The sequence below is a fragment of the Lacinutrix algicola genome (assembly GCF_001418085.1).
Taxonomy (GTDB): domain Bacteria; phylum Bacteroidota; class Bacteroidia; order Flavobacteriales; family Flavobacteriaceae; genus Lacinutrix; species Lacinutrix algicola.
This window is the reverse complement of sequence record NZ_LIQH01000038.1, coordinates 115,343-173,013: the sequence shown is the minus strand read 5'-3', so window position 1 is coordinate 173,013 and position 57,671 is coordinate 115,343. Positions and strand designations below refer to the sequence as shown.

Genomic DNA, 57,671 nt, shown 5'->3' with positions numbered 1-57,671 from the left:
TAAAAGCATTAAACAACTTATTCATCATTCGGACAGAGGAATACAGTATTGTAGCAATGTATACACACAAATACTCAAAAGAAAAAAGATAGATATTAGTATGACCGAAGAAAATCATTGTTACGAAAATGCAATGGCAGAACGTGTAAATGGAATTTTAAAAGATGAATTTTATTTAGACCAGACCTTTGATAACGTGAGTCACGCTAAGAGAGCTGCAAAAAATGCGATTAATTTATACAATGAAGTAAGATTACATTTATCTTTAGATTATAAAACACCTAATATGGTATATAAATTATCAGCTTAATTCAATTTTAACCTGTAGCCATATTTCAGGACAAGACAGCTAAAAAAAACCGAATGGCAACATTATTAGAAGATATAAAAAAGCAATCTGAATGGACTGTAAAAGCGTTTAAATCCGACGGCATTGAATTGAATTACTCAATCGGTAGCTTATTAGAAATTGACCGATTTATCCAAAAATACACGAAAGACGGACGACCAATTAAAGGCGGTCGACTTTCTAAAAATTTAGGCGGAATTATATTTTCAATTTCTGCTTATATTGGAGAAACCTTGATTAAAAATGTTCCGAATTCAAAATGGATAACGGACGACAATGACCCACAAGGAGAAATAAATATTGCGGTAGAACTTGAAGACGGAACAACTTGTTGGCCTGGACAAAGAATAATCAAAAGAATCCAAAATGGACTTGAAGACGGAATTTATCCTTATGGACATAATCTGACCGAAAAAACTCTGAATGAAAAATTTGACAAGTCATTTTGGGAAATAGAAAACGAAATAAAACCAATGGAGCCGAAAAAACCTTGGTGGAAATTTTAAAAATATAAAAGCCAGTTTACAACACCGTATAAAAATAATTGCGGTTTAGTGCTTAATCAAAATGTCGTTGCGTGTTTGTAACGTCTGATTTTCCTTCGGAAAATCCTCGCATACAAACCCGCAACTATTCTTATACATAAACGTTGTGTTCAATCGTGACCCGTCCTGAAATAAGGCTACATAATTTTAAACTTCATATACAGAAATGATAAAGTAATTAGATTTTACAGTGAACCTTTAAAGACATTCCTTTTTTTCGGAAAAGAAAACAATTACTTAACGTATAGTAATCGTTTATAAAAACATACTACAAATTCAAGACTTTTTCTAGAGCATTATCTATATCTTTTTGAATAAAATTAGATTGATATAAAATTGTTGTTGTAACTGACGAATGTCGATATAATTTTTGTAATATTTGAATAGGTATTTTATCCCCAGATATATTCCCAAAACTATGACGAGCAATATGCATGCTTATTTTTTTATCGATTCCTGCCTTTTCTGCGACTATTTCTAATCTTCTGTTAAAGTTTCTAGTTATAGTCTTTATTCTTGTTCGAAGAATTTTATTATTCTCTAAATCAATATTTTCTAATTCTTTAAATACGAATATCGAATCTTTATTTCTATTCAGTTTTTGTAAAATTCTTCGCGCTTTATCTGGTATTTGTAAAGAAACTATTTTCTTGTTTTTCCCCATTCTATAATAAAGTCTATTATCAACAAAATCTTTCCATTTTAAATGAAGGACATCACTAATCCTAATTCCAGCAAAGTAAAAACTAAGTAACCATGCCGACAAGGCGTAATCTTGAGCTTTAGTTAAATCATCTATGGTTTCTAGAGTTTTGATTTCATCACTATTTAAACCAATCTTCTGTGTTTCAGGAAACTTGATTTGATATCTTCCTTTTCCAAATGGATAACATTTCGCATCTGTTAGCAATTCTGAAATAGCAATATTAAAAATTGTTCTTATCATAATCATATAGTAAGACACCGTCCTGCTTGAAATTTTCCGCTTATTGATTAAAAAGTTATCAAATCGCCTGATAAGCTTAATATTTATCTCACGAAAATATATCTTATCCCTATTTAAAAACTCCTTAAACACCTGTATACGTCCATATTCGATATCTAATTGATGAAATTTTTTCCTATCGCTAATTCTTTTTAAATAAATTAATGATACCGCAAAAAAATCGCCACTAGAATTTACTATTTTATTCTTAATGTCATCGACTGATTGATAGTTACCATCAATTTCTGCTTCAATTAGTTTTTTATTCGCAGAAGAGAGTTTCTTAAAAATAAGCTGGTTAATATTAAGAGCATCATTATGAGATTTTTTAACACAATTATTAACCCTATCCCATTGACACCTTTTAATATACTGACCAACATACAAAAACGAAGCTTTTCTATCCTTTGTGACTCTTATAGCTATAGGATATAAATTATTAATATTTGCTTTGGTTCTTAACACGGCTTTAACTGAAGACATAACTAATTGATTTACAATTACAAAGATACAAAATGCAGGTACAACATAGGTACAACATTTGGTAATATCATATGGTTTCATTTGGTATCAAAACTTATGACAACTACACGTAACCATTGATTTTAAAGGTATTAATATAATTTTGATATGGAGTGCTCCAAATTCATAACTCGGAGGTCATGGGATCGTGCCCCATTCTCGCTACAAGTAAACCAGTAAAAGTCAAGAATTCAATTCTTGGCTTTTTTTTGCTAAAACATTTCTTTATCCATTATAACTATACTACAACACACATTAAATTGTTTTCAAAAAAATAATTAGACAACTTGGTAATCTTATATTGTAAATAAAAATAAAATGACACATGAAATTAACTTATTTACAATGTGAGTTTGGCAAAAAAAGTTAATTTTAAGTATATTACAAATTATCAAGATTATTTTATTATTTACTTATGAAAAAAATCACTTTAAAAAACATTGCCAATCATCTAAACGTATCTGTATCAACAGTATCTAAGGCGTTAAATGGTAACGAAGAGATTAGCAAAGCTACAACCGATGCAATAAAAGCATATGCTAAGGAGAAAAATTACGTACCTAATTATAACGCTATAAGTTTAAAGAATCAACGTACTAGAACTATTGGAGTAATTATTCCAAATATGCTTAACTATTACTTCGCGCAAATATTAAAAGGCATAGAAAAAACGGCCTCATTAAATAAGTATAAAGTAATTACTTGTATATCTAATGAGTCTTTACAAAAAGAGGTAGAAACTATAGAAATGTTATCAACTGGAGTTGTAGATGGATTTATTATATCTGTTGCTGAGGAAACACAGTTAAAAGAAGATTATGGGCATTTAAATTCTTGTAAAGAAAATGAAATACCTTTAGTTATGTTTGATCGTGTTGTAGACAAGATAGATTGTGACAAAGTTATTACTAACGATTTTATTGCTTCTTCGAATGCTGTTGCTTATTTAAAAAACAAAGGCTGTAAAAAAATAGCTTTTGTTGGAACAGAAATGGATTTAAGCGTAGGAAAATCTAGATACGAAGGTTACTTATTTGGTTTAGAAAACAATGATGTTAAAAGGGACGAATCTATAATTATTAATACTCATGAAATGTATTACAAAAAGCATGAGTCTATTGTAAAACCACTATTTAATAATCAGTTTGATGCCTTAATTGCATCTAATGAATCTATTGCTATTGCAGCAATGAAAGTTGCACAAGAAAAAGGAATAAAAATACCTGAAGATTTATCTGTTTTAGCTTTTTCTAATGGTATTCTTGCTAGACATTCAAATCCTACATTAAGTACAATTAGCCAACACGGTGAGCTTATTGGAGAAAAAGCAGCAACATTATTAATAAATAAGCTAGAAAACAAAATAACCAATATAACATCCGAAACAGTAGATACAGATATTGTATTAAGAAATTCTTCGAAATAAAAAAACTCCTTTCTAAACGTTTACTACCGCCTTTAAATTCTCTTAAATTAAGGCTCTTAAACATCATTTAAGATCTAATGATTTATAAAAAGAAAACTGAACATTATTAATTAAGCACATAAAGATTTCTACTACAGAATAGATTGTTATCTTTCTTTTTACACAGGTTTTAATTCTATATTATTAATTCATATTTTAAATCAAAAATAAGCTTATTAGAACACAAATTAATACTATTCCCATCTAATAAAAACACTTAATCATAAAAATACGTATTTCATAAATACTTAAAAAACAAGGACTTAAACTAAACAAAGTCGTTTAGTCGTATTTATTTGCATTTCACAGATTGTTATTGATGACATTTTCATAGCTTTGTAAAACATTCCTAATCATGGCAACTAACCTCAATCTTATGAAAATAAAAATACTTAATCTGATAGTACTATCACTTATTACTTCTATGTCGTTTGGCCAAAGCACCAACGAACAAAAAGCAGAGAAATACATTTCTAAAAAAGGAGAACTAACATTTACATTTAAAGTCGATAATACTACTGATATTGAGAATATTACAAAAAATCTTTCTATTGTTAATTTCGATTCAAAAACAAATACAATAAAAGTATGGGCAAACGAAAAACAATTTAGAGCTTTTAAAAAAAAAGGTATTAGTTATAAAGTTCAAAAAAATGAAAACGAAGTAGATCCTTCTGTAATTTATGATATTACTCCTTTTATAAATAACAATAAAAGCAGCCAACCCAATTGCACTAATCCATTTAGTCCTGCGTCTACTTACCCAACTTACGCTGCTTATGCACAGCAAATGCAAGATTTTGAGACAAACAATCCAACATTAGTTCAAAAAATAAGTATTAGCAATACTACAGAAGGTGATAAAGAATTATTATTTGTAAAAATATCTGATAATGTTTCTATAAATGAGCAAGAACCTAAACTAATGCTTACTTCATCTATGCATGGTGATGAAATTGCTGGATACCCTATGATGTTATCTCTAATTGACTATATTTTAGTAGTATACGATGACCCTACACATGTAGATCATGCAAGAGTTAAAAACTTAGTTGAAAACACAGAACTATGGATTAACCCGAGCGCAAACCCAGATGGAACATACTACAATAGTGCAGACAACACTTCTGTTACAGGATCCAGAAGAGCAAATGCAAATAATGTAGATTTAAATAGGAATTATCCTGATGATGTTGCCGGTGCACATTCTGATGGTGAAGAATATCAAATTGAAACGTTAGCATTTATGTGCTTAGCTGAAGCCAATAAATTTGTTGTTTCTGCCAATTTTCATGGTGGCACAGAATTAGTAAACTATCCTTTTGATAATAGATATGCTGCTGAAGACACGCACCCAGACACTAACTGGTTTGAAAACGTATCTGTAGAATACGCAACACATGCCCAAACTGATGCTAATTCTGGCACAGACTATTGCGGAGATGATTATGGATACAAGTCTAGTTATATGACCGACGATGATGATTGGGATGCAAATGCTGGTAATAATGCTTGGCATAACAACTACTCTCAAAGTCCTGGTGTTACCCATGGTGCAGAATGGTATCGAGTTAATGGTGGACGCCAAGATTATATGAATGTTTTTAAACATTGTCGAGAAGTTACTATCGAATTATCAGATACTAAAATTTTACCTGAATCTTCATTAGTAAATTACTGGTACTATAATAAAGATGCTCTATTAGATTACTTAACGCAAGGCACTTATGGTTTTAGAGGAGTTGTTAAAGACAACGTTACTGGAGAAACTATTGAAGCAAAAATTTCTATTATAGGTCATGATAATTATGGTTCTGAAGTGTATACAGGTATTAATCATGGTGATTTCTACAGACCCATTGAAGCTGGAACATATGATTTACTTATAGAGTCAGCATGCTACCAATCTCAAACATTAAATAGTCAAACTATTACTAATGGTCAAAAAGTAATTTTAGCAGACATCATGATGATACCTTCTGGAAGTGCTACTACACCAACTAATTTAAGTATTTGTAATATAAAAAGTACTACAGCTTATTTAGCTTGGGACACCACTGGAAATAATTATGATTTAAGGTATCGTAAGTCTAGTACAACTACTTGGACCACTATTAGTGATATAAATGAAAGCGCATACACTTTAACCGGTTTGGTTGATAATACAGAATATGAGGTTGAAGTTAGAGCTAGGTGCTCTAGTACTAGCCCAACAGCATATACAACTACTAAATCATTTACTACAAAATCTCTTTATTGTTCATCTAATGGAAACAGTACTGATGATGAATATATTAATAGAGTACAATTAGAAGGATTAGATAATAATAACTCAGGTGCAGGTACTACAAGTGTTGGATATTCTAATTTTAAAGGCGTCTTAACGGTTCCAAATTTAACAGTAGAAAACAACTACACTATTACCATAACTCCAGAATGGCCTGGTAATGCATATGATGAAGGCTATACTGTTTGGATAGACTACAACAGAGATGGTGATTTTGAAGATGCTAGTGAAGAGGTTTTTACTAAATCAATATCGGACGACATTACTGTTTCTGGGACTTTTACAATTCCAAATGGATTAACAGCAGGTAATACAACCATGAGAGTTTCTATGCAATACAATGGAGTTCCAACATCTTGTGGAGCTTTTGAATATGGAGAAGTTGAAGACTACCTTGTTAATATAGCTATAGGAACTTTACATGTTGAAGAAAAATCTATAGAAGAAGTACTTATTTATCCAAATCCTTTTGACAACGCGTTAAATTTAAAACTTCCAACAGCATTTCATAATATTGAAATTCAGCTTTTTGATATTAGAGGGAGGACTGTTTATTCTGAGAAAACAAGTAATAATAATGAAACAACTCTAAATATTTCAAATTTAGGAAACCTTGCTAGCGGCACCTATTTACTTAAATTAATAGATCTAGACTCAAATAAGTCGATTATCAGAAAGCTTATAAAATAAAACACCGACTAAATGCATAAATAAAAGCCAAAACACATCAGTTTTGGTTTTTTAATAATCTGAAAACCAAAAATTAACACAAGAGAAATGCGCTTCGTCGATTATATTTGCATTTCATGGTATTTCATATTATATTCGTATTAACTTAAGAATTTGATAATCAATGACATTATTTTTGAAAATCAATTAATTAGTCCCAAACTAACCTAAACGCTTATGAAAATTTTTACCTTCAGAAAAAAAGCCCTCCTTGTTTTTGCTTTTATTAGTTTTTTCAATTGTTTTAATTTAGCAGCACAATGCACATCTAGAGGAAATAATGATACTTCTGAATATATTAGCCGCGTTCAATTAAACACAATAGATAATTTCACAACAACGGGAACAACTACTATTGGCTACTCTAACAATACTGGTATATCTACAAACTTAACAACTGGTTCTACTTACTCACTAACTATAACTCCTGGGTTTCCTGGAACTACATTTGCCGAAGGTTACAGAGTATGGATAGATTACAATAACAATAATGACTTTACCGACTCAGGAGAACTAGTCTATACACAAGCAGCAACAACACTCTATCCGGTCACAGCAACCTTTACAGTACCTAATACTGTAACTGCTGGTTCAAAAAGAATGCGCATTTCAATGAAATATAATGGTACTCCAACTTCTTGCGAAGTTTTTGATTATGGTGAGGTTGAAGACTATACAGTAAATATTATTGTTTCTAATACTCCAGAAATTGAAATTATTGGTAATACATTAAATATTGTAGACGGAGATATATCTCCATCCATAACTAATCACACAGATTTTGGTTCAGCAATAATTGGAAATTCAATAACAAGAACCTATACTATAAATAACCTTGGAACATTAAACTTAAACATTGGTACATTAACTATTAGTGGAACAAACGCATTAAATTTTGTAGTTACAAGTCCTCCTTCACTAATAGTAACTCCAGGTTCAAGCACAACATTTGATGTTACTTTTACACCAACAACAGTAGGTTTTAAAACAGCTAACATTTCCATAATTAATAATGATACTAATGAGAATCCATTTAATTTTGATGTTCAAGGAAGTGGTACCCTTCCTTTAACAAATGGACCAGGAGGGATTACAACTAACCTAAGGTTATGGTTAAAAGGTACAGAAGGCTTAGCGTATACTGATGGACAAGGTGTTGCCCTATGGTCTGATCAAGGAAATGGAGCAGATGCTACTGTAAATACTTCAGGCCAAGAACCAACTTATAGAGATAATATTTCAAAAAACATTAACTTTAATCCAGTAGTAGAATTTGATAACTCCTTCTCTACTTATCTTGTTGATGATGATTATTCTTTTGACAATACTTCTACACAGTTTTTAGAAGGCTCTTCTGGACTATACACCCAAGATATCTTTATTGTTATTATACCAGACGATACACCTATTAATAACTCTTTTGGGGTAATGGATGTTTTTTGTGGAGATTCTGATCCAACAACAGACGTTTCAGATACTACAGGAATTGGTTTTGGCGATTTTACTAGTAGAATTACTGGAGAAAGTATTTCTTTTGCTTTAGACACTTACGATTCGTCAGATCCAGGTGATGGTTATGCAGTGCACGATGGTCCTTCAGCAAGTTATTCTAATGTAGGAATAATAAATGCTAGAAATAATTCAGCCGTTACACAACAAGAGTTATTTTACAATGCAAACGATATAGAGACTACACAAAATGATGTTGCTGAATTTACTAATGTTAATGATTCTCGTTTTTGGCTAGGAAGAAGTGAAGGATGGGAAGCTGCTTTAAATGCTAGGGTTGCAGAAGTAGTAACATTCTCTTCTAGATTAAGTGATGTAGATTTAACAGATGAGCGTAATAGAGTACAATCTTATTTAGCAATTAAATATGGTATAACTTTAGGTGTAAATGGTACTTCTCAAGATTATGTAGATAGTGATGGAAATATTATTTGGGATCAATCTGAAAATATTGGATATAATTTTGATATCGCAGGTATTGGTCGTGACGATAATTCCAACATACACCAGAAACAATCTAGTAGTGTTAACAATGCTACAGATGTTACTGGACCTACTGAAGGCATACTATCTATTGGATTAACCCATATATACAACACAAATAACCTTAATAAAGCTAATAACATCGATACTTTAGATAATAAAGATTTTTTAGTTTGGGGGAATAACAATGCAAGTTTAGATGCAGCTCCAACCGTTATATCTGTAGATATAAGTTCGGGGATACCTAGTCTATCTACTCCTGTTAGCTTTTTAAGCATGCAGCGTATTTGGAAAGTTGTTGAAAATGGTGGAGACATAGGAAAAGTACAAATTTCTATACCACAAAATGCGATAAGAAACATTAGTCCTCCAGGTAGTTATTACATGTTTGTCTCTGATGTTCCTGTGTTTGATTCAAATGCAGCTTATAAAGTTATGAAAATTGATGGCTCAAACTTAATTACTGATTATGATTTTGACGGAACAAAATATATTACTTTCGGTTATGCTCCACAAATAGTAGTAGAGCGCTCTGTATACTTTAATGGTACTACAGATTACATTGACATGGAAAATGCTTTAAATTTAAATCCATCTGGCTTTACAATTTCTTCTTGGATTAAAAGAGATGCAGCAGATAGTGGAACTGCTTCAATACTATCAAAATGTGACGAAGCAATTACAGAAGGTTATGACTTTAGAATCTTGAATGATAACAGAATTCAATTGCGTTGGATTAATAGCAATGGTATAAAACAACTAGCCTCTACAACTTCTATTCCCGATGACGAATGGCATCATGTTGCTGCTATTTACAATGGCACTAGAATATATCTATATATTGATGGCGTCTTAGATAGATTTGCAAATAGAACTGCTCCAGTAAGCACAGACCAGTCTTTTCACATAGCTGCAGCTGGAAAAATAACGCCCACAAGACATTTTAGAGGAAATATTGACGAAGTTAGAATTTGGGATACAGAACTAACACAAGTACAATTACAGTACATCATGAATCAGGAAATTGAAAATAATTCAAACTTTGTAAGTGGTAAAATTGTACCTACAACAATTACTAAAAATGATGTAGCATCAATACCATGGACCAATTTGGCAGGATATTATCCAATGTCTATATATACATACACAAATACAAATGATGAATCAGGCAATAATATACAAGGTGCTTTAATAAACTTAAAGACTGTAGATCATCAAACAGCTCCATTGCCTTATAAAAGTGCTGCTGGAACAGATTGGGATTTAAACTCAACTTGGGCTAATGGAAACGTACAAACAATACCTGGTAACACATCTATAGTAGATAATACTATTACTGTAGATTGGAACATTGTTGAAACTAGCCATAATATAGATTTAGACAATGCTTCATTACCATCAGCAAACAACAACAATCGATCAGTATTATCGCTTAACGTAATAGCAAACAAATTAACCCTAACAGGAGATACTAGTGCAAACTCAGGAAACGGATTAACAGTTTCTCACTATTTAAAATTAGATGGAAAAATTGATTTAGATGGTGAATCACAATTAATACAAACACTAGGTTCAGATTTAGATATTGCAAGCTCGGGAAGCTTAGAGCGCGATCAACAAGGTACTCAAGATTTATTCACTTATAACTATTGGTCTTCTCCTGTTGGAGCCACCAACAATACAACAAATAATAACAGTTATAATGTACCTCAAATATTTAATGATGGTTCAGACCCTAATACACCTTTAAACATTAACTTTATTACTAATAGCTATAATGGAACACCATCTTCTCCAGGAACTCCAATTGGTATTGCAGATTTTTGGATTTGGAAATATGCTAACCTATCTACCAATTACTATAACTGGCAACATATTAGAAGTACCGGCTCTATGCTAGCTGGTGAAGGCTTCTCTATGAAAGGTGTAACAGATACAGGTAATAACTTAGTATTATCACAAAACTATATTTTAGAAGGAAAACCTAACAACGGAGCAATTACTCTTAACATAGATAACGAAAAAGATTATTTAGTTGGTAACCCTTATGCTTCTGCAATAGATGCTGACAAGTTTATATTAGACAATACGTCTACAACAGGAGCAATTTATTATTGGGAACATTTTGGAGGTGGTACACACAATACCGGAGGATACCAAGGTGGCTATGCTATTTACAATCTTTCTGGCGGTATTCCAGCAGTAAAATACAATTACAATGCTGGTGCTCCAGATCCTACTGGCGGTAACGGTACAAAAACACCAGGACAGTATATTCCTGTTGCGCAAGGTTTCTTTTTAACTGGAACAGCAGATGGTAGCACTATTAACTTTAATAATAACCAACGTACGTTTCAAAAGGAAAATATAAACTCTGTATTTTTAAGAAATAGTAGTTCACAATCTAGTAGTAATACAAATAATCAATTAGATAATAGATTAAAAATTAGATTAGGATTTACTTCTGCAGATTCATTTAACAGACAGTTATTAGTTACTAGAGATAGTAATGCAACAGAATTAATAGATTTTGGATACGATGCCAAAAACACTGAAGAATTTAATACTGATATGTTTTGGCTTGTTGATAGTGAAAAATTTAGCATACAAGGTACTAATGTAATTGAAGCAGGAATTGTTCTACCGTTAGGAATAAAAACAAGCAACAACGGTATAAATTCAATTAAAATTGATGCTTTAGAAAACGTGCCTGCTAGTTTAGAAATATTTGTCTATGACACTGTTACAAATACATTTCATGACATTAGAAACAATCAAGATTTTTCAATAGATCTACCTACAGGAGAATACTTAGACAGATTCGAACTTCATTTTAGCAATAATAATACTTTAAATACAGAGGATTTTGAAACATCAGAAATAGGTATTCAATTTTATTTTGCAAACAATAACAAAAGTATTGTGATAAACAATCCTATGCTTAAAAACATTACTAAAGTCGAAATATTTAATGTTCTAGGTCAATCTATTGTAATGTATAATGAATTTGAAAATCAAGACTACATAAAACTTAAAACAAATAATATTAGTACTGGTAGCTATATTTTAGAAATACAAACAGACGAAGGCAAACTATCTAAAAAGGTTTTAATAGAATAAAAATCATATCAATTTACTTTAAAACAAAGTACATATTTTTAAAATCCCTAAATTTTTTAGGGATTTTTTTATTTTCAAAAATTAATTTTAAAACACAGTATATCAGAACTTTAACTAAATGCTTTAAATGCATTCTTTTAAAAAATCAATAATTTAATATTCATTACAACGAATAAATAGGTTGTTAGTCGATTATTTTAGTATATTTACAAAAAAATATTTTTTAATTACAATATATAGCTGATCCCTCTTAAGTTATTTTTTTACAAAAAAAACCTACTTATGAAAACATTTACTCGCAAACCAGCTTTACTATTATTTTTAATAATAACATTCTCGACAAACTTATTCGCACAAACTAGTGGAGACCAAAGACCAAAAGTACGTTTAGGTTTTACGTGCCCAGACAATACTCACAGACAATTACTAGTAACTGCAGATGAAAATGCAACATCTGGAATTGATTTTGGTTATGATGCAGAATTGAACACAGAAGAACCTAGTGACATGTATTGGATAATAGAAAATGTTAATTTCCTTATCCAAGGTATAGATAGCATTGATGAAAACACTACTCTTCCTTTAGGTCTTAATACTGAATCAAATGGACTTTGTACTATTCAAATAGATGGGTTAGACAATATTCCAGACACTTTAGACATAGTACTTTTAGATAAAGAAAATAATACATATCATAACATTAAAAACAATTCTGGTTATAGTTTTAATATCGTTTCTGGAACTTATTTAGACAGGTTTGAACTACTTTTTAGTGAAGACAACTCATTAAGTACTAATAATTTTGAAACATTAGAAAAAGATATTCAATTTTATTTTGCAAACAATAGCAAAACTGTAGTGATAAATAATCCTAAGCTTAAAGAAATTAAGAAAGTTGAGATGTTTAATATGTTAGGCCAATCTGTAATTGCCTATAATAACATTAAAAACCAAGACAAGATAAAACTTAACACTAACAATATAACTAGTGGAACTTATATTATAGAAATAAAAACTAACGATGGTAAACTATCAAAAAAAGTCCTAATTAAATAAAAAGCACGAGATTTTAAAATGCTTTCTAAGTAAAAAACTCATATTATTTAAAGTCCTAAAGTATACTTTAGGATTTTTTTATTTAATAAAAACAGTAAAAAATATAGTCAAAAATAGTTTAAAACACTTATTGCTAAACTTAAAAATCTATGATGATGTATTTAATCTTAAAAAAACGCAAAAAAATCACCAAATCGCTTTTATAGGTTAATCACAGATAATATTACAATCAACTCACTTTAAGTCATAACTTCGATTTATTAACCTTTTAATAACGCTATTAAAAACCAACCAACAAATGACAGCTCCCTCGCTAAAATTAACTTTATTATCCATTCTATTAATTACTTTTTACTTTAACGCATTCTCTCAAACTAATGGAGACGATAGAATGAAAATTCGTTTAGGTTTTTCTTCTCCAAACCAAATTCACAGACAAATATTAGTAACTGAAGACAGCAATGCAACAGCAGGTATCGACTTTGGATATGATGCTGAAAGTTTTGAAAACCATCCAGACGATATGTATTGGATAATTGAAAATAGGACCTTTTTAATTCAGGGTATAGATATTATAAATCAAAATTCTGTTCTACCTCTAGGATTACATACTGCCACAGATGGCGTTAGTACTATATCTATAGACCAATTAATAAATGTACCTGAAACCTTAGAAATAGTTCTTTTCGATAATAACAACAATAGCTACCATAACATTAAAGGTAATTCTGGTTTTACACTAAACTTACCAGCTGGTACTTATTTAAATCGTTTTGAATTAAGATTTGTAAACAATAACGAAGATTCTATTTCTTATGAAGAAGAAGAAACTGAAGTTGAAATAGAAACTGAGGCAGAAGCTGAAGAAAGCAATACTGAAATTGAAGCTATTAATGAAACTGAAGAAGTAGTAAGTACTAAATTAGGACTTCAGTTTTTTAACAACACTAAGAGTATATCTATTAATAATCCCAACTTTCAAACCATTACATCTGTAGAAATCTTTAACTTTAATGGGCAATTAAAAGCACAGTATAACTTAGTAACTCTCGAGCATAAAATAGTTATTCAAACAAATAATTTAAACAAAGGAACTTACATTCTTGTTTTAAACACAGAGTCTAAAAGATTATCAAAAAAAATATTAATTAAATAATATTACAACAACAACATACTACATAGAAACAAAAAAGCCTGAAATTTAATTTCAGGCTTTTTCTATTAATATTTTTAAGTTTTATTTCACTGTAGTAATAAGCGTTTCTAAAGACACTTTAGTCTGCTCACCCGTAATCATATTTTTTAAAGTATAAACTGAAGTATTCATCTCTTCTTCACCTACTAACACCACAAATGGAATCTCTCGCTTGTTAGCGTAATTCATTTGTTTTTTCATGTGTTTACCGTTAGTAATTTTATCTGGATACAATTCTGAATTTACACCATTTTCACGTAAAGATTTTATTGCCTTTAAACAAAATAACGCTTCTTTATCTCCAAAGTTAATAAACATAACCTCTGTACTTTTTGCAATGGTTTCAGGAAATAAACCTAATTCTTCAAGTACTAAATAAATACGATCTAAACCAAAACTAATACCAACACCACTTACATTCTTTAATCCAAATACACCTGTTAAATCAGCATATCTTCCACCACCACCAATAGAGCCCATTTTCACACCATCTGGTGCAGAAACTTCAAAAATTGCGCCTGTATAATAGTTTAGTCCTCTTGCCAAAGTAACATCTAATTGTAGTTTTGCAGATTGTAAACCTAAACTAGAAATAGCTTCATTTATAAAATCTAACTCTTCAATACCTTTTTTTCCTTCTTCGGAAGTACTAAGAATACCTTTTAAGCTTTCTATCTGAGCTTCAAAATCACCAGATAAAGAAAATAATGGTTGTAACTTATCAATTCCACTTTGTGGAATCCCTTTACCTAACATTTCTTCTTTTACCTTCTCCTCTCCTATTTTATCTAACTTATCTAAAGCAACAGTAAAATCGATAAGCTTATCGCTTGCTCCAATAACTTCTGCAATACCAGATAATATTTTACGGTTATTAATTTTTATAGTTGCGCCTTTTAAACCTAAAGCCGTAAATACGTTATCGTACAATTGTATAAACTCTACTTCTTGCCAAAGTGAATCACTACCAACAACATCTGCATCACATTGATAAAACTCTCTAAAACGTCCTTTTTGTGGCCTATCTGCTCTCCAAACTGGTTGCATTTGATAACGCTTAAACGGGAATTCTATATCGTTTTGGTGCTGTACAACATATCTTGCGAAAGGTACTGTTAAGTCGTAACGCAATGCTTTTTCAGAGATTTTAGTTGTAGCCTTTTGTGAATTTAAAGACTTAAATTTTTCTATGTATTCCTCGAAAAAAGATTTGAAAATTTCTCTTCGGAAATTAGCAAGATTAGCTTCATCTCTAAAATCAAATAATAGAATGTTTTGTTTATTTTTTTCAAATATCTTCTGAAGTATTGATTTTTCATTTTCTTCACCATCAGATGTTATTTTATTTTTTGAGAAAACATCTAAAGCTCCATTTAAAAAGAAATCATATTTATCTTCTTTTGATTTAATCAGATTATCAAATAAATCAAAAAACACAACACTAATATTTGCTGTATAAAAAACATCTTTTCTAACGTCTTTAAAATAATCACCCGAATTCAAAATTTTAAAAATCAAGCGATCACCTTCTTCACCATACTTTCCCATTAGCGTATCGCTATTTTCGAAGCTTGGTGTTTCTATAGGTTGAAAACCAAAAGTTTGAAATTGAGACTTTATAGTGCTAAAAATATAGTTACGTTTTGCAACTTGTTCTGGATTAAAATCTCTTGTTCCTTTTGGTATACTTGGTTTTTGTGCCATAATAATTCCCTTTTAAGAAAGGGATCTGTTTTAGGTCTTCTCGATACGATTCTTAATAATTTAGAATCACACGAAGTGACGTTATCTTAAATTTAGATTCCGCAGCAAGTGCAGAATTACAAAAATAGTAGAATTAATTTGAAATAGTAAGTAAAATTATTTCTACTATTCATGAGATTCCTGCGTTCGCAGGAATTCGTTAATTTATTAACTTAAACATATACTCGTACAACTCTCCTTTTGTAATATTTGAGCCTTGCTGGATAAGTGTAAATTTATCTAAGTTTTTTTCTTCGGTATAATCTTTTTTAGCTTGTACAAACTCTACATTATCGTGCATTAAATTAGCACGTAGCCAATTAAAACCTTCGGTAGTTGTTAAATCTATTTCTTCTTCTTTTACTTTAATACCAACTAAATGCATGTGGTCTTCATTTAATGCAAATAAGTGAATATCGCTTGGCGAAATATGTTCTAAATATTTAGCTTGATTTAAAACACCTTCCCAAATTAAATCGCTAAAAATATCCAGTTCCATTTCTGCTAACTCTGGCTTATTAGCTTTTAAGTTAGCCCACTCGTCTCCTGTTATAGATTGCGTAGCCAAGAAGTTTATAAATTCTTGTTCTAATTCTTCAAATTGTTCTTTTGTAAGTCTTGAATATTTCATCAAAAAAAATATTTTTTTGCTCCCACAAAAATGGGAATCTTATTAATTTATTATTCTATTTCTTAATATCTAATGCTTTGGCTGCTGCAAAAGGTCTATCTGTTGCAAAAACATCTATTCCATCTTCTCGCCATACTTTATAAGGCACATCTCCTTTAGCTTCTGCTTGGTTATCTAAGTTTCCTAAAGTTCCTAAAATGGTCTTTATGCCGTGAGATTGTACTTTTTTATAAAAATCGTTTGGAGACAAACGTGTACCTGTAAATGCGATCATATTTTCTGTTGGAATATTAGAGCTTAACAACCAACCTAGTTCTTTTTCATTTCTTGCAGAAACAGATAGTAACAATTCTGGAGCGTATTTATAAGCCCTTTGTGCTTGTTCCATATCGTAAGTTATAATTAGGCAAACATCTTCTGCTTTCTCTGCTCTAATAGCATCTACTACAGTATGCACAGACACACTACGTTTAATATCTACAGTTAATACTACCTTATTGGTTTTTGCCCATTTTAATACATCTGTAAATAATGGCACTTTAAAAGTAGTTTCGTTTCCAAAATCGTCTTCTAAATTAAAAGTGTTTAACTCTTGGTATGTGTAATCTGTTAATTTTCCTGTTCCTGTTGTTGTACGCTCTAAAGTATTATCGTGTAATAATACTAGCTTATAGTCTTTGGTTTTAGCAACATCTATTTCGTAAATAGCAGGAATACTATCGTTTACATATTGTAAAGTCTCTAAACAGTTTTCTGGATAGTTTTTAATGCTTTTTCCTCCACGGTGTACACTTATAATTGGCGCTGCATTTTCCGAATATTTGAAAGCTTCAATTAATGCAGATTTTTTAATAGTTTGTGTTTCAGCTTCAGTTGAAGTTGATGTATTAGAAACATCGTTCTTGCAAGACACAAAAAAGACAACTAATAGTATGTAATAAAAATGCTTCATAAATTGGTGTTTCCGCGAAAGCGTTATGATTAAAATTAATTTAAAAAAATAGAAACTATTTAAATAAAAAAATGCGCTTCTAAAAAATTTAGAAGCGCAAATTTACATAAATTATTATGGTTTGTTATTAGAAAATGTAACGTACTCCTACTTGCGCTTGCCATCTTGATAATAATGACGTGTTGTACCCAAAAGTTTCTTGATTAGACTCGTTAAAAGAATATGTTGGTGTATTTGTCGTTTGGTCTACAGACACAGAAACAGGACTTACATTATTAGGAAGTTGTACAATTCCCCAATCGCTATTTAATAAGTTTCCAACGTTTAAAACATCTACACTTATTTGGATGGTATTTGTTTTTCCGTCTCCTGTGCTAAATTTATAATCTTGTAATAATTTAACATCCCACTTTCCTCTCCATGGCGCTAATGCTCCATAACGATCTGTATAATCACCTCTTTTTTCGCTTAAGTAATCATCTTGTTGAATGTATGCTTCGTAGTTTGCTGCTTGTGTGGCTTGTTCTGCTGCTGTTCCAGAAAACTGCATTTGTTGTAATTCTCCTGCTGTTGGCACATATAATAAATCGTTATTCTGACCAGAACTATCATTATTTATATTTCCTGCATAAGTATAACTAAAACGTCCGCCTTGTGCATACTCAAAAAATGTAGATAATGTTGTAGACCATTTATCGTTAGCATACGTAAATTTCTTACTTGCTACACCTATAAATCTGTGTTTATCTCCATATTTAGAAGCGCTTAAAACAGCATCATTTGCATTTCCTGATACTTGATTAAAATCGAAAGCATCACCTGTAATTTCTGCTTCTATAGAGTTTACATCTTTAGAATCTAAGTGGTTATAAGCTAAGCTTGTATAAAATCCTTTTCCAAAGGTTTTTTGAGCCTTTAATGTATAGTTCCAAATACGTCCCTTATTAGAGTTTGTAAATACGTAGGCATTATTACCTTTATCTCCATCTGCATACACTGGTCTATTATCTCCGGGTGCATTTAAAGTTTCGGTTGGGTTTCTTAATCCCCAGTTTTGTACATGCGCTCCATTAATATCTTTAGTATAAGATACATCTGCAGTTAGTACTACTCCATTTTCGAATTTATAATCACCACCAATATTTGTTCTCCAAACTTGTGGCCATTTGTATTCTGGATCTATTATTTGAAAGAAACCATCGTCTGCTCCACTTACTTGGTTACCTAACCAAACAAAAGGAAAACGACCTGTAAAGATTCCAGATCCACCACGCACTTGAAAAGTATTATCTCCCTTAACATCGTAATTAAAACCAACTCTTGGAGAAATTAATGGTTTACTATCTGGTAATCTTGTAGACTCTAAAGTAACTTCTTCGTTAGTATTTGGATTAAAGTAAGTAACTGAGGTATCTCTTGTAGCTCCATTTTCTGTATTAATGTACTTCTGTATTAAATCTCCAGTATCAAAATATAAGGGCTTATCTAAACGTAAACCGTAAGTAAGCTTAAAATTATCTGTAACATTCCATTCGTCTTGAACATAAAATGCTAATTGTCCAACGTTAAGTTCTGCTAATTTCCAACCGCCATCATTTCCATCTCCATTAGCGTTAAATTGATTAAAAGCATTTTGTGTCGCTCCTAAATACTGGTCTACTACTCCTCCTGGTTGTGTATTGTCTAAGAAAGTTTGAACATCTGGATACGGAGAAAATAATCCGTAATAAGGAAAAATACCAAAGTTGAAAGATTCGTAATTAACTAAGTTAAATGAATTTTTAAATTCGAATTTCTCAAAGTTAAATCCTACAGTAAAAGTATGATCTCCTTTAACAAAGTTCATATTATCTGTTACCTGAAAAACGCGTTGATCTAATTTATTGTTAATTGAGAATGGCTCATGACCTGCAATAATATAATTTGAACCTGCTCCATCTTGAATAGCTATTACTGGTGCTGGACCAGATAACGGGTTTCTAAAATCGTCGAAATGAGTATAACCGATTTGCAATTTGTTTGTAACATCTCCAGGTAAAGTTGAATTTAATTCTATTTGAAATGAATTTAACTTATTATTAATTTCGTAACCAGAGTTTTCAAATTGTAATGTTCTAAAACTTGGACCTCTAACACCAATAGCTGTTGGGTGTGCTGGCTTTTCTTTTGATGCATCTAAGAAATTATAGATAACTGCTAATCTGTTATTATCGTTAATATTCCAATCGATTTTAAAAATTCCTTTTGTAGAGTTAGAGTTGTAGTTAAAACCTTCGTATCTCCCAGGATTATATCCTAAATTTAACAATGCATTACTAACATCCATTAAGTCTTGTTCTGCTACAATAGATTCATTTACAGCTCCAGAACCTCTATTAGGTGTAAAAGGCGCACCTAAATCTGTACGTTCGTCTTTTTCGAAGTTTGCAAAAAAGAATAATTTATTTTTAATAAGTGGTCCACCAACACTCAATCCGTATTGTGTTTGTTCTAAATCTGCTTTAAAAACATCTTCTCCTTTAATTTTACCACCTGTAAGATCTTCGTTTCTAGTAAAACCATATACAGTACCATGAAATTCGTTTGTACCACTTTTAGTTACCGCGTTTACAGATGCTCCTGTAAATCCAGATTGTGTAACATCGTATGGCGCTAATGATACTTGAATTTGATCTATGGCATCTAAAGAAATTGGTTGCGCATCTGTTTGCCCACCAACTGTAGCCGCATCTAACCCAAAAGGATTTCCAAAAACAGCACCATCTAAACTAAAATTATTGAATTGATCGTTTCTACCTCCAAAAGAATTTCCAGAAGATGAAGGCTCTAACCTAGTAAAATCTGCCGCAGATCTTGAAATTGTTGGTAAACTTGTTAATTCTCTTCTTCCCACACTAGTCTCTGCTCCTGTACGATCGCTACCAAAAGTACCCGTCCCACCAGTTCCTGTAATAACAACAGTTTCTAAAGACTGACTATCTGAAGCCATAGTAATGTCTAAATTCTGAGTTTTACCAAGAGTTAAGTAAACATCTGTAAAAGCTTGTTCTTTATAACCAACAAAACTAATTGTAATAGAATATGGTCCACCTACTTTAAGATTAAGTAAATTAAAACGACCATCGAAATTTGTTGCACCTCCAAACTTAGTTCCTGTTGGTGTATGCACAGCAAGCACATTGGCTCCTGGTAAAGGTTCATTCATCTCATCTAAAACGAGACCTTTTATATTAGATGTCGTAACCTGAGCAAATGCCAGAGCGACAAAAAACATAAATAAAATTGAAAGTGATTGTTTTTTCATTTTTGTAGTGAGTTGTGTGTTAATTAAATCATTATGCCCGCATAACTATTTCACTACTAAATTACTACAAAAAAAAAAGCCACTTATAATAAGTGGCTTTTAATATTAATATTTTATTAACATAACGTTAACAAAAGTATTTTTAAGCTTGTGCTACAACTTCAAATTGAATCTCTGCAGATACTTCTCTATGTAAACGAATAGAAGCATCATACTTCCCTAAACGCTTAACATTTCCACCTGTTACAGAGATGAATTTTTTATCTATAGAATGACCTTCTTTTTCCAATGCTTCTGCAACATTAATGTTGTTTACAGAACCAAATAACTTGTCTCCTTGACCAGTTTTTGAAGCAATTTTAATCTCTAAACCTTTGATAGCATCAGCAATTGCTGTTGCATCTTCGATTTCTTTCTTTTCTTTGAATGCACGTTGCTTTAAGTTTTCAGCTAATACTTTCTTTGCAGAAGTTGTAGCTAATACAGCGTGACCTGTAGGAATTAAAAAGTTTCTACCATAACCGTTCTTAACCGTTACAACATCGTCTTTAAATCCTAAATTTTCAACGTCTTGTTTTAATATAAGTTCCATTGTTATGATAATTTTATTTTAATAAATCTGTTACATAAGGTAATAACGCTAAGTGACGCGCTCTTTTTACTGCTACAGATACTTTTCTTTGGTATTTTAAAGAAGTTCCTGTTAAACGTCTTGGTAAAATTTTACCTTGCTCGTTTATAAAACCTATTAACCAGTCTGGATTTTTGTAATCTACATACTTAATTCCAGATTTCTTGAAACGACAATACTTTTTCTGCTTGTTCGTGTCAATATTTAAAGGCGTTAAATATCTAATTTCTCCTTCTTTTTTTCCTTTTGCTTGTTGCTCGATAGATGCCATAATTACGCTTTTTGTTTAAGTTTAACTCTTCTTCTCTCTGCCCACGAAATCGCGTGCTTGTCTAAAGCTACAGTTAAGTAACGCATAAAACGCTCATCACGTCTAAACTCTACTTCTAAAGCGTTAATGTGTTCACCTTCTACAGTGTACTCAAATAAGTGGTAAAATCCACTTTTTTTGTTTTGGATTGGGTAAGCTAACTTCTTAAGTCCCCAATCTTCTTTTGATACCATCTTTGCTCCTCTACTTGTAAGAAATTCTTCGTATTTCTGTACTGTTTCCTTTATCTGTGTATCAGATAAAACGGGATTTAAGATGAAAACAGTTTCATAATGATTCATAAAAATCTATTTATTTGTGTTAAAATGAGTGCAAAAATAACTCTTTTTGTAATAACACACAATTCTTTTTTAAATTAAATAAAAGACTTAATCATTACTATATATTGATAAGTTGCTAAGTTAGCAACTTATTAAGAATATCAAATTTGTTAAAATTTACATTTAAGCGATGTTTTTTGGTTTTAATCCGAATTTTTTGTAACATTGTCGATAATTAAACCCAAATAAATAAACGCTATGACTCTAAATTGTGTAGTAGTTGACGACTCAGCAATACAAAGACTTTCAATAGTTAAGCTAATCGAAAATAACAACTCCTTAAACCTTATTGCTGAATACAGCAGTGCTTTAGAAACAAAAAATGGCTTGAATACACATAAGGTAGACCTTATCTTTTTAGATATTGAAATGCCAGTACTTAATGGTTTCGAACTATTAGACGTGTTAAATAACAAACCACAAATTATTTTTGTTACAGGAAAAACAGAATACGCATTTAAAGCTTTTAACTATGATGCGACAGATTACCTACAAAAACCTATTAATCGTGAACGCTTTAATCAAGCGGTAGATAAAGCTGTAGAACAACACAAGCTTAAATTAGACTTTAACGAAACTGAAGGCGAACATATTTTTGTTAAAAGTAACCTTAAAAAACGTAAAGTATATATTAAAGACATAAAGTGGATTGAAGCACTTGGTGATTACGTTAAATTAGTAACCGAAGACACTTCTCTTGTAGTACTATCTACAATGAAAGCTTTTGAAGGTGAGCTACCTGAAGGTAAATTTTTAAGAATTCACAAATCTTACATTGTAAATTTAGATAAAGTAGACCGTTTTAACAGTAAAAACGTTGAAGTTGGTTCTTACGAAATTCCTTTAAGTAGAAACAAAAAGACTTTACTTGTTGATGCTTTAAATAATATTTAAGCTGAAACAAATTTTATAGATTTTAAAATCCTATTCGAGAGAGTGGGATTTTTTTTGCTTACAACTTATTCTTTTTGTCATTCCTAAGAAGGTAGGGTTCTATTATAAACAAAATATTAATATGGATTCCTACCTTCTTAGGAATGACAAAATCACATTGTGTATTTGGATAAAGTAGACCGATTTAATAATAAAAATATTGAAGTTAGTTCTTACGAAATTCCTTTAAGTAGAAACAAAAAGACTTTACTTATTAATGCTTTGAATAATATTTAAGCTGAAACAAATTTTATAGATTTTAAAATCCTATTCGAGAGAATGGGATTTTTTTTATGATTTATACTCCTGCTTTCTGTCATTCCTGCAAAGGCAGGAATCTATTATAAATAAAGTAACGTTCAAAGTGAATCCCTGCCTTCGCAGGAACGACAAAAAGTTAAACTATATCAAATTCTTTTAAAACAATAAACAAACCTATTATAAGAAGACCTAGGCCTCCTACTCTTATTTTAAATGTAAGTCCTCCAAGTTCACTTAAATTTTCTTCATAATACTTAACAATCAAAATACCTATGAATGATAATATAACTCCAATAGCAATATTTAACATGATTTATTAAAATTAAATTATCTACTTATTAAAAAAATAATCGTTTTTCAGCAGCATCAATAAAACATTACGCAACGTCTCTATCTAATAATTATCCACATTCAAAACAACACGAACACCTTTAAAAGCACCAACAGCTTCAAAAGTTGTATTAATTTTCTTAATCGCTTCTTTTGTTCTACTTAAAGATTGCTGCTGTGGAATTTTTATTAAAATATTTTTTAAATATTGATTTCTTACACGCGATACCGGTGGAAATTCAGGACCTAACACATTACCTCTAAAAACCTGACGTAAAGATTTAGCATACCAATCGCTAGCAGTTTCTACCTTATTATAATCTCTATGTTTTAACGTTACTTTTATTAATCTATAAAATGGAGGATATTTAAAATCGCGACGTTCTTGTAACTGCTCTTTAAACATCTCAATATAATTGTTAGTTGAGACCTGCTGTAAAATTCTATGTAAAGGATTATAAGTTTGTATTAATACTTTACCTTGTTTTTGTGTTCTACCTGCTCTACCTGAAACCTGAAGCATTAACTGAAAACTACGTTCATGCGCTCTAAAATCTGGAAAATTGAGCAAATTATCGGCATTCATAATACCAACTAATTTTACATTTCTAAAATCTAATCCTTTTGTAAGCATTTGTGTACCTACCAAAATATCTATTTCTTGCTGTTCTAAAGCTGTAATTATTTTCTCGTAACCATGCTTACCTCGTGTGGTATCTAAATCCATTCTACCAACATTAGCTTTAGGAAATAGCATTTTTGCCTCAGTCTCTATTTGCTCTGTACCAAAACCTTTAGTGTCTAAACTAGAAGTACCGCAAGCCATACATTTTTGAAGCATCGCACTAGTATAACCACAATAATGACAACGTAATTGACCTCTATATTGATGGTAAGTTAAACTTACATCGCAATTTGTACACTGTGGTGAATGCCCACAAGTATTACATTCCACAATTGGAGAATAACCTCTCCTATTTTGAAACAAAATTACTTGGTAACCTTCCTCCAAAGCTTCGGTGATTTCTTCAATCATTCTATCGCTAAAATGACCTTTCATACGTTTCTTTTTGTACTTCTCTGCAAGGTCTACCAACTCGATATCTGGCAATTGCACATTATTGTAACGGCGGTTAATTTCTACTAAACCGTATTTATTTTCAATAGCATTATTATAGCTCTCTAAACTTGGTGTTGCGCTACCTAATAATGTTTTAGCCTTATGTAAATGCGCTAAAACTATTGCTGCATCTCTTGCGTGATAACGTGGCGCAGGATCAAATTGCTTGAAAGACTGCTCGTGCTCCTCGTCCACTATTATTAATCCTAAATTGTGAAATGGTAAAAATATAGACGAACGTGCGCCTAAAACTATTTTCGCTTTCGCGGAATTACCCAATACTTGATTATAAACCTCAACACGCTCATGAGCCGAGTACTTACTATGAAAAACAGCTACCTGCTCTCCAAAATAATTTTGAAGACGAACCACTAACTGCGTCGTTAAAGCAATTTCTGGCAATAAATACAACACTTGCTTACCTTCTGCTAAAATTTGCTCAATCAGTTTTACATAAACTTCAGTTTTACCCGAAGAAGTAATACCATGTAAAAGTGTAACATTTTGTGTTTCGAAAGACGTTTCTATTTCCTCAAGCGCTTTAGCTTGGTATTCGTTTAACGCTTTGGTTTCTTCATTTTCATCACCATCATATTGCACACGATCTGTTTGAATATGATACTCTTCTAAAACACCTTTATCTATCAAGGTTTTTACAATTGCAGAAGAACCTCCACTTTCCTCTATCAGCTCTTTAACCTTTACAGGTTTTTTCGTTTTTGCCGAAATTGAAAACAAAGTCATGACTACTTGTCTTTGTTTTTCGGCTCTGCTTAAATCGTTTAATAATTCATGCAAACCAATCTCGCTAGTATATTCTGGCATAAGCTTAACGTATCTAACATACTTAGGCTTGTATTTGTCGTAGATTTCTTCTTGCAATAAAATAACTTCCTTTTCTATTAATCTTTTAATAACAGGAAGCACATTCTTTTTATCTAGAATACTAGAAATCTCTTGAATCTTTAATGTCGACTGATGGTGTAAGGCTTCGTAAACCAAATACTCATCGTCTTTTAAATCGGTATCTTTTATGTCCTTTTTTAAGTTTCTACTTACTAGTGTTTCACTTTCAAGAATAAAAGCATTTGGTAAAGCGGCACGCATAACTTCACCAAGAGTACACATATAATATTTTGCAATCCATTGCCAAAGTTCTAATTGCTTTTGAGTAACAATAGGTGTTTCGTCTAAAATTTGATGAATCTCTTTCGCTTCATACACTAAAGGCGGATTGGTATGTATTGCGCCAACTAAACCCGTATGTATTTTTGTTTTACCAAAAGGCACAGATACACGCATACCAACTTTTAAAAATTGGGATTCGGCTTGTGTAATGCTATAAGTAAACATTTTTTCTAGCGGAATGGCTAATATGACGTCTATAAAATGGCTCAATTGTTTTTTTAGATTATTGGATTGTTGAATTAATAACTATTAACTGCATACTAAAAACTACTCTACACGTTGCCAATATTGCGTAGAATACAAAAATGCTACATAACCGCGTACTTGCAATACATCTGGATCTTCGGTTAGCATTAATCTGCATTTAAATTTCTTGCCATGTTCTGGATCAAAAATAGTACCGTTTTTATAATACTTACCGTCTTTAGATAGGTTTTTAATCAGTTCGAAACCTAACACAGGTTTGTTGTAATCCTCTCCTTCACAATTAGTGCAGAGTGCTTCTTTATTTTCAGGATTCAAAATATCTATAATCCTGCCAAAAACCTCTCCATCGCGTTCATAAATTTCGACTATAGATTTTGCTTCGTTATTTTGTCCGTCTATCGTTTTCCATTTTCCAAAAATGTCTTGGGTATTTCCTGAAAAGGAAATCAAAAACATAAAAATTAGCAGATATTCACTCATTGTCTTGTTGTTTTCTTAGTCCCATTAATGCCATGTTTAGCTCGAAACCTAGCAGCAAAATATTTGCATTTAACCACAAATAAAACAGCAATATTAATAAGGCGCCAATAGAACCGTAAAGTTCATTATAACGTGAAAAATTCTCGATATAAACACCAAACAAATAAGAAGTTAACATTATTAAAATCGTCGTAAATAAAGCTCCTACAGAGAAAAAACTAGCTTTTCTACCTTCTCGCGTTCCAAGATAATATAGCGTTGCCGTTGCTAAAAATGTAATAATAACAAAGAAACTATATTGTGCAATTCTTGCCCACAAATCGGCTTTACGTTTAGCATCGTACCCATGATCTTCGAAAAAAGTAATAGTATTATCTACCACATAAATTTGAAAATACCCTAAAAAGGCTACTGTTAAAATTAATAGTAAAGACAAAATTAAAGCCACACCCATAGCAAAGAAATATTGCTTGAAAGCGTTACGAGTAAGTTGCTGATGGTACGAATTTTCGAAACCTGAGAATAATGCATTCACACCATTGGTCATTAAAAAAATAGCAACAACTAAAACTGTAGATAGTAATCCTGTATTACCATTATTTCCTTTTAGAGCATCAAAAATATTTTCTGAAAAGAAATCTGAAGTCGTAGGTGGTAATACAGATTCTAAAAAGGCTAAAAAATCTTTTTCGAATCCTTCTATTGGAATACTTGGTATAATAATTATTATAAAAAGCAAAAATGGAAATAGTGCTGTAAAAAAACTATAAGCTATAGCACTTGCTCGCGTTGTTAATGCTCCTTTAGCAATACCTATTACATAGAGTTCTAACAAATCGTAAAGCGACAAACCTTCTAAACCAGGTAGTTTTATTTTACTTAATAATTTTATTAAAATATTAAGCACCGGAATTTTTAACAGCTTCTCCTTTAGTAGTTGCTCGTTTAACTGTCCTTCGACATTTTGTTCTTCCAATAATTCTTTTTCTATATTTTCTGGCATTATGATTAATCTACAGCTTTTAAGCTTAAATCTAAATTATAAACAGAATGCGTTAATGCACCAGACGATATATAATCTACGCCACAAAGTGCGTAATCTCTAATTGTTTTTTCGTTAATACCTCCTGAACTTTCGGTTAAGCATTTGTCTCCAATAAGTTTAACAGCTGTTCTAGTATCTTCGTAATTAAAGTTATCTATTAAAATTCTATAAACACCGTCGGTTTTCAGGATTTCTTGAATTTCGTTTAAATCTCTAGCTTCTACTATAATTTTTAAATCGCGATTAGTCTCTTTTAAATATTGTTGTGTTTTTTCTATGGCTTTAGTAATTCCGCCAGCAAAATCAATATGGTTATCTTTAAGCATAATCATATCGTAAAGCGCAAACCTATGGTTCTCTCCTCCACCAATTTTAACAGCCCATTTTTCTAATGCGCGAATACCTGGAGTGGTTTTACGAGTGTCTAAAATTTTAGTTCCTGTACCATCTAATAAATCTACAAACATTTTTGTTTTTGTAGCAATCGCACTCATACGTTGCATAGCATTAAGCACCAAACGTTCTGCTTTTAAAATAGATTGTGATGCTCCTGTTACATAAAAAACAATGTCTCCGTACTTAACCTTGCTTCCATCTTCTATAAGTGTTTCTACTTTCATTTCTGGATCGACGTAAGTAAATACTTGTTTTGCAAATTCTACTCCTGCAATTATACCATCGTCTTTAACTAAAAGCTTTGCTTTGCCTTGTGCTGTTGCAGGAATACATGATAGCGAACTGTGGTCTCCATCTCCTACGTCTTCACGAATGGCATTAGCGATTATTAACTCTATTTCTTTATTAAATTGTTCTTGAGAAATCATAGATAAAAATTGTTTCAGCTAAAATAATGATTGCAAATCAAAAAAATGAAAAATTTAAATTACAAATTACAAAAAGTTTTACCTTTGGAGCATGACTATTAAACTCATTGCCATAGGCAAAACAGACAACAAACAACTTCAAGCTTTAATTGATGAATATCAAAAACGTTTAGGCTTTTATATTAAGTTTAATTTAGAAATTATACCCGATATAAAAAATGTAAAAAATTTAAGCGAAGCACAACAAAAACAAAAAGAAGGCGATCTTATTTTAAATAAGCTAAGTGCTACAGATATTTTAATTCTGCTAGACGAAAACGGTAAACAACATGATAGCGTAGGTTTCTCCAACTACTTACAAAAGCATATGAATTCTGGTATAAAACAACTTGTGTTTGTAATTGGTGGACCTTATGGCTTCTCGGAAGATGTTTACAATAAAGCTAAAGGAAAAATCTCTTTATCAAAAATGACATTTTCTCACCAAATGGTACGCTTATTTATTATCGAGCAATTATATAGAGGTTTTACTATTTTAAAGAATGAACCTTATCATCATAGATAAGGCTACTTTTTAACCAAAGTCATAACTTCTTTATTTCCAGAACGACTCATTGTAAACGCTAAAGTGTCCTTAGTAAGTTTATTAATTTCTACCGCAATTTCCATTTTATCAATTGGTGTACAATACAATAAATTGTTAGCTATTTTATAGCTTCCTTCAGCATTAGCCGATTGTATTTTTGAGCTATACGTACCGTCTTCGTTAAAATTAAAAGAAACATTATTATTACAATTATCTGCTCCTGTTGCATTATTTATCCAACTTGCACACTCCCATTCTCCAACAATATTTTTTGCTTGTTCTGCATTATTACAAGACATAAATAATACAATACATAATAGGCTAATACATTTTTTCATGGTGTTTGGTTTTATTTAGTTAAGATTTAACAATATAACCTAATCTGTCTATATTTAATAAAATCGTTACACTTTTTAAACATTAATTTTTAAGTAAATTGTATTTTTACTTTTTAAATATTCTATCATGCAACTCGTATTCGCTACAAACAACCTAAATAAATTAAAGGAAGTACAATCTTTAATTCCCGATCACATAAAACTGCTAAGCTTAAAAGAGATTGGCTGTTTTGAAGATGTCCCAGAAACCCAAAACACAATTAAAGGTAATGCCATACAAAAAGCCGAATACATAAAAGAGCATTATGGCTACGATTGCTTTGCAGACGACACAGGACTTGAAGTTGAAGCTTTAAATAACGAACCTGGTGTTTTTAGTGCGCGTTACGCAGGACCGCAACGCGATGCTAACGATAATATGGATTTGCTTTTAAACAATTTAAAAGAGAAGCCAAACCGAAACGCCCAATTTAAAACCGTAGTTTCTCTACACTTAAATGGTAATTTAAAAACGTTTACTGGTATTTGTAAAGGTGAAATTACCCTAGATAAAAAAGGAAACCAAGGTTTTGGTTACGATCCTATTTTTATGCCAAATGGATATACTGAAACTTTTGCTGAAATAGATTTAAAACTCAAGAATGAGATTGGACACCGTGGGAAAGCGGTTGCTAAATTAGTTGAGTTTTTAAATACTCTATAAAGCTCTACTTTATTAATAAAAAACACGAATTTTTCAGTCAAACTAAATGCTGATTTAAACATTAGAATATAAAAATGAAATACATCATTCTAACCTCACTAATATTAATAGTTTCGCTATCTGCTTACTCACAAAGCCCCTATAAAGATTATTTTGTAACAATAAAAAATGACACTATAAAATGTATGATTACTAAATTAGAAGCAGGTGAAATGACTTTCTTTAATGCTTCAGATAACAAGAAATCTAAACAAAATATTAATGGTCTAGTTGATTTATATATTTCTGAAGAAAGAGCAATAAAAAACCCTTTAAATTTAAAAATACAAAAACCAGATAGTGGATATGCACATGTTTATTTTTATAGACCTTATGTCTTTCTTAATTCTGCTCTTCCTTGTAAAATTCAATATCAGAATAAGAAATTTATAAATTTAAAAACAAATAGCTATCACTTAGAAAAAATAAAAGCTGGAACCAAGCACCTTTTCATAAAAAAAAGATTGTTCAAAGATAATATTGTAGAAATTGATGCAAAAGATGGTGAAATTTATTTTATCAAAGCAATTCTGGGAGGTATTAAAAACCTTAATAACGGAAATACACAAATGCTCATGAATATAGGAGGAGAAAGATTAATAATGCTTGATAATCCAAAAATTGGAAAGTACTCTATTCTAAATATGAAAAAAAAATCAAAAGTGTATTAAAAAATTCAAGACATTACTTATAACAGTAAAAAGCACAGCTGAATTTTATCTCCCAAACAAAACTTCAATACTAAAATCAATCTCTACCAAATCCAATTTGTGCGTATTCTCTAAAACATCATAAGACGTTACAATCGTAATATGCACAATATTTTAGATTTTGTAACCGCTTTTAAACCTTCGAGTTTGGTTCTTAATTTCTGAACATAATCTTTCAGCAATACTAAACTCATCTGCATAAAATTTCATGTGTAATGCGCGGAAAATAAAATAACACAATACTTTCCACTTATTATTAAATACTGCATTATTATTTACTTTATAAAAATATTAATCGCCAATTAGCAATAAACAAGCACTTTTATAAAATAAAAAACAACAGTGTTTAATAGGCTTAAGGCTAATAAATAGCAGTTAAAAATTATAAAAATTGAATATCCTAAATAATTACGTACCTTTGCACCTTGAAAAAACGCATATGCGTTATTTACTCCTCAGAGTGAGGATGTGTTACTAGAAGTTTTAGGTTAAGTATGTTCAATGCACTTCTATTCGTAACACCAAAATAGATTGACATTGAAATACATAAAATAAGAATGAGCACATTCCAAGATTTAGGTCTTAACGAAGAACTATTACAAGGTATTACAGATTTAGGTTTCGAAACACCATCTGAAGTACAAGCAAAAGCAATCCCAATTTTATTAAACGAAGAGACAGATTTAGTAGCGTTAGCGCAAACTGGAACTGGAAAAACTGCAGCATTTGGTTTCCCAATGTTACAGAAAATTGACGTTAGTAGTCGTACAACTCAAGGTTTAATACTATCTCCTACTCGTGAACTTTGTTTACAAATTGCAAACGAAATGAAAGCTTACGGTAAATACTGTAAAGGTTTAAACGTTGTTGCAATTTACGGTGGATCAAGCATTACAGATCAAGCGCGCGAAGTAAAACGTGGTGCACAGATTATAGTAGCTACTCCGGGTCGTATGAAAGATATGATTAAGCGTAGATTAGTTGATATTACTAAAATCCAATATTCGGTTTTAGATGAGGCTGATGAAATGCTTAACATGGGATTCAAAGAAGATATCACAGATATTCTTTCTGGAACTCCAGACGATAAAAATACTTGGTTGTTCTCTGCAACAATGCCAAGAGAGGTTGCAACTATTGCAAAGAAATTTATGAATAGCCCACAGGAAATTACTGTTGGTCATAAAAACGAAAGTACCTCTAACGTATCGCACGAATACTATATGGTAAACGCTCGCGATCGTTACCAAGCTTTAAAACGTTTAGCAGATGCTAATCCAGATATATTTTCAGTAATTTTCTGTAGAACAAAACGTGATACACAAAAAGTTGCCGAAAACTTAATTGAAGATGGTTACAGTGCTGGAGCATTACATGGTGATTTATCTCAAAATCAGCGTGATATTGTGATGAAGCAATTTAGATCTCGTCAAATACAAATGCTTGTTGCAACAGATGTTGCTGCACGTGGTATTGATGTAGATGATATTACACACGTAATTAACTACCAATTAAGTGATGAAATAGAAACGTATACGCACCGTTCTGGTAGAACTGGTCGTGCTGGTAAAACTGGTGTTTCTATGGTTATTGTTTCTAAAAGTGAAGTACGTAGATTAAAAAGTATCGAACGTATTATCAACAAGAAATTTGAATTAAAAGAAATTCCTAACGGAATGGCTATTTGCGAAGTACAGTTAATGTCTTTAGCAAATAAAATTCATAATACAGAAATCAATCATGAGATTGATAAATACTTAGAAGATATTAATACTTTATTTGATGAAACTTCAAAAGAAGAATTAATTAAAAAGTTCTTCTCTGTAGAATTCACACGTTTCTTTAACTACTACCAGAAGTCTAAAAACTTAAACGTTGCTGCTGGAGATCCTAACCGTGAAGGTCGTGAATCTAGCGGAAGCGCTGCACGTTACTTTATTAACGTTGGTGAAAAAGATGGTTTTGACTGGATGAAATTAAAGGATTTCTTAAAAGAAGTTTTAGATTTAGGTCGTGACGATGTATTTAAAGTAGATTGTAAAGACACATTCTCTTTCTTTAATACAGAAAAAGAACACCAAGAGAAAGTATTAGCTTTCTTTACAGATTATAAGCATGAAGGTCGTTTTGTAAACGTTGAAATTACTGAAGATAAACCAAGTCGCGGTGGTCGTGGACGTGGTGGTTCTGGCGGTGGTGGCGGAAGACGTCGCGAAGGTGGATCTGGTGGAGACAGAAGAAGATCTGGCGGAGGAGAAAGACGCTCTAGTGGCGGTGGTGATAGAAGACGTAGTAGCGACGATAGACCAACACGTTCTAGAAGAAGCGATGGCGGAGACAGAGATAAAGGTGAGTTTAAAACTACACACTCAAGATCTGGTCGTTCTAGAAGAAAAGACTAAATAAATACTCAAATATTTATAAAGATTCCTAAAAATTATTCTATTAATAATAACTTTTTTGTTAATATTAAGTCAAATACAATGTTATAAGAGTACTAAATAAAATTTGTTTAGTACTTTTATAGCTTATATTCTAACTATGAAATATTGTCTTTCCCTACTTTTTTAATTATAAGTTCATCATATGCATTTGCTCAAGTAGAGGAAACTCGTGAAAAAGAAGCTGTAGAAGGTGTTATAATAGACTCTCAAACTAATGGTCCAATAGACAATGTTAACATTGTAAACCTTAATCAGGTTATTGGTACATCTACTAACACTAAAGGAGAGTTTAAACTTAAAGCTAAAGTAAACGATACATTACACCTTACTTATGTAGGTTACAAATCTATTAAAGTGCGTGTAACTAACGATTGGTTAAAATTTGGAAGCTCTAAAATTACATTAACAGAGTTAGCACTTGCCTTAGAAGAGATTGTTGTAAACGAATTACAACTTACTGGTTACTTAGAGTTAGATATAAAGCAAGTACAAGTAAACACAAATTACCGTTATAGTATTTCTGGTTTAAGTACAGGATACGAAGCAGGAAATAATAAATCACCAAATACAATTAGTAAGGTTTTAGGTTCCATATTTAATCCGTTAGATTTTCTCTACAATACATTTAGTAGAAAAGGTAACGAATTAAAGAAACTTAAACAGATGAAAAAAGACGACGAGATTAGAAATCTTTTAGCCTCTCGTTTCGATAGAGAAACACTAATGGTTTTATTACAATTAACTAGAGTAGATTTAGATGAGATTGTATCGCAATGCAATTACTCTAAAGATTTTATAAATAGTGCAAACGATCTTCAAATGCTAGACGCTATTAGCCAATGCTACGAAGAGTACAAAGTGCTAAGTCGTGATAGAAAACGTGGATAACATATAGCCTCTAGTACAAAATAATAAGCCTCAAAAATCTTAGATTTTGAGGCTTATTATTTTGTACTTTATTTCACTGACTACTGAACAATTAAACTATTCTTTTTCATGATAACGTTCAATAATCTCGCCATAGCTTTTAATTGTTTTTTTACACCAATCTAAACGCTTCTCAAGTTTTTCTTCTTCGGTTAAACGCCACTCAACATCTGTTTTCTTCAACTTTGTAGTTACATGTTGCAAAGTAATTGCTGCAGATACAGATATATTTAAACTCTCTGTAAAACCAACCATTGGAATCTTCATAAAAACATCTGCTTCTTTTAAAACAGCCTCAGAAAGTCCTTCGGTTTCCCTTCCAAAGAAGAAACAAGACTTTTTAGTCACATCAAAATCATGCAACTCACAATCGTCTGTATGTGGTGTTGTTGCCACTATTTGATAACCTTGTTCTTTTAAGTCTTTAATACATTCTTTTACCGATTGGTATCTATTTAAATCTACCCATTTTTGGGCGCCCATAGCAATTTCCCTATCTATACGTTTGGTGTTTGTTTCTTCAACAATACTTACTTCCTGTATACCAAACACATCGCAACTACGTATTACAGCACTTGTGTTATGCAATTGGTAAACGTCTTCTGTTGCTACTGTAAAGTGTTTTGTACGGCCTTCTAAGACTTTATGAAAACGTTCTAACCTATTTTCGGTAAGGTAGGTTTCTAGGTGTTCTATAAGTTTAATATCAATCATAACGTAAAAATAAAAAAACCTGATACAATAGCACCAGGTTTTAAACTCTATATTAAAATACTGTAAAATGTATTAGTTACTTCCAATATTGCCTTGAGCAATTAAAAGCGTGTTAGTTGTACTTAATTCTACATCTATGTAACCATCTACAGCAATAACATCACTATACATAAAAGCAGTACCATTGTCTAGTTCCGCTACATTTGTTTGGCTAACTCCTCTTGTTTCGTTTAATCCAGAGGTTTCGTTAACTACTGTTATTCCTTTAATATTATTAAAAGTAAAAATAGTAGCACCTGAAGCCGTTGCCATATTTCCCGAACGTATAAAAGCAGGATGTTCTCCACTTGCTGGCGTTCCTGTTAAGCTAAAAACAGCTAAAGCTTCACCATTTAACCGCTCTTTAAAAGTAACTATTCCAGAAGCATTATTTAGATTACGCTCTTCTAAATTATAAGTTACTTGGTTGGTAGTTAATTCGTTTTGTCCAATATCTACATTTGCTACTGGTGTGTTTAAGTTTACATCGTTAGACTTAACTTCTACATAACCATCGAAATTTAATAACTCTTCGTAAGAAATTGGAGTATCGTCATCTAAACTTGTAAATACCGTTGTACTCATTCCTGTATCTCCATCGACAACATCTAAAGTTATCGCAACATCTTCACCATTGTTAGCAGCATTGTCCATGTATAAAAATCCAGAATGGTAGTTATTATTAACAGTACCTAATAGTCTTAATTCTATACTTAGTGTAAAATTCGAGTTTTTAATAAAACGAACCGTACCAGAAATTCCAGAATTATCAACTGTATTAAGTGTATATGTTTTAGATGCTAAATCTGTAACTTGATCTGTTTCTGCATCGTCCGATCTACAACTGCTTATTAGCACTAATGGCATTAATATTAATACTTTAAAAAACGTTTTCATTATGGATTAGGTTTTAATTATTGTTATAATAGCAAAACAAAATTACAGATTAATCGCAAGTTTGCCAACCTTAAAAGAAATAATACTAACTTTATGGATTAAAGATTATATTAAACCTCAATTAATAGGTTTAACACAAAAAGATAATAATTAACAAATACATGAAACACATTGTTGTACTTACTGGAGCTGGAATGAGTGCCGAAAGTGGTTTAAAAACCTTTCGTGATGCTAACGGTCTATGGGAAGGACATAACGTATTAGAAGTCGCTTCACCAGAAGGTTTTAAGGCTAATCCTGAATTGGTTTTCGATTTCTATAACCAACGCAGAAGACAACTATTAACGGTTAAACCGAATGACGCACATTATAATTTAGCTGCTTTAGAAAATGATTATAAAGTAACTATTATCACTCAAAATGTAGACGATTTGCACGAGCGAGCAGGAAGTAATAACGTGTATCATTTACATGGCGAATTATTAAAAGTGCGTTCTATAAAAAATGAAGCAGTAGTAAAACCTTGGACTACCGATTTAAATTTGGGTGATTTAGATGAAAACGGACACCAATTGCGACCACACATTGTTTGGTTTGGTGAAGCGGTACCAATGATTGATAAAGCCATAGAAATTTGTAACACAGCAGATATTTTACTTATTATCGGCACCTCTTTACAAGTATATCCTGCGGCTAGTTTAATGCATTATGTACCAGAAAACACTGCTAGTTACTTTATAGACCCAAAGCCTTCAATTGGTGATTCTAAAAACTTGACTGTTATAGAAGCTACTGCAACCAAAGGTGTTAAACAATTTATTAATCTACTGTAATTAAATGAAGTATAGCTTACTTGTATTTTTAATGTGTTTTACTGTTTTTAGCTACAGCCAAGAAACCGAAAACGACTCTACTTACATTACTTCTTTTAAGCATAAAATAATGCTGAAAGCAAATATTAATACACAAACCGAATCGTATTCCATACAAAATAACGATACCGAGAATTTTAGCTTAACGGCTAATAATAATTTTAAATTTACGCTATCTGCTAATTATGAGTTTCTAGGTTTAAGTATAGCTTTTTCGCCAAAAGCGAGAAACTTGCCCTATAAAACATCTTTTCAGGATATTAAAGTGAATTTATTTATAAAGCAATGGATACAGAATATTCAATACAGGCGCGTTCGTGGTTTTTATAGAGATGGTGAAATATTAGAAGGTGTGCAAGAGGAGTTTCCTAACTTTAAAACTATCAGTTGGAATGGCGCAACGTCTTACGTTATGAATCCAAACTTCTCACTAAAACACGTGCTATATAATACCGAGTGGCAACGCAAAAGTGCAGGAAGTTTAATACCAAGTTTGCGTTATGGTTACCAGCGTATTTCCGACTATGTGTTAGACGACAAAGAAGTTCAAAATTTTTATAATCTTTCTATAGCTTCAGATTATTACTATACTTGGGTTTTAGAAAAAAACTGGTTTGTTACGCCCTCTATTTCACCTGCCATTGGTGTGCGTTTTACCAACTACGCTTTAGGCGATATAAACGAGCAGAACACATTATTTACAACAGCTTTAAATTTAGGTTTATACTTTGGTTATACCTCTCCAGACTTTGTTGCAGGTGCCAATTTCAATTTCGACTCTAAAGCATCTAATGCTAAAGCAAAAACCAATATTATTAGCGATAGAAGTTATGCAAAACTCTATTTTGGGTATCGATTTAATGCACCCAAATCTGCAAAAAGAAGTGTAAAATGGCTTAAAGAAAAAGTAAAAAAGAAGTAAAACTTACAGGTTCATTTCTTTAATACTCTTAATACGGTTTCTTTCTAAAAAGGCGTCAATAGTTTCAAAATGCTCGATAACACGTTGGTCTTTAAATTCGAATACCTTTTGAGACAAACCTTGTAAGAAATCACGATCGTGAGATACTAATATTAGCGTACCATCAAAACTTTGAAGCGCTTCCTTTAAAACATCTTTAGATTTTAAATCTAAGTGGTTTGTAGGCTCATCGAGAATAAGCAAGTTTACAGGTTCTAGTAATAGTTTTACCATTGCCAATCTGGTTTTTTCTCCACCAGATAATACACTTACTTTCTTTTCTATATCGTCGCCTTTAAACATAAAACGACCTAAAATATTTTTAATCTGTGTTCTTACATCGCCTTTTGCTACTAAATCTACTGTTTGAAAAACAGTTAATTCTGTATCTAATAAAGCGGCTTGGTTTTGTGCAAAATAACCAACCTGTACATTATGGCCTAAATTACACTTCCCTTCTACTTCAATCTCACCAAGAATAGATTTAATCATGGTAGATTTACCTTCACCATTTCTACCTACAAAACTTACTTTTTCGCCTCTAGCTATAGAAAAACTTGCGTTTTTAAAGACGGTAAGATCACCATAACTTTTAGTTAAATCTTCTACCATTACTGGATAATCTCCAGAACGCTGTGCAGATGGAAACTTTAGTTTTAAGGCCGCATTATCAACCTCATCAATTTCTATAATTTGTAATTTTTCAAGCATACGCTCTCTAGACGTTACTTGGTTTGTTTTTGAAAAAGTACCTTTAAAACGATCTATAAATTGCTGGTTATCTGCAATAAATTTCTGCTGTTCTTGGTAGGCTTTTACTTGGTGTACTCTTCGCTCTTCTCTTAATTGTAAATAATGCGAATAGTTAGCCTTGTAATCGTAAATACGTCCCATAGTAACTTCTATAGTACGATTGGTAATATTATCGATAAAGGCTCTATCGTGAGAAATAACCATTACCGCATTAGCTTTATTAACTAAGAAATCTTCTAACCAAATTACCGATTCTATATCTATGTGGTTTGTAGGCTCATCTAATAAAATTAAATCTGGTTTTTGAAGCAAAATTTTAGCCAATTCAATACGCATTCTCCAACCTCCAGAAAACTCATTAGTTAATCTTGTAAAATCTTCTTGTTTAAAACCAAGACCTTTTAAGGCTTTCTCTACCTCAGCATCGTAATTAACATCTTCTAAAGCGTAATATAGTTCGCCTAATTCGCTCACTTTTTCGATAATAGACATGTACTCGTCGCTCTCGTAATCCGTTCTTGTTTCTAACGCCTTATTGTACTCGTCCATTTGGCTCTTCATTTTAAAAACGTGAGCAAATGCTTTTGATGCTTCTTCAAAAACAGTACAATTATCTTGTGTTAGTAAATGTTGCGGAAGGTATGCGATTACAGTTTCCTTTGGATGACTTATTTTTCCTCTAGTAGGACTTTGAGCGCCTGCTACAATTTTCATCATAGTAGATTTACCTGCGCCATTCTTTCCCATAAGTGCAATCTTATCGTTAGGGTTAATAACAAAATTTACATCGCTAAATAAGGTTGTACCACTAAATTCTACTGCTAAGTTATCTACTGTAATCATATTTATTTCTTTGAGATTGCGAAATTAAGAAAAAGGCTAATATTCTCTTTATTAAAAGTTGACTTTATAAAAAAAATAGTCGAAATTCGACTTTAAGCTACCGTAGAATTTGATTTATTGAAATGGAATCATATTCTATAGACATTGTTTACATTACTGTTTGAAAAAAAAAAAAAAAATGATATTGAAAAAATGATTATCGACAACTTCTTTGCATTCTTTTTTGGAGTATTAATGACATTTATACTTCAACATTTATTTGGTGGAAATAAAAATTTTTTTAGAATCGTAAATGATTTCAGGAAAAAACTTCCTCCAAAAGATAAAAAAGCAATTATTGGATACAATGAGAATTTAGGAATGTCTCATATGAACCTAAACACTTTGAAAACAAGTTTAGATGAAAAAGAACTGGATTTTTTTCTTAAAGAATTAGAGGATTTTGATTATAGTAAAGTTTATTTTAGAAAAAAGAAAGTACTAGAATATTCTAAAAATCTTCAAAGAATAATTAAAACAACAGATTGGAATTTGTTTGGTATTGGAATATTGCAAGAAATAATTGATAACGATAAAAATGAAAAAAACAAACCATACATATTAGGTCCGAAAATAGCACGATTTATAAAATACTAAAAGCGCAGATCAATAATTACTATGTTCAAAACCTATAACAAATGAATAGTTACGCTTTCTACTAACTTATTTTCTAGTGAAAATCAACACCTACGATATCACAACTAACCATACACAAAAACGGTAGTTTAAATTCGAAACCACCTAAAAACAAACTTCTTAAAAATTTAAACCTCTAAATCCAAAACAAAAGAGTACTTTCGCGCACTATTAAAAATAGCATTTATTATGAAGCGTATTAACGAGTACAGAAAATTATTTCAAGTAGAAGCAAAACCAACACTTGGAGAGCTTAAAAAGAAGTATAGAAACCTAGTAAAGGAATGGCATCCAGATAAGTTTCAAGATGAAGATGAAAAAGCTGCAGAAGCTGAAGAAATGGGACGTAAAGTTATTGACGCTTACCACTTTTTAGTTAGTATTGCTCCAGAAACTCATGCTGCTAATTCAGAAGAATATAACACTACTATCACTTCTCCTATTATGGACTGGAAACATAAAGGTTTACTTTTAGAAGTTACTTTTTTAGATGGTAATACTTACGAGTACTTTGGTGTTAATAAAGCATTATACATTAAATTTTCTCAAAGTGATAAGCAAACACGTTTTGCTAAGCGTAGTATTTTTAACTCGTTTACTTACAGAAAAATTAAAAAGAAAGATGTTGTTGCATAATTTTAGCACAAAATCTTAACTATAAAAAAAGCCTCAAGAAATTATTTTTTTGAGGCTTTTTTGTGTTTTGTTGCTAGTTATTGTTATATCGCGTTTGTTATTACTTATTTTGTTATTCTTCGTTTTGTCATTCCTGCCAAGGCAGGAATCTATTATTAATACAGAATGAATTTGGCATCAAGTGCGGAATGACAGTTTAAATTTAAAATATAAATGTTCTTCGGCTTCTAATATTATACGGAATACTCCTAATAACAGAATCAATAGTATTTTATTAAGTCTATAGATGTGGATTCCTGCCTTCGCAGGAATGACAAATTTGTTAATCAATTAAGAATGACAGAAACAAGTATAAGTGTCATTCAGAAGGAAGCATGACTGAAGAATCTCTATAAAACAAAACTGTTTATATCTTAGATTCTTCGATTTTCTCTGAATGACAGACTCTAGGTTATGCAAAGTAGATTCCTGCATTCGCAGGAATGACAAAACGAATAATTACTTTGTTAATCTATTAAGGATGACAAAACAAGTATAAGTGTCATTCAGAAGGAAGCATGACTGAAGAATCTCTATAAAACAACTCTGTTTCTATTTTAGATTATTCGCTTTGCTCTGAATGACAGACTATAGATTATACAAAGTGGATTCCTGCATTCGCAGGAATGACAGAATACTATTCCTTTACTCACTTACTCACCTACTCGCTGTAAATCTAAATCCTGAAAATCGAAACTAAAATCGATGTTTGGAGAAATACCTTTTATAGCAATACTCTGTGCTTTCTCTTTAGCATCTAAACTAAAAGTAACAAAGGCATCTGCATTCATGTCTTGGTATTCCCATTTTACAGCAAAGGTATTATCTTTATAATATTGTAATTCTCCATTTAGTTTTGGAGAACGCAAAAACTGAATGTATAATTTGCCTTTCTTTTTAAATACTTCGGCTTTACCAAACCAATTATCTTTATAAAAGCCTGTATAATTTTTATGCTTAATATGCGAAGCATCTACAGTTGCAATAGCGTCCCATACTTTTTTTGAAGCATCACCATCTCCTGTAGCACGTTGCTTATAGTATGCTGCGTATTTATCTACCCAATTAAAGTTGTCTAAGCCTAAATAATCGTCTGTTATAGCATTTGCTACTGCCGAAAATAATGCACCACCATCGTCGCTAGTATTGGTTAAAATAACAACACCTAGATTAAGATCTGGAATTAAAACAGTATTAGATAACATACCTGGCAATCCACCTGTGTGCTCTACTTTCATATTGCCTTTTACATCAGATAGAAACCAACCTAAACCATAACCCGCAAAGTGAGAATTATATCTTGGATTTGGATCTGCACTCATAACAGTATGCACTTTCCACATTTCGCGATGATTTTGCTTCGAAAATAATTGCTTCTTTAAACCATCTCCAAACTTTCCTTTGTTTAATTGTAATAACATCCATTGCGAAAGATCATCTACATTAGAAAAAATACCACCTGCAGCACCATTCATCATTTCCTTAAAAGTTGGGATTACTCTAATCTCTCCATTTTCTACTGCGTGTGACGCAGATAAATTGTTGGTGTCTGTTATTCTATCTAAAGAAGCATAGGTATTATCCATAGCCAATGGCTCTAGAATATTCCTTTTAATAAAGTCTTCCCAAGTCATACCACTTTTTCTTGCAATAAGTTCTCCTGCTACTATGTATAATAAATTATCGTAATCCCATTTAGTTCTAAAGGCCGATTTTGGTTTAAAATGTTTAAAACTCGAAAGTAAATCTTCCATTTTAAAATCGGTTCCATCAGGAAAAAACATTAAATCTCCCATGCCTAATCCTAAACCACTGCGGTGTGTTACTAGATCTTGGATATTAAAATTATCTTCAACATATTGGTTATACATTGTAAACTCAGGAATGTGATCTTTTACTTTATCTAGCCAGTTAATTTTTCCTTCTTCAACTAAAATCGCCAAAGCAGCAGTAGTAAATGCTTTACTATTAGATGCTATGGCAAATTGTGTATGCTCGTTTACAGGACTTTTTGTGATTATAGACTTTACACCATAACCTTTACTATGAATTACTTTTCCATCTTTTACAACAGCAACAGCACAACCAGCAACGTTAAATTTACTCATAGCATAGTTTACCAATGAGTCTACTTGCTTAGTATTCATTTGGGCATTTACCATAACGGTAAATCCTAATAATACTAATAACATTGTTTTTTTAAGTGTGGTAAGTTTCATAATTATGGTTTTTAATTAATAGTGATTATATTAATAAGTAAACTATTCTTTTTTATTCTTCTCCTCTATCCATCGACTCATAAACTTTGTACTCTGCAAAGTGTGGTGCATAAGCATACTACCGGTAAAGTTATTTCTACGATGTACTTCTAGCGCATTCTGGGTGTTTTCAACCTTAAGAAGAAAATCTTTTGTGTAGAGTTGTTTATCGAAACGAATATTAACAATGTTAACACCTAGTTTCTGCTTTCCTACCCAGAAAATTTTATTAGTATAAAGTTCTACTGCCTTTTCAGCAAAGTTCTTTGGTTCATCTTCTATAAAACCATTAGGTTCTAAATCTCCATACATACCTTCTGCTCCAATACTTGTAGTTACACATGGTACTCCATTTAACATAGCATCTAAAATTTTACCTTTTAATCCTGCTCCATATCTTAATGGTACTAAACAGATTTTATAATTTTGCATTACAGTATTTACATCCTCTGCATAGCCCTTAATAATAAAACCTTCTTTTGTATTGTTTAATTGCCTTGCATGCTCTGTTAAATAAGCACCATAAACATGAATTTCGGCTTTAGGAAGCTTCTTCCTTATTAGTGGCCAGATGTTTTCTTTTAAATGTATTAATCCATCTACATTGGGCTGATGTAGAAAATTACCTATAGTAACAAAATGTTCTCGGCTTTTAAAATCTAGTAATGCTTTTTGTGTTTTTTGAGATATGGCATCTACTAAAAATGGCAAATAACAAAGTAAGCCATCGTTAACATGAAATTGTTGACTTAAAATTCCCATTTCTACTTCCGAAATAATAATAGATAAATCGCATCTATAAATACTAGCAACTTCTCGTTTTGCAGTATCGTTATATAAGTGACTTATATCGAAAACCGTATTATCTTTTAAGGCTTGGTGTCTGCCGCGTCTTAAACAGTGTAAGTCTTCTGCGTCTAGTATTCTTAATGCTTTTGGGCAGTGTTCTGCAACTCTCCAACCAAACTGCTCTTCTATCATAAAACGATCGAACAGCACCACATTTGGGTTTAAGTCTTTTACAAAATCATCGAAACTAGAATCGTTAAGAACAATGTTTTCTGTCTTAACTCCTATTTCTTTTAAATCGAAAGCATTATCACTTTTAGCACAAGCAGTGGCAAAAGTAATATCGTAGTTTTTGGTTTTAAATATTTCTATTAATTGCATCATTCGACTTCCTGCTGCAGAACTTTGAGGTTCTGGCCAAACGAAGCCGATTATAAGAAGTTTTTTATTCAAGAGAGATAGTTTAAAATGTTCTAAAAAAATTACGCTATTATTACGTTAAAAATTATTGAGGTCTTGGAGCTAATGCATACATCATTCTTACTTGCTTTGCCCATTTTAAGACTTCTTCAATTTGTTGTTCGCTTAATTTAGCTTCTCCATGCGACCAAATGTAAGATGGTAATGGCATTTCTTTTGCTTCTACCATTTCTATTAACTCTTCTATTTTATGGTCTTTTCTTTTTACAGAAGAACCTTCCCATTTAGAAACGTTAAAATGTTTTGTTCCATGTTTTACGTGGTCTGCCATCCAATAATTTACTGGTGTAATGTTGCTGTACCAAGGATAACGTGTTGCACTACTATGGCAATCGAAACACGCTTGCTCTAGTATTGTTTTTACATGTTCTGGTGGTTTAGTTTCTTCTAAAAACGCTGAAACAGATTCTAATGATCCTTCATTTTTTTCTGGTCCAAAAAACTGAGCAATTAAAAATGTTGCTAATAATAGGAGTAATATTTTTTTTACAATTTTCATATCTTTATATTTATTTCACTTTTTAAAATAGTGTACTTTATTAATTAATTTCATCAAAAATGATGATTTTTTAATATACTTATTTCATTATTCTTAATTTTAAAGCCTAAAAATAATAATTTCATTTGACTACCGAAGACTTATATCAAGAATTAAATTATGTTAACCACTCTAGAGAAAAGAGACTACACTATGCAAATCTAGTTATTAACGACAAAAGCTTAATACCTAAATTACTAGATATTCTTTTTATGGTAGACGATAAAATATCACCTCGTGCTGCATGGGTTTTCGAATTTATGTGTGGCGAAAAGCTTGAGTCTATTATTCCTTTTTTAGATGCTTTTACTCAAAACATGAATAAAGTACATTTGGATTCTGCAGTGAGACCTGTTGCAAAAGTATGCGAATATTTAGTAAAAGCATTGTATAGTAAACAAGATAATGCTATAAAAAAAGCACTGAGTCCTGAGCATAAAGAAAAAATTATTGAAGCCTGTTTTGATTGGATGATTAACGACGAAAAAATAGCACCTAAAGCATACGCTATGAATAGTCTTTTCCTTTTAGGAAGTGATTACGAATGGATTCATCCGGAATTGGTTTTAATTTTAGAACGCGATTACCAAATGCAGAGTTCTGGTTTTAAAGCTAGAGCCCGACATATTTTGAAGAAGATTGGGAAATGATTTTTAGACACGGATTTCAAAGATTATCACGGATTTAAAAAAATAATACAATCGCTAAGCGCTCCTTACTTTAGTTAAAGGAAGTTGGTTTTTTTTGAAGACAAAAGCGGATGGTTTACTTAAAGCGCAAAGCAGTTTTTTAAACATAACGGTTAGTATTTAGAGTAAGCGCGTTAAGGGTTGATGCGGCATCCTTTTTTTTGCTGCCATATATGGCAAAAAAAAGATATAGCAGAAAACCTGACCTTTTGCGATCCTGACAGGTTCTTTAACCTGGCAGGTATGAGTAAAAGGAAACGCCCTAAAAAAAGAATGTATAAATATCATTCATCATTTCCAGCAATAATGATGGATTTAAAATACACATTATTAACTGCCAAAAACTTATAACTTAAGCTTCGGTCTTCTGTCTAAAAAAACTATCTTTATGCCTTTCAAATTTTGAAACAAAACAACACACAACTATGTCTTTAAATGTATTAAATGCCATCTCACCAATAGATGGACGTTATAGAAATAAAATTGAAATATTAGGCGATTATTTTTCGGAAGAAGCCCTAATTAAATATCGTGTTCTAGTTGAAATAGAATATTTTATTGCACTTTGCGAACAACCTTTACCACAACTAGAAGGTGTTAATCCTTCAGTTTTTAAAGATTTACGTAAAATATATAAAGAGTTTACTACCGAAGATGCTCAAGCAATTAAAGACATTGAAAGTGTTACAAACCACGATGTAAAAGCGGTTGAGTACTTTATTAAAAAAGAATTTGATAAACTTGGTTTAGAGCAATACAAAGAGTTTATCCACTTTGGTTTAACATCTCAAGATATAAACAACACTGCAATTCCTTTAAGTATTAAAGATGCCATGAACGATGTTTATGTGCCTCGTTATTTAGAGTTACTAAAGCGCATTGAAGAATTATCTAGCGATTGGGCAGATATCCCAATGTTAGCAAGAACACACGGTCAGCCAGCTTCTCCTACGCGTTTAGGAAAAGAAATTGAAGTTTTTGCTGTACGTTTAAAAGAGCAATTTAATTTATTAAATGATATACCAAGTGCTGCTAAATTTGGTGGTGCAACTGGTAATTTTAATGCACACAAAGTTGCTTATCCAACAATAGATTGGCGCGCTTTTGGTGGTGCTTTTGTACAGGACAAATTAGGATTATCGCATTCTTTTCCAACAACACAAATTGAACATTACGACCATATGGCTGCTTTGTTCGATTGTTTAAAACGTATAAACACTATTATTATAGATTTAGATCGCGATATCTGGACTTACGTTTCTATGGAATACTTTAAACAGAAAATTAAAGCTGGAGAAGTAGGAAGTAGCGCAATGCCACATAAAGTAAATCCTATTGATTTTGAAAATTCTGAAGGTAATTTAGGAATGGCAAATGCTATTTTCGAACATTTATCGGCAAAATTACCTATTTCACGTTTACAACGTGATTTAACAGATAGTACTGTTTTACGTAATGTTGGTGTACCTTTCGGGCATACACTTATTGGTTTTCAATCTACTTTAAAAGGATTAAATAAATTGTTACTTAACGAACCTAAATTTGCACAAGATTTAGAAAACAATTGGGCTGTAGTTGCAGAAGCTATCCAAACTATTCTTAGAAGAGAAGCTTACCCAAATCCTTATGAAGCTTTAAAAGGCTTAACAAGAACTAACGAAGCGATTACAAAAACGTCTATTTCTAATTTTATTGATACTCTAGAAGTTAGCGATGCTATTAAAACAGAATTAAAAGCGATTTCGCCAAGTAATTATACTGGAATATAAAAGCACTTTATTATACAAATAGAAAAAGGCTTATCTCACGATAAGCCTTTTTTAATATATATAAACTATGGTTTATCCTTTAAAATAATCCATAACTTTTTGAAGTTGATTTCCATCTACATCTGCATTTTGCATTTGTGATAATAACTGATACAGCTTTTCAGGTTTCATATCGTCTCCTAATACTCTTACAACTGCAAATCCAAATTCGTTTGAGCTTGCAAGTACTAAAAACTCATCTACAGCATCATCTTCACCAATAGTATTAACTCTAAACTTAATACCTTTATCGCTAAACTCCATTAGCTCATTATACTTTTTGTTTTTAAAAATAGTTTTCACTTTTTCTAATTCTTGAGTATAGTTTTCTTTGCTTACGTCTTTAGCTTTATATGCTAAAACATTAACCTTTTCAAAAGATTTATAAACATCTTTTTGCTCTTCGTTTAATTCAACTTTAGAAACATCTATCATTTTTGGCGATAGGTCTATGGTTAAAAATTCTGGTAAATCTTGATGCTCTACAAAGTAGTTTTGTATTGAGGCATCGTCTTTACAACTTACTAATACAAGTGCTAAGACCAGACTTAAGCAAACGTTTTTTATAATTGATTTCATGAGTTTATATTTTAGTGATTGCATGTTATTTAATCTTCTCTTTTGGAGATAAAAAACTTAACACACTTGGTTTCTTAGATTGATGATGTTTTAAGCTGATTATCTGTTGTTCTTTTTATCAAGCTCTTTTCCGCCTGGTAAATCGAAAGCATTAATAAGCTTAGATAATTGGTTTAAATCTATATCTCCTGTAAAAGAAACTAATACAGACTCCATGCCTCTATTCTTACCATTAACAGAAACGTCTAAATCTTTAGTAACCGCATCTAATCCATTTACAAACATTAAAAGTTCTGCTACAAAATCTTCGTTTTTACCTTCTTTAACATAGAATTTTACAACTACGCCATCGTCTTTAATTTCCATTAACTCCTCAAGAGAACCAGAACGAGACTTTACCCATTTAGCAATATCTCCTGCAACAGCTTTATCGTCTGTAGCTAAGGTTTTAAAGCTGGTAATACTTTTTACCATATCCATAAATTCTTGAGATTCTTTATCGTCTGTTTCAATATTAATTTTTGCTAACATTTGAAACATTTTTGGCTTTATAGAAGCGTATGTTACATTATCGTTATCGCTATATTTATCGAAAATATTGCTTTGTGCCATAGCCGTTAATGGCATTAATAGTATTGCAAAAGCAAATACAATTAGTAATTTTTTCATCGTGTTTATTTTATTTATTGTGTTCATTTTTTTTCTTTTTAATTGTTAGTACTGTAAAATGTGTTCGTGCTTTAAATTAGTTTTACGCTCGGTACACTTTCAATTTTTAATTACCTTTTAAATAAGCGATTCATAGGATTCGTTATTTCCTTTAAATAGTCAACTTGTGTGCCAGCTTTATTAATTACGCCTAAATAACCTACTTGAGCAGTGCCTTTATTAAAGTGTTTAGACATGATCGCTAGGGCTTCTTTAGCATTATTAATTTCAACTTTTTCTGCATCCGTTATTGTTGTTTCTCCTAAATTATTAGGTTTAAAAACATAAATAGATAGCATAAGAACCGCAACTGCTGCAACAGATAACCACTTAAAGTTAAATGCTTTTTTAGTTTCTAGTGGTAGTTGTTTAGTAAACTGTTCTTTTTGGCTTACCAAAAAATAGCTAAACATTGGCTTGTACATTTCTAAATGTGGCGCTACAGTTTCTTGCGAAAAATAGTCTTTTAACTGCTGCTCTTCCTTTAGTGATGTCTCACCGTTTTCGTACTTTTCTAGTAAGTTTTCTATATTATTTAACACCATAATTGTGTGTATTTGTTAATTTTTCTCTTATTGTTTTTCTTGCTCTTGATAATGCTACTCGTATTGCAGTTTCATTCATATCAAGCATTATGGCAATTTCTTTAAAATCGTATTGCTCTATATCTCTTAATTGTACTACCATTTTTTGTTGTTCTGGTAGTGATTCCATTATTTTTCCAACCCAATCAATACTATCATTTAATTCTATTTCTTTTTGAAGCGAAACGCTATGATCTTGATAATTACTATGCACAATTTTTAAATTCTGCGCTTGCTTAGACTTTAACTTATCATAACAAAAATTCTTTGTCATTGTCATTGAAAATGCTTCAACGTTTTTATAATCTTTTATCTTCGTTTTATTCTTCCACAGTTTTATTAAAACTTCTTGTGTTGCGTCTTCTGCCTCTTCTCTAGACACAAGCAATCTTTTTGCTAGTCTAAAGACCTTATCTTTAAAAGGCGTCACAATATTTAAAAACTCTAACTGTGTCATTATAATTGGTTGGTTTATGTTATTACGACGAACGTGTTTCTGATTTGTTACAATTTATTTTCAAAAAATATTTTATTAAATTAAAAGTGAGTACTTTTAAGCTGAAAAAGAAAACATTACCATATATGAAAACGCACAAGATAATTCTTGCTACACTACTACTGCCTCTGCTTTTTACAAGTTGTTTTGAAGATTTAGACGATAAGCCAATTAGCACATTAGATATAAACGAATTTGTTTATCGTGGATTAGATTCTTACTACTTATATAAAGATAGTGTTCCTAATTTAATTGAAGACAAAGCCAATAGCAGTAATTTTAGCAGCTATTTAAATAATTTTAATTCACCAGAATCTTTATTCGAAAGTTTAATTTACGACAGAACAAATACAGATAGGTTTAGTTGGATTACAGACGACTACATTGCACTAGAACAGCAATTTGATGGTGTTACAAAATCTAACGGAATGGAATTTGGGCTTAAACGTTACACTCCGGGAGGCAGTAATCTTTATGGGATAGTTAGATTTGTTTTACCAAATACAAGTGCTGAAACTAATGGATTACAAAGAGGTGATTTATTTAACGCTGTAAATGGTACACAACTAACCGTTAATAATTGGTCTACACTATTAGGTCAAGATAATTACACCTTAAATTTTGCTGAATATAACGACAATGGTACTTTAGAAACAGATGATGATTCTATTGATGCTACAACAAATACTGTTGCACTTTCTAAAATACAATACACCGAAAATCCGGTTTTTAAAACAGAAATACTTCAAGTAGAAGGCGAAAATGTAGGTTACCTTATGTACAATGGTTTTGTTAGTAATTTTAATAACGCCTTAAATTTTGCTTTTGGTGAGTTTCAAGCTAATAATGTGCAGCATTTGGTTCTCGATTTGCGTTATAATCCAGGAGGTTCTGTAAATACGGCAACACTTTTAGGTAGTTTGGTAACTGGCAGTAATACTGGTCAAGTTTTTGCAAAATTGAAATACAATAGCCAACAACAAGGCAATAACTTTAATTACACATTTGTAGATAATAACAACGGTTCTGCACTTAATAACTTAAATCTAAATAAAGTATATGTTTTAGCAACAGGATCGTCGGCTTCTGCTAGCGAAATGGTTATTAATAGTTTAGATGCTTATATAGAGGTTATTCAAATTGGTACGCAGACTGTTGGTAAATCTCAAGCTTCAATTACATTGTACGATTCTCCAGATTTTACAAGATCTCAACTAGATCCTAGACATACTTATGCTATGCAACCATTAGTTGCTATTACTGTAAATAAAAATGATAATCAAGTACCAGCAGAAGGTTTAAATCCTTTAATTGAAATTGAAGAACAAATAAACAATTATGGCGTTTTAGGCGATGTAAACGAGCCTCTTTTAGCCGAGGCTTTAGCACATATTGCTACTACAAATAAAGTTGCAAATACTCCAAAAGGTAAAGTCTCTAAAACAGTATTTGACAGCAACGATTTATTACCTCATTCTAAAGAAATGTATATTGAGCAATAAAACATATTTTAATTGGAGTACTGGAAAAGACTCTGCTTTAGCATTATACCACCTACTTAAAGATGAGCGTTTTTCCGTAGAAAAATTAGTTACCTCTGTTAATTCACACTACAATAGAGTAACTATGCATGGCTTGCCAGTGGCTTTATTAATTAAACAAGCCGAATTATTAGAGGTACCGCTTCAAACTATTAATCTTCCCGAACAACCAAGTATGGAGGATTACGAAACAATAATGACTAAGGCTATAAGTAATTTAAAATCTGAAGGATTTACGCACAGCGTTTTTGGTGATATTTTTTTAGAAGATTTAAAACTGTATCGAGAAATTAATTTAAGTAAAGTTGGTATTTCTACAGTCTTTCCGCTTTGGAAAAGAGATACAAAAATACTTATTAATGAGTTTTTAGATTTAGGTTTTAAAGCTATTATAGTTTGTGCTAGTGCTAAATATTTCTCTGAAGATTTTGTTGGAAAAACCATTACCAGAGAACTTATAGAAAGTCTCCCAAACGATGTCGATCCTTGTGGTGAAAATGGAGAGTTTCATACTTTTTGTTACGATGGTCCTATTTTTAAAACACCTGTTCCTTTTTCTATTGGAGATAAAGTCTATCGAGAATACGATACTCCTAATGCTAAAACCGAAAAATCTGGTTTTTGGTTTTGCGATTTATACTAAATAAAAAAGCCTCTAAATAATTTAGAGGCTTTTATTCTTTTTAAAACTTAAGTTTATTTTTTAACTATCTTAAGTGTAGCACTACCATTTTTAGAGGTAATATTAACCATATATATTCCAGACGTTAAACTGTCGATATTAATAGGAGTATTAGTAGACTCTATATTTTTGTTTAAAACTAAGCGTCCTTCTGTAGAATAAATAGAAACTAAACCTGCTTCAGAAATATAAAATTGAGATGTAACCGGATTAGGGTATAATGCTATTTTTAATTCTTTTGTAAAAGAAGCCACATTTAGTGTGTTTTTATTAATAACTCCAATAGCATTTAAATCGAAACCACTAGAAGCAAAAGGTGTTGCATATAGCTCATTAATTATATTTCCATAAGCATCATAGGTTGCGTATGTTGGATCTATAGTTCCTACAACATCAATAATTTTTATATGTGTAATACTATTTTTATCTAATAACGGAGCATCTGCAATATCATTTATATCGAAAGGTGTTCCAAATCCTGAACGGTATTTTCCTGCAAGGTTATTAATATATGTAGCATCTACACTACCAAAACCACCTACTTGCGTATCTGTTTGAGTTTGACTATGTGATGGGAATCTAAAATAATTAACACCATCTGAACTTACTTCAACAAAAGCCAATTCTAAAAAAGTATCGCTAAAAGCATTTTCAAAAACAGCAAAATCAAATCCTGCTCCATCTTTAATTGGTGTATCAAATGTTAAAACTGCTTGGCCTCCATCTCCTAAACTTACAACATCAGAGTTAGCAATACCAATAGGCGAACTAGATGAACCAACACTAGCATAAGTACCACTAGAAGGGTTAGAAATATCAACTAGCCCTCTTGTTATAGTGGCTCCTGTTGCCCACTCTAAAAATAACGAACTATCCTGCGCCATCGCTGTTGTACCAACTTGTCCTGCTGGAGGAGCATAAATACCTAATGGCAACTTATAAACTCCATTTGGTAAAATACCAACCGTAAATTCATTCTGGTAGGCACCTAATGTAGTATATGTTCTTATTTTACCATTACTTACGTAATCTATAGCATCAGCTAAGTAAAGCGTATCATCTATTATAGATAAACCGTAAGCTAAAGCAACATTTTGAGCAGAAGTATCAACAAAAGCTGCAGTTGGTAAGTTTCCAGAAAAATCGAAATTATAAATATTATTATTTAATACATAAAATGCATTTCCATTATCTACTTGTAAAAAATTTGGATGTTCTCCGGTTGCAAAATCAGAAATAGTCATTACAGAAAAATCTGTTAAATCTATTCTATATAATTGACCTAAAGTTTCCTCTCCTGTCCAATTTGGTTTTCCACCACAAAGTACATATAAGTAATCGTCGTCTGCTACAATAGAATTAGGTACATCTCCAACCGTTATTTGAGACACTGTATTATCTGCTAAATTTATCACAGAAATAGAATTACCAAAACCATAGCCACCTTGATGCGCTACAAAAAGTTGGTTATTCTTTTTTACAATTCTTTCTGGTCCTTCAACTACAGAAATAGTACTTACAATGGTATTTGTTGATAAATCCATTACCGCTACATAATCATCTGTAGTAACTCCCGGGTCTCCCCAATTGGTTATATAACCAAAACCATTATTAAATACAATATGTCTTGGATTATTAAGACCTGCTGTTACTGTGGCAATATGAGCAAATGTATAATGATTAACAACGTTTATTTCACTACTTCCGTTTGAAACAATATAAGTATTGTTTCCATTAAAACCCATACCTTGACCAACTTGTCCTAAATTTTGACCTGTATTTTCTGATGTAAAAATATTGTTTTCTAATGCTCCTAAATCGTTTAAAAAGGAAACAGATGCTGTATCGGTACCAAAATTACCTTCATTTAAAATAAAAACACCATTACCAAAACTCTGTGCAAAGCCAGAAAAAGCTATAAAGCTGAAAATAGTTGTTATTACGAATAGATAGTTTTTTTTCATTTATTTAAATTTTAATTTGTTTATTATTCTATTTAATTATTGTTATAAAATCCATTTGGAATTATTTTTACATCCATTCCTTCTTGAAACTCTCCTTGCATATTGTAGATTAACACTTCTCCGTTAGAGACATAATCTTTAGCATCGGCGATATAAATTTTATTATTTATGATATTAAAGCCATATAGTACTTCTAAATTTTGAGTACTTGTATTAAACAATGCTGTTGCTGGCAAAGTGAAATCGTTAAACGCTATATTATAAATTGCTCCATTTAAAGTATATAAAATTGAATTATTTGCTTTCTTTAAGAAACCCGGATGCACACCTGTTGCAAAAGTAATTTCATCTTCCACTAAATTTGTAACCATGTTTATTTTATAAATTCCAGCAGAAGTTTCATCTCCTGTCCAACTTGCTTTACCAGAGCAAATAATATATAGACTATTATTATCTATTATCATATTTCCTGGCACGTCTGCCACTTCAATAGTTTTAGTTACAGTTTCAGATGTTGTATCTATTACAGAAATAGAGTTACCATATCCATAAGCTCCTTGGTGAGCAACGTATATAGTACCGTTATTATTAACTATCGCCTCTGGTCCTTCTGCAACTGGAATAGTGTTAATAATAGTATTTGTTTCGACATTTAATACCGCTACGTAATCATCGGTTGGATCTGCCGGATCTCCCCAATTAGTTATGTAACCTTTATCTCCAACAAAAGTTATATATCTTGGATTTAAAATATTATTTTCGATTGTAATAACCGACTCAAAAGTATACTTATTTACAACCTCTATTGTGTTTGAATTATTGACTAATAGATATGCGAAATCGCCATTAAAACCCATGCTTTGCGCAACATCTCCTAATCCTCTTCCATTAATAGCAAAAAAGACGTTATTATATACTTGACCTGAAGCGTCAATAAAAGATACTGATGCATTGGAGTTAGTGTAGCCTCCTTCATTTAAAACAAATATTCCATTAGCATAATCACCCGATAAAGGTTGATTATCTACAATAATTTCTCTGTCTTCACTTGTACAATGTTGTAAAAACAAAATTGAAATACATATGGTTAATAATTTTAAGCCTTTATTCATAATTTCTAAATATTAAAATTTAAGTAAACACTATAATTTCTACCTGGCGCAGGTCTGTTTAAAACACTTTCATATGTTTCGTTCCATAAGTTTAAAACCTGTGCTCCTATAGTATATTTGTTTGTTCCTTTTCCTAAGTTATATTCTGCTCCAAAATTTGCTAACATATAGCTATTAACTATATGTTCCGGAGCATTATCTGTTGTTGTAAACACTTCTCCATTATTAATAAATTGATAATAAGCAGAAAGTTTTTTGTAGCCATAACTTAAAGAAGTCGTTAGTTTATGATATGGTACATAAATAAGTTGTTTGTCTGTTTCTTCGTTTTTTGATACCGTATAAGCGTAAGTTGCAGACACATCTAATTTATGTCTTCCTATTTTTTTGTGTGCTTTAAAAAGAGCTTCAAATCCATAGATATTTACATTTTCTGCATTACTTGGTCTCCAAATACCGTTAACATCTGGCGTCCATAATAATAAATTTTCAACCGTATTGTAATAACCTGTTAAGGTTAAAGACGTATTTGGGAGATAAAGCACATTACTAATCTCACCTTGATAGGATAGTTCTGGTTTTAAATCTGGATTACCCAAACCTTCCCAATACAAATCGTTATAGGTAGGTATTCTAAAATTTTTAGAAGTATTTAACTTCAAACTATAAAAACTAGCAATTTCTGCTTGTAAACCTGCCGAATAGAGAAAAGGACTTTCGTAAATATTATTTAATTCTTGTCTTACACTAGCCTCATATAAAAACCATTTATTCACTTTTTGTTTTACACCTAAAACAATAGATCCTAAATGTCTAATTTTATGTTGTATGTCTGATCCTTCTCCATTATTTTGATTATAATTAAAACCACCACTTAAAAGCATACGTCCTAAGGTGTAGTCTAAATTATATTTTACAAACAGACTTCCTACTTTTCCATAAGTATTAAAATCTCTATTAATGTTTGGATAATATTCGTAGTTCTCTGTTAAATAAGCGACTTTGGTCTTGGAGACTATCTTATCTGATTTTAGCTCCCATTCTAACATACTACGCGTATTAAAATCGTAATATTTAGTTTTTAAGGCATTTGGTGTTGGCAATGAAAAGTTTCGTTTACCATCGTAAATATTAGAATATATATTAATGGTGTTTTCGTTATTTAGCTTAAAACCAAAAGTAGCACTAATGTTTGTATTATTAAATTGCCCATTTAAATTTACTCTCTCTGTTCCAGGATATTCATAATCATTATCCGATCCTGCTTTAGAAAATCCCAAAGAAAAACTTTTTGTTTTAGTTGAATAGCTCGTTTTATAATCTAGACCATAAGTATTAAAACTACCATATTTTAAAAATACATCGTTTATAAAACCTTCATTGTAAGTTAAATTATTTCCTAAATAAATACTTCCACCAATGGCATTACTACCATCTACTACACTACCTCCTCCAGATTTAACAATAACTTGATCAAAACCTCTTGTATTAATTGTATTAAAATCTGTCTGACCTGTAGTTTGAGAATTTATATTTATACCATTCCATAATACAGCTGTTTGCTGTGCAGTAGTACCTCTAAAACTAGGAGACGATACCATACCTAAACCATTTTCCTTTAAATAAATTGTAGAATTAAAATTTAAAAGACTGGTAAGAGAAGATTGGTTACGTTTTAAAATACTATCACTTAAAATTGTTTGCGTAGTCGTATAAACAGAATCTTTTAATTTAATATATTTTAAATTTACTTCACTTAATTCCGTAACAGGAGCATCCTGTGCAAAAACTGCACAATGGCTTAAAAACAACAATATTGAAACTAGTCGATACATAAATCTTGAAGACTTTTCTCCCGAAAGTCGTTTTAGATGCTAAAAAATGGCAGGTCTCCTGACTCTCGTCTTGTTATCTGTCTTCCCAGAAATTTTTTCCAGTGACTTGAAGGGTGATAACAAGCATTCACAAACGTGAACAAAGATTACAGTTGCGGGAACAGTTCAAGGTTTTAACTTGATTCCCTTTTAATTAACTTTACTTTAGTGTAAAGTCAAACCAAAATTCTGTGCAAAAGTAAATTCTTTTTTAAATGCAGACTAATTAAACTTACTTTTTCTTGGTTAGTTTATAGAATAGATAAATGAAGCCAACTAAAAAATGTAGCAAAATAATGCCTCCTAGTATATATATTGTTAAATTTGAACTGTCTTTCATGACTATAATTTTATATAAATTTAAAGAAATCCCACCTATTTAAATGTTACATATGTTACAGAACAAATCTTTATTATTGCTTTTATTTTCATTTCTATTTTTTCAAAATTGTAAAAATGAAAAACATAATTTAACTCCAGATGATTACAATCTAAAACATAATATAGAAGAGGGAAATGAAACAAAAAACAACTATGCTGAAGGCTTTAAAATAATTAATTATGATGGTTTTAATGTTTTAGAAATTACTAATCCATGGCCAAAAGCAGAAAAAAGTTATAGATATGCTCTTATCTCTAAAGAAAGTGCTGCAAAAACGACTTTTAGCAAAGACAGTTACGATGGTATAATTATTACACCAGTCGAAAAAATTGTAGTAACTTCTACAACACATATTCCTGCATTAGAACTTTTAAATGTTGAAAAAACCTTAGTTGGTTTTCCAGGTACAGATTATGTATCTTCTGAAAAAACTAGAGCTAGAATTGATAGTAAAGAAGTAAGAGAG

The 57,671-nt window shown here is 31.3% G+C and carries 49 protein-coding genes and 1 riboswitch (2 of these 50 running past the window's edge); of the genes, 22 read left to right on the top strand and 27 right to left on the bottom strand.

Going from position 1 to position 57,671, the window contains the following annotated elements; translation table 11 throughout:
* Together ASC41_RS10585 and ASC41_RS10580 are read left to right on the top strand one after the other, a co-directional pair.
* On the top strand, positions 1 to 310 hold the final stretch of the coding sequence (locus tag ASC41_RS10585) for an IS3 family transposase (protein WP_160318803.1). The gene continues 506 nt to the left of window position 1, outside the view; the window shows 310 of its 816 coding nt (coding positions 507-816); its start codon lies off the left edge, out of view; its stop codon occupies positions 308 to 310.
* Between the two features lie 53 nt (positions 311 to 363).
* Complete coding sequence (locus ASC41_RS10580) at positions 364 to 855, top strand: hypothetical protein (RefSeq protein WP_055436615.1); 492 nt, start codon at positions 364 to 366, stop codon at positions 853 to 855.
* A gap of 307 nt (positions 856 to 1,162) precedes the next feature.
* On the opposite strand, the gene ASC41_RS10575 is transcribed toward ASC41_RS10580, so the two are convergent.
* Complete coding sequence (locus ASC41_RS10575; protein WP_055436614.1) at positions 1,163 to 2,362, bottom strand: site-specific integrase; 1,200 nt, start codon at positions 2,360 to 2,362, stop codon at positions 1,163 to 1,165.
* 454 nt (positions 2,363 to 2,816) lie between these two features.
* On the opposite strand from ASC41_RS10575, the gene ASC41_RS10570 reads away from it, so the two are divergent.
* From ASC41_RS10570 to ASC41_RS10550, 5 genes are all read left to right on the top strand, one after another.
* Complete coding sequence (locus ASC41_RS10570) at positions 2,817 to 3,827, top strand: LacI family DNA-binding transcriptional regulator (protein WP_055436613.1); 1,011 nt, start codon at positions 2,817 to 2,819, stop codon at positions 3,825 to 3,827.
* Positions 3,828 to 4,242: 415 nt separating this feature from the next.
* Entirely contained in the window at positions 4,243 to 6,843 is a 2,601-nt protein-coding gene (locus ASC41_RS10565; protein WP_160318802.1) for a M14 family zinc carboxypeptidase, read from the top strand.
* Between the two features lie 216 nt (positions 6,844 to 7,059).
* A complete protein-coding gene (locus tag ASC41_RS10560; RefSeq protein ID WP_055436611.1) occupies positions 7,060 to 11,994 on the top strand; it encodes a DUF8202 domain-containing protein in 4,935 nt (1,644 codons plus the stop codon).
* Positions 11,995 to 12,276: 282 nt separating this feature from the next.
* Positions 12,277 to 13,050, top strand: a complete 774-nt coding sequence (locus ASC41_RS10555; protein ID WP_055436610.1) for a T9SS type A sorting domain-containing protein — start codon at positions 12,277 to 12,279, stop codon at positions 13,048 to 13,050.
* Positions 13,051 to 13,348: 298 nt separating this feature from the next.
* The gene (locus tag ASC41_RS10550) at positions 13,349 to 14,206 is read left to right on the top strand and encodes a T9SS type A sorting domain-containing protein (protein ID WP_055436609.1); all 858 of its coding nucleotides are present in this window, start codon (positions 13,349 to 13,351) and stop codon (positions 14,204 to 14,206) included.
* A gap of 81 nt (positions 14,207 to 14,287) precedes the next feature.
* Here ASC41_RS10550 and hisS read toward each other — a convergent pair whose 3' ends face one another.
* The 7 genes from hisS to rpsF form a co-directional block, all read right to left on the bottom strand.
* Positions 14,288 to 15,949, bottom strand: a complete 1,662-nt coding sequence (gene hisS / locus ASC41_RS10545) for a histidine--tRNA ligase (RefSeq protein ID WP_055436608.1) — start codon at positions 15,947 to 15,949, stop codon at positions 14,288 to 14,290.
* 199 nt (positions 15,950 to 16,148) lie between these two features.
* Complete coding sequence (locus ASC41_RS10540; protein ID WP_055436607.1) at positions 16,149 to 16,619, bottom strand: DUF6495 family protein; 471 nt, start codon at positions 16,617 to 16,619, stop codon at positions 16,149 to 16,151.
* Positions 16,620 to 16,674: 55 nt separating this feature from the next.
* On the bottom strand, positions 16,675 to 17,571 hold the full coding sequence (locus ASC41_RS10535; RefSeq protein ID WP_055436606.1) for a glycerophosphodiester phosphodiesterase family protein: 897 nt from the start codon (positions 17,569 to 17,571) through the stop codon (positions 16,675 to 16,677).
* Positions 17,572 to 17,698: 127 nt separating this feature from the next.
* On the bottom strand, positions 17,699 to 20,875 hold the full coding sequence (locus ASC41_RS10530; protein ID WP_055436605.1) for a TonB-dependent receptor: 3,177 nt from the start codon (positions 20,873 to 20,875) through the stop codon (positions 17,699 to 17,701).
* 142 nt (positions 20,876 to 21,017) lie between these two features.
* Positions 21,018 to 21,467 carry a 50S ribosomal protein L9 gene (rplI, locus tag ASC41_RS10525; protein ID WP_055436604.1) on the bottom strand — a complete coding sequence of 150 codons (450 nt, stop codon included), beginning with the start codon at positions 21,465 to 21,467 and terminating at the stop codon, positions 21,018 to 21,020.
* A 13-nt stretch (positions 21,468 to 21,480) separates the two neighbouring features.
* Positions 21,481 to 21,780: a 30S ribosomal protein S18 gene (gene rpsR / locus ASC41_RS10520; RefSeq protein WP_198520124.1), complete on the bottom strand. Its 300-nt coding sequence runs from the start codon at positions 21,778 to 21,780 to the stop codon at positions 21,481 to 21,483.
* Positions 21,780 to 22,118 (bottom strand): 30S ribosomal protein S6, encoded by a 339-nt coding sequence (gene rpsF, locus ASC41_RS10515; protein ID WP_055436602.1) that lies wholly within the window; start codon positions 22,116 to 22,118, stop codon positions 21,780 to 21,782. Before rpsF ends, rpsR begins: the two co-directional genes overlap by 1 nt.
* A gap of 237 nt (positions 22,119 to 22,355) precedes the next feature.
* On the opposite strand from rpsF, the gene ASC41_RS10510 reads away from it, so the two are divergent.
* Positions 22,356 to 23,051 carry a LytR/AlgR family response regulator transcription factor gene (locus ASC41_RS10510; protein WP_055436601.1) on the top strand — a complete coding sequence of 232 codons (696 nt, stop codon included), beginning with the start codon at positions 22,356 to 22,358 and terminating at the stop codon, positions 23,049 to 23,051.
* 436 nt (positions 23,052 to 23,487) lie between these two features.
* Here the strand turns inward: ASC41_RS10510 and ASC41_RS16920 are convergent, their stop codons facing one another.
* The 5 genes from ASC41_RS16920 to nadC form a co-directional block, all read right to left on the bottom strand.
* Positions 23,488 to 23,661 carry a hypothetical protein gene (locus ASC41_RS16920; protein WP_160318801.1) on the bottom strand — a complete coding sequence of 58 codons (174 nt, stop codon included), beginning with the start codon at positions 23,659 to 23,661 and terminating at the stop codon, positions 23,488 to 23,490.
* 84 nt (positions 23,662 to 23,745) lie between these two features.
* Positions 23,746 to 26,199, bottom strand: coding sequence for a replication restart helicase PriA (gene priA, locus ASC41_RS10505; protein WP_055436600.1), 2,454 nt, complete (start codon positions 26,197 to 26,199; stop codon positions 23,746 to 23,748).
* Between the two features lie 57 nt (positions 26,200 to 26,256).
* A complete protein-coding gene (locus tag ASC41_RS10500) occupies positions 26,257 to 26,676 on the bottom strand; it encodes a DUF2147 domain-containing protein (RefSeq protein WP_055436599.1) in 420 nt (139 codons plus the stop codon).
* A complete protein-coding gene (locus ASC41_RS10495; RefSeq protein ID WP_083477189.1) occupies positions 26,669 to 27,679 on the bottom strand; it encodes a YihY/virulence factor BrkB family protein in 1,011 nt (336 codons plus the stop codon). The genes ASC41_RS10500 and ASC41_RS10495 overlap by 8 nt, the downstream gene beginning before the upstream one ends.
* 5 nt (positions 27,680 to 27,684) lie before the next feature.
* Positions 27,685 to 28,545 carry a carboxylating nicotinate-nucleotide diphosphorylase gene (gene nadC / locus ASC41_RS10490; RefSeq protein ID WP_055436598.1) on the bottom strand — a complete coding sequence of 287 codons (861 nt, stop codon included), beginning with the start codon at positions 28,543 to 28,545 and terminating at the stop codon, positions 27,685 to 27,687.
* Between the two features lie 91 nt (positions 28,546 to 28,636).
* Between nadC and rlmH the strand changes: the two genes are divergently transcribed.
* Positions 28,637 to 29,110 carry a 23S rRNA (pseudouridine(1915)-N(3))-methyltransferase RlmH gene (gene rlmH, locus ASC41_RS10485; protein ID WP_055436597.1) on the top strand — a complete coding sequence of 158 codons (474 nt, stop codon included), beginning with the start codon at positions 28,637 to 28,639 and terminating at the stop codon, positions 29,108 to 29,110.
* Positions 29,111 to 29,112: 2 nt separating this feature from the next.
* Here the strand turns inward: rlmH and ASC41_RS10480 are convergent, their stop codons facing one another.
* Positions 29,113 to 29,469 carry a lipocalin-like domain-containing protein gene (locus ASC41_RS10480; protein WP_083477188.1) on the bottom strand — a complete coding sequence of 119 codons (357 nt, stop codon included), beginning with the start codon at positions 29,467 to 29,469 and terminating at the stop codon, positions 29,113 to 29,115.
* Positions 29,470 to 29,596: 127 nt separating this feature from the next.
* On the opposite strand from ASC41_RS10480, the gene ASC41_RS10475 reads away from it, so the two are divergent.
* The 4 genes from ASC41_RS10475 to ASC41_RS10460 all read left to right on the top strand — a co-directional run bounded on the left by ASC41_RS10475 (position 29,597) and on the right by ASC41_RS10460 (position 34,253).
* On the top strand, positions 29,597 to 30,172 hold the full coding sequence (locus ASC41_RS10475) for a non-canonical purine NTP diphosphatase (protein ID WP_055436595.1): 576 nt from the start codon (positions 29,597 to 29,599) through the stop codon (positions 30,170 to 30,172).
* A gap of 74 nt (positions 30,173 to 30,246) precedes the next feature.
* Positions 30,247 to 30,882: a DUF2846 domain-containing protein gene (locus tag ASC41_RS10470; RefSeq protein WP_083477187.1), complete on the top strand. Its 636-nt coding sequence runs from the start codon at positions 30,247 to 30,249 to the stop codon at positions 30,880 to 30,882.
* Positions 30,883 to 31,478: 596 nt separating this feature from the next.
* Positions 31,479 to 33,323: a DEAD/DEAH box helicase gene (locus tag ASC41_RS10465; RefSeq protein WP_055436593.1), complete on the top strand. Its 1,845-nt coding sequence runs from the start codon at positions 31,479 to 31,481 to the stop codon at positions 33,321 to 33,323.
* A gap of 147 nt (positions 33,324 to 33,470) precedes the next feature.
* Complete coding sequence (locus ASC41_RS10460) at positions 33,471 to 34,253, top strand: carboxypeptidase-like regulatory domain-containing protein (protein WP_241489654.1); 783 nt, start codon at positions 33,471 to 33,473, stop codon at positions 34,251 to 34,253.
* A gap of 96 nt (positions 34,254 to 34,349) precedes the next feature.
* Here ASC41_RS10460 and ASC41_RS10455 read toward each other — a convergent pair whose 3' ends face one another.
* Positions 34,350 to 35,006: a TrmH family RNA methyltransferase gene (locus ASC41_RS10455; RefSeq protein ID WP_055436591.1), complete on the bottom strand. Its 657-nt coding sequence runs from the start codon at positions 35,004 to 35,006 to the stop codon at positions 34,350 to 34,352.
* A gap of 72 nt (positions 35,007 to 35,078) precedes the next feature.
* Positions 35,079 to 35,942 (bottom strand): hypothetical protein, encoded by an 864-nt coding sequence (locus ASC41_RS10450; protein WP_055436590.1) that lies wholly within the window; start codon positions 35,940 to 35,942, stop codon positions 35,079 to 35,081.
* A gap of 161 nt (positions 35,943 to 36,103) precedes the next feature.
* Here ASC41_RS10450 and ASC41_RS10445 point away from each other — a divergent pair, with 161 nt between their 5' ends.
* Together ASC41_RS10445 and ASC41_RS10440 are read left to right on the top strand one after the other, a co-directional pair.
* Complete coding sequence (locus ASC41_RS10445) at positions 36,104 to 36,775, top strand: SIR2 family NAD-dependent protein deacylase (protein WP_055436589.1); 672 nt, start codon at positions 36,104 to 36,106, stop codon at positions 36,773 to 36,775.
* 4 nt (positions 36,776 to 36,779) lie between these two features.
* Complete coding sequence (locus tag ASC41_RS10440; protein WP_055436588.1) at positions 36,780 to 37,736, top strand: DUF4421 family protein; 957 nt, start codon at positions 36,780 to 36,782, stop codon at positions 37,734 to 37,736.
* 3 nt (positions 37,737 to 37,739) lie between these two features.
* Here ASC41_RS10440 and ASC41_RS10435 read toward each other — a convergent pair whose 3' ends face one another.
* The gene (locus tag ASC41_RS10435) at positions 37,740 to 39,371 is read right to left on the bottom strand and encodes an ABC-F family ATP-binding cassette domain-containing protein (RefSeq protein ID WP_055436587.1); all 1,632 of its coding nucleotides are present in this window, start codon (positions 39,369 to 39,371) and stop codon (positions 37,740 to 37,742) included.
* Positions 39,372 to 39,563: 192 nt separating this feature from the next.
* Between ASC41_RS10435 and ASC41_RS10430 the strand changes: the two genes are divergently transcribed.
* A complete protein-coding gene (locus ASC41_RS10430) occupies positions 39,564 to 40,007 on the top strand; it encodes a hypothetical protein (RefSeq protein ID WP_152971456.1) in 444 nt (147 codons plus the stop codon).
* Positions 40,008 to 40,235: 228 nt separating this feature from the next.
* On the top strand, positions 40,236 to 40,682 hold the full coding sequence (locus ASC41_RS10425; RefSeq protein WP_055436585.1) for a KTSC domain-containing protein: 447 nt from the start codon (positions 40,236 to 40,238) through the stop codon (positions 40,680 to 40,682).
* Positions 40,683 to 41,374: 692 nt separating this feature from the next.
* Here the strand turns inward: ASC41_RS10425 and ASC41_RS10420 are convergent.
* The 3 genes from ASC41_RS10420 to ASC41_RS10410 are packed head-to-tail and all read right to left on the bottom strand — an operon-like array spanning position 41,375 to position 44,747.
* Positions 41,375 to 42,940, bottom strand: a complete 1,566-nt coding sequence (locus ASC41_RS10420; protein WP_055436584.1) for a serine hydrolase — start codon at positions 42,938 to 42,940, stop codon at positions 41,375 to 41,377.
* A 42-nt stretch (positions 42,941 to 42,982) separates the two neighbouring features.
* Positions 42,983 to 44,221, bottom strand: a complete 1,239-nt coding sequence (locus ASC41_RS10415; RefSeq protein WP_055436583.1) for a glycosyltransferase — start codon at positions 44,219 to 44,221, stop codon at positions 42,983 to 42,985.
* Positions 44,222 to 44,273: 52 nt separating this feature from the next.
* Positions 44,274 to 44,747, bottom strand: a complete 474-nt coding sequence (locus ASC41_RS10410; protein WP_055436582.1) for a heme-binding domain-containing protein — start codon at positions 44,745 to 44,747, stop codon at positions 44,274 to 44,276.
* Between the two features lie 125 nt (positions 44,748 to 44,872).
* Between ASC41_RS10410 and ASC41_RS10405 the strand changes: the two genes are divergently transcribed.
* Positions 44,873 to 45,436: a hypothetical protein gene (locus ASC41_RS10405; protein WP_055436581.1), complete on the top strand. Its 564-nt coding sequence runs from the start codon at positions 44,873 to 44,875 to the stop codon at positions 45,434 to 45,436.
* Positions 45,437 to 45,900: 464 nt separating this feature from the next.
* Complete coding sequence (gene purB, locus ASC41_RS10400) at positions 45,901 to 47,244, top strand: adenylosuccinate lyase (RefSeq protein WP_055436580.1); 1,344 nt, start codon at positions 45,901 to 45,903, stop codon at positions 47,242 to 47,244.
* Between the two features lie 72 nt (positions 47,245 to 47,316).
* Here the strand turns inward: purB and ASC41_RS10395 are convergent, their stop codons facing one another.
* The 4 genes from ASC41_RS10395 to ASC41_RS10380 all read right to left on the bottom strand — a co-directional run bounded on the left by ASC41_RS10395 (position 47,317) and on the right by ASC41_RS10380 (position 49,611).
* Entirely contained in the window at positions 47,317 to 47,862 is a 546-nt protein-coding gene (locus tag ASC41_RS10395) for a DUF4252 domain-containing protein (RefSeq protein WP_055436694.1), read from the bottom strand.
* A 99-nt stretch (positions 47,863 to 47,961) separates the two neighbouring features.
* The gene (locus ASC41_RS10390) at positions 47,962 to 48,531 is read right to left on the bottom strand and encodes a DUF4252 domain-containing protein (protein ID WP_055436693.1); all 570 of its coding nucleotides are present in this window, start codon (positions 48,529 to 48,531) and stop codon (positions 47,962 to 47,964) included.
* A 110-nt stretch (positions 48,532 to 48,641) separates the two neighbouring features.
* The gene (locus tag ASC41_RS10385; protein ID WP_055436579.1) at positions 48,642 to 49,115 is read right to left on the bottom strand and encodes a hypothetical protein; all 474 of its coding nucleotides are present in this window, start codon (positions 49,113 to 49,115) and stop codon (positions 48,642 to 48,644) included.
* On the bottom strand, positions 49,102 to 49,611 hold the full coding sequence (locus tag ASC41_RS10380; protein ID WP_055436578.1) for an RNA polymerase sigma factor: 510 nt from the start codon (positions 49,609 to 49,611) through the stop codon (positions 49,102 to 49,104). The genes ASC41_RS10385 and ASC41_RS10380 overlap by 14 nt, the downstream gene beginning before the upstream one ends.
* A 125-nt stretch (positions 49,612 to 49,736) precedes the next feature.
* On the opposite strand from ASC41_RS10380, the gene ASC41_RS10375 reads away from it, so the two are divergent.
* The gene (locus ASC41_RS10375; protein ID WP_055436692.1) at positions 49,737 to 51,152 is read left to right on the top strand and encodes a S41 family peptidase; all 1,416 of its coding nucleotides are present in this window, start codon (positions 49,737 to 49,739) and stop codon (positions 51,150 to 51,152) included.
* On the top strand, positions 51,142 to 51,834 hold the full coding sequence (locus ASC41_RS10370) for a Dph6-related ATP pyrophosphatase (protein ID WP_055436577.1): 693 nt from the start codon (positions 51,142 to 51,144) through the stop codon (positions 51,832 to 51,834). The genes ASC41_RS10375 and ASC41_RS10370 overlap by 11 nt, the downstream gene beginning before the upstream one ends.
* A gap of 53 nt (positions 51,835 to 51,887) precedes the next feature.
* Here the strand turns inward: ASC41_RS10370 and ASC41_RS17155 are convergent, their stop codons facing one another.
* Genes ASC41_RS17155 through ASC41_RS10355 form a run of 3 tightly spaced genes read right to left on the bottom strand, consistent with a single transcriptional unit; the run spans position 51,888 to position 56,784 of the window.
* Positions 51,888 to 53,837 (bottom strand): DUF5074 domain-containing protein, encoded by a 1,950-nt coding sequence (locus ASC41_RS17155; RefSeq protein ID WP_241489653.1) that lies wholly within the window; start codon positions 53,835 to 53,837, stop codon positions 51,888 to 51,890.
* A gap of 32 nt (positions 53,838 to 53,869) precedes the next feature.
* The gene (locus ASC41_RS10360) at positions 53,870 to 54,949 is read right to left on the bottom strand and encodes a YncE family protein (RefSeq protein ID WP_055436576.1); all 1,080 of its coding nucleotides are present in this window, start codon (positions 54,947 to 54,949) and stop codon (positions 53,870 to 53,872) included.
* Between the two features lie 5 nt (positions 54,950 to 54,954).
* Complete coding sequence (locus tag ASC41_RS10355) at positions 54,955 to 56,784, bottom strand: TonB-dependent receptor plug domain-containing protein (RefSeq protein ID WP_055436575.1); 1,830 nt, start codon at positions 56,782 to 56,784, stop codon at positions 54,955 to 54,957.
* A 31-nt stretch (positions 56,785 to 56,815) separates the two neighbouring features.
* Positions 56,816 to 57,024, bottom strand: a riboswitch (cobalamin riboswitch).
* Between the two features lie 191 nt (positions 57,025 to 57,215).
* On the opposite strand from ASC41_RS10355, the gene ASC41_RS10350 reads away from it, so the two are divergent.
* Positions 57,216 to 57,671: the beginning of an ABC transporter substrate-binding protein gene (locus tag ASC41_RS10350; protein ID WP_055436690.1), read on the top strand. The gene runs 720 nt beyond the window's last position; the window shows 456 of its 1,176 coding nt (coding positions 1-456); its start codon is at positions 57,216 to 57,218; its stop codon lies beyond the right edge, outside the window.

Bases quoted from the DNA above. Each gene is read 5' to 3' on its own strand.
- ASC41_RS10580 (WP_055436615.1), top strand. From the start codon at position 364: ATGGCAACATTATTAGAAGATATAAAAAAGCAATCTGAATGGACTGTA.
- ASC41_RS10575 (WP_055436614.1), bottom strand. From the start codon at position 2,362: ATGTCTTCAGTTAAAGCCGTGTTAAGAACCAAAGCAAATATTAATAAT.
- ASC41_RS10570 (WP_055436613.1), top strand. From the start codon at position 2,817: ATGAAAAAAATCACTTTAAAAAACATTGCCAATCATCTAAACGTATCT.
- ASC41_RS10565 (WP_160318802.1), top strand. From the start codon at position 4,243: ATGAAAATAAAAATACTTAATCTGATAGTACTATCACTTATTACTTCT.
- ASC41_RS10560 (WP_055436611.1), top strand. From the start codon at position 7,060: ATGAAAATTTTTACCTTCAGAAAAAAAGCCCTCCTTGTTTTTGCTTTT.
- ASC41_RS10555 (WP_055436610.1), top strand. From the start codon at position 12,277: ATGAAAACATTTACTCGCAAACCAGCTTTACTATTATTTTTAATAATA.
- ASC41_RS10550 (WP_055436609.1), top strand. From the start codon at position 13,349: ATGACAGCTCCCTCGCTAAAATTAACTTTATTATCCATTCTATTAATT.
- hisS (WP_055436608.1), bottom strand. From the start codon at position 15,949: ATGGCACAAAAACCAAGTATACCAAAAGGAACAAGAGATTTTAATCCA.
- ASC41_RS10540 (WP_055436607.1), bottom strand. From the start codon at position 16,619: ATGAAATATTCAAGACTTACAAAAGAACAATTTGAAGAATTAGAACAA.
- ASC41_RS10535 (WP_055436606.1), bottom strand. From the start codon at position 17,571: ATGAAGCATTTTTATTACATACTATTAGTTGTCTTTTTTGTGTCTTGC.
- ASC41_RS10530 (WP_055436605.1), bottom strand. From the start codon at position 20,875: ATGAAAAAACAATCACTTTCAATTTTATTTATGTTTTTTGTCGCTCTG.
- rplI (WP_055436604.1), bottom strand. From the start codon at position 21,467: ATGGAACTTATATTAAAACAAGACGTTGAAAATTTAGGATTTAAAGAC.
- rpsF (WP_055436602.1), bottom strand. From the start codon at position 22,118: ATGAATCATTATGAAACTGTTTTCATCTTAAATCCCGTTTTATCTGAT.
- ASC41_RS10510 (WP_055436601.1), top strand. From the start codon at position 22,356: ATGACTCTAAATTGTGTAGTAGTTGACGACTCAGCAATACAAAGACTT.
- ASC41_RS16920 (WP_160318801.1), bottom strand. From the start codon at position 23,661: ATGTTAAATATTGCTATTGGAGTTATATTATCATTCATAGGTATTTTG.
- ASC41_RS10500 (WP_055436599.1), bottom strand. From the start codon at position 26,676: ATGAGTGAATATCTGCTAATTTTTATGTTTTTGATTTCCTTTTCAGGA.
- ASC41_RS10495 (WP_083477189.1), bottom strand. From the start codon at position 27,679: ATGCCAGAAAATATAGAAAAAGAATTATTGGAAGAACAAAATGTCGAA.
- nadC (WP_055436598.1), bottom strand. From the start codon at position 28,545: ATGATTTCTCAAGAACAATTTAATAAAGAAATAGAGTTAATAATCGCT.
- rlmH (WP_055436597.1), top strand. From the start codon at position 28,637: ATGACTATTAAACTCATTGCCATAGGCAAAACAGACAACAAACAACTT.
- ASC41_RS10480 (WP_083477188.1), bottom strand. From the start codon at position 29,469: ATGAAAAAATGTATTAGCCTATTATGTATTGTATTATTTATGTCTTGT.
- ASC41_RS10475 (WP_055436595.1), top strand. From the start codon at position 29,597: ATGCAACTCGTATTCGCTACAAACAACCTAAATAAATTAAAGGAAGTA.
- ASC41_RS10470 (WP_083477187.1), top strand. From the start codon at position 30,247: ATGAAATACATCATTCTAACCTCACTAATATTAATAGTTTCGCTATCT.
- ASC41_RS10465 (WP_055436593.1), top strand. From the start codon at position 31,479: ATGAGCACATTCCAAGATTTAGGTCTTAACGAAGAACTATTACAAGGT.
- ASC41_RS10455 (WP_055436591.1), bottom strand. From the start codon at position 35,006: ATGATTGATATTAAACTTATAGAACACCTAGAAACCTACCTTACCGAA.
- ASC41_RS10450 (WP_055436590.1), bottom strand. From the start codon at position 35,942: ATGAAAACGTTTTTTAAAGTATTAATATTAATGCCATTAGTGCTAATA.
- ASC41_RS10445 (WP_055436589.1), top strand. From the start codon at position 36,104: ATGAAACACATTGTTGTACTTACTGGAGCTGGAATGAGTGCCGAAAGT.
- ASC41_RS10440 (WP_055436588.1), top strand. From the start codon at position 36,780: ATGAAGTATAGCTTACTTGTATTTTTAATGTGTTTTACTGTTTTTAGC.
- ASC41_RS10435 (WP_055436587.1), bottom strand. From the start codon at position 39,371: ATGATTACAGTAGATAACTTAGCAGTAGAATTTAGTGGTACAACCTTA.
- ASC41_RS10430 (WP_152971456.1), top strand. From the start codon at position 39,564: ATGATTATCGACAACTTCTTTGCATTCTTTTTTGGAGTATTAATGACA.
- ASC41_RS10425 (WP_055436585.1), top strand. From the start codon at position 40,236: ATGAAGCGTATTAACGAGTACAGAAAATTATTTCAAGTAGAAGCAAAA.
- ASC41_RS10420 (WP_055436584.1), bottom strand. From the start codon at position 42,940: ATGAAACTTACCACACTTAAAAAAACAATGTTATTAGTATTATTAGGA.
- ASC41_RS10410 (WP_055436582.1), bottom strand. From the start codon at position 44,747: ATGAAAATTGTAAAAAAAATATTACTCCTATTATTAGCAACATTTTTA.
- purB (WP_055436580.1), top strand. From the start codon at position 45,901: ATGTCTTTAAATGTATTAAATGCCATCTCACCAATAGATGGACGTTAT.
- ASC41_RS10395 (WP_055436694.1), bottom strand. From the start codon at position 47,862: ATGAAATCAATTATAAAAAACGTTTGCTTAAGTCTGGTCTTAGCACTT.
- ASC41_RS10390 (WP_055436693.1), bottom strand. From the start codon at position 48,531: ATGAAAAAATTACTAATTGTATTTGCTTTTGCAATACTATTAATGCCA.
- ASC41_RS10385 (WP_055436579.1), bottom strand. From the start codon at position 49,115: ATGGTGTTAAATAATATAGAAAACTTACTAGAAAAGTACGAAAACGGT.
- ASC41_RS10380 (WP_055436578.1), bottom strand. From the start codon at position 49,611: ATGACACAGTTAGAGTTTTTAAATATTGTGACGCCTTTTAAAGATAAG.
- ASC41_RS10375 (WP_055436692.1), top strand. From the start codon at position 49,737: ATGAAAACGCACAAGATAATTCTTGCTACACTACTACTGCCTCTGCTT.
- ASC41_RS17155 (WP_241489653.1), bottom strand. From the start codon at position 53,837: ATGAAAAAAAACTATCTATTCGTAATAACAACTATTTTCAGCTTTATA.
- ASC41_RS10360 (WP_055436576.1), bottom strand. From the start codon at position 54,949: ATGAATAAAGGCTTAAAATTATTAACCATATGTATTTCAATTTTGTTT.
- ASC41_RS10355 (WP_055436575.1), bottom strand. From the start codon at position 56,784: ATGTATCGACTAGTTTCAATATTGTTGTTTTTAAGCCATTGTGCAGTT.